Genomic DNA, 57,671 nt, shown 5'->3' on the forward strand with positions numbered 1-57,671 from the left:
CAGTCGGTGCAATTGATGAAGGGGTAGCGGTAGCGGCGGTTGGCCGGGTCGAACAATTCGGCCAGGCAGGCGTCGCAAACGCAGCTGTCGGCGCCGATGGCGGCGCGGCTGCCGCCTTGGGCGCTTTGGCGGATGGCAAAGCCGCTGCTGCCAGTTTGATCCGGCAGCGGACGGCGCTGGATGCGGTCTATGCGCGCCAGCGGCGGTTTTTCCGCCAGCAGCCGTGCGGCGAAACCATCCAGCTCGGCGCGGCCGCCTTGTAGTTCCAGCGTGACGCCGTCGCCGTCGTTGCGTATCCAGCCGGCCAAGTCCAGCTCGCCGGCCAGCCGGTAGGCGAAGGGGCGAAAGCCCACGCCCTGGACGATGCCGGTCACAGTCAGTTGTTCGCGCGCCATGTCGCGCCCTCCAGGCCGCAGCCGGCGGCCAGCCAGTCCAGCCATTCGCCGCAGCCTTCGCCGGTTTTGACCGACAGCTGGATCACCGGCAGGCCGGGGCGCACCTGGCGCGCCATGCGGATGGCGGCGGCGACGTCGAAATCGAGGTGCGGCAGCAGGTCTATCTTGCTGATGATCAACAGGTCCGCCGCGCGGAACATGTCCGGGTATTTGAGCGGCTTGTCTTCGCCTTCTGTCACAGACAGGATGGCCACCTTGTGCGCTTCGCCTAGATCGAAGGCGGCGGGGCAGACCAGATTGCCTACGTTTTCGATCAGCAGCAGGCCGCCGTCCGGCATGGCCTGGTCTTGCCGCAATTGCGCCAGCGCCTCGGCCACCATGCGGGCGTCCAGATGGCAGCCCTTGCCGGTGTTGATCTGCACCGCCGGCGCGCCGGCGGCGCGGATGCGTTCGGCGTCGTTGGCGGTTTGCTGGTCGCCTTCCACTACCGCCAGCGGCGCGCGTCCGGCCCAGCGGACTATGGTGTCGGCCAGCAGGCTGGTTTTGCCGGAGCCGGGGCTGGACACCAGATTGAGCGCGAAGATGCCGCGCTCCGCCAACAGGCGGCGGTTGCGCGCGGCGCGGGCATTGTTGTCGGAGAGGATGTCCTGCTCGATGGCGATGATGCGTTCAGTTGGCGTGTCGGGCGCATGGACCGCGTCCAGCGGGCCGGATGCCGGGCCGGACACGCGGTAGCCGTTCCGCGGCGCGGCATGCGAGTGTTCGTGGCGGCGTTTGCCGTTGATGCGTAGTTGTCCGTGGCCGCAGCCGCAAGTGGTGCACATGATGCTTGCCTCCTAGCTGATTCCGATATCGATCACCCGCATTTCATCGCCGCCTTCCAAACTGAGGTTTTCGCCGTCGCAGCGCGGGCAGCAGGCCGGCAGCGCGCTTAGCTCGGCCTCGCAGCCGCAATCTCCGCAATGGGCCAGGGCGGGGCGGCGCTCGGCCTGGAACTCGGCGTCCTCGGCCAGGCTGCCGCGCGCCGCCAGCTGGCAGCAATACAGCAGGGTGTCTGTCTCTACATGGGCTAGCAAACCCAATGCCAGGCGGACGCGGGTGACGCGGCGGGCGCCGGCGCGGCGCGCGGCGGCCTCGGCGATGTGGACCACGTTTTCCGCAAGTGTCAGTTCATGCACGGTTTTTTCTCCTGGATGCGCTATGCGGGGCGCGGCTGCAGGCTTGCTCTCGCGAGGCCGTCGCGGTGTCGAGGCGTCGACACTTTTGTCGATGGCGTCGCGGCGCGTCTGGCGTCGACACCGGGCGCGACAGCTGGGCGATGCCGCTTTCTCTTTCCGAATCAGCCGCTTGCTGCGCGGCATCCGGGCTGGCACGGCTTATGCAATATCGAAGCGAGTCCTGCTATCGACATTCGGGCGGCCGCCGCCGCTTGAGGAGGTTGAAATGAATCGGTTCATCATCGCTGAACCCCAAAACTGCATAGGCTGCCGCACCTGCGAAGTGGCGTGCGCCCTGGCCCATGCGCCCCATCCCGGCGAACCATTGTCGCCGGATACCTTTCACCCCCGGCTGACGGTGATCAAGAGCGCGCGCATCAGCACGCCGGTGCTGTGCCGGCAGTGCGACGACGCGCCCTGTCTGAACGCCTGTCCAAGCGGGGCGATTGTTTACGCCGGCAATAGCGTGCAAGTGCTGCAAGAGCGCTGCGTGGGCTGCAAGACCTGCATGGTGGCCTGTCCTTACGGCGCGATGCAGGTGGTGACCGAGCCGCAACGGCCGCAGCCGGGCAGCTTCTCCACGCGCCAGCTCAAGGCCAAGGCGCTGAAGTGCGATCTGTGCGCGGGCAAGCCGGCCGGACCGGCCTGCATCGCCACCTGTCCCACCAAGGCCTTGCGCATGGTGGAGCCGCAGGCGCTGGAGGCCGCCATGAAAAAACGCCGGCAGCAAGCCGCGCTGGACACGCCGGCGCTGCCGCTCTGATCGAACGCATCGCGCAAAAGGACAGGAAAAATGGAGAAGGTAATTTCGGTTTGCCCGTACTGCGGTTCGGGCTGCAAGCTCAATCTCTTGGTGGAAAACGGCAAGATCGTCGGCGCGGAAGGCGCGGACGGCGTCACCAATCAGGGCGAGCTGTGTTTGAAGGGCTATTACGGCTGGGACTTCCTGAACGACACCAAGCTGCTGACGCCGCGCTTGCGTCATCCGATGATACGCCGCCAGCGCGGCGGCCAATTCGAGCGCGTCAGCTGGGACGAGGCGGTGGCCTTCGTGGCAGGCAAGCTGGGCCAGATCAAGCGCGAGCACGGCCCGGACGCCATCATGCTGACCGGCTCTTCGCGCGGCACCGGCAACGAATCCAACTACATCGCGCAGAAGTTCGCCCGCGCGGTGATCGGCACCAATAATATCGACTGCTGCGCCCGCGTCTGCCACGGGCCGTCGGTGGCCGGCCTGATGGCCACCTTGGGCAATGGCGCGATGAGCAATTCGATCTGCGAGATCGAGGACAGCGACTGCATCCTGGTGTTCGGCTACAACGCGGCCGATTCCCACCCCATCGTCGCCCGCCGCATTCTCAAGGCCAAGCAGAAGGGCGCCAAGATCATCGTTTGCGACCCGCGCTACATAGAAACCGCGCGCGTCGCCGATCTGCATTTGCAGCTGAACAACGGCTCCAATATGGCGCTGGTCAATGCCTTCGCCAATGTGCTGATCAGCGAAGGTCTGTATAAGCCGGACTTTATCGCCGAGCACGCCGAGGGTTTCGAGGAGTACAAGGCCGCCGTCGCCAAGTACACGCCGGAATACGCGGCCGAGATCACCGGGCTGCGGCCTGAGCTGATCCGCCAGGCCATCCGCATGTATGCCGCCGCGCCCAGCGCCACCATTTTGTGGGGCATGGGCGTGACCCAGTGGGGCCAGGCGGTGGACGTGGTCAAGGGCTTGTCCAGCCTCGCCACGCTGACCGGCAATCTGGGGCGGCCGAATGTCGGCGTCGGCCCGGTGCGCGGCCAGAACAATGTGCAGGGCGCTTGCGATATGGGCGCGCTGCCCAACACGCTGCCGGGTTATTACGACGTCAGCGACGCCGATGCGCGCGCGCGCTTCGCCCAGGCCTGGGGCGTGGACAGCCTGCCGGCCGAGAAGGGCTGCAGCATCACCGAGGCGGCGCACCGCATCGAAGCCGGCACGCTGAAGGCGTATTACATCTTCGGCGAAGACCCGCTGCAAACCGAGCCCGACCTGGGCATGATGCGCCGCGCCTTTGAAAAGCTGGACCTGATCGTGGTGCAGGACATTTTCATGACCAAGACGGCGATGGCGGCCGACGTGATCCTGCCCGCCACCTCTTGGGGCGAGCATGAAAACGTGTTCTCCAGCGCCGATCGCGGCTTCCAGCGTTGCTACAAGGCGATAGAGGCGCCGGCCGACGTCAAGGATGACTGGGAAATCTACAGCCTGATCGCCACGGCCATGGGCTACCCCATGCATTACGACAACGCCCAGCAGATTTGGGATGAGCTGCGCGGCCTGTGCCATCTGTATGCCGGCGCCAGCTATGACAAGATGGCCGGCCTCGGCTATGTGCAGTGGCCCTGCCCCAGCGAAGGCCACCCCGGCACGCCGTGGCTGTACGCGGGCTATCAGTTCGACACGCCCAGCGGCAAGGCCAAGCTGTTCGCCGCCGAGTGGCGGCCGCCGCTGGAGAAAGTGGACGCTGAATATCCCTTGGGCCTATGCACGGTGCGCGAGGTGGGGCATTACTCCTGCCGCTCGATGACCGGCAACTGCACGGCGCTGCAAACCTTGGCCGACGAACCGGGCTTTGTGCAGATCCACCCGGACGACGCGCAAAAATACGGCATCGCCGACCAGGCGCTGGTGTGGGTGGCCTCGCGGCGCGGCAAGGTGATCACCCGCGCCAACCACAACCCGCGCGTCAACGCCGGGGCGGTGTACATGACCTACCAATGGTGGATAGGCGCTTGCAACGAGCTGACGGTGGATCACCTTGACCCGATCTCCAAGACCCCGGAGCTGAAATACTGCACGGTGCGGCTGGAAACCATCGCCGACCAGGCCTGGGCGGAAAACCACGCGCGCGGCGTCTACGCGCGGCTGAAGGCGGACCTGCGCAAGGCCGCGCTGGCGGAGTAGGGCGATGGCGCGGGAGACGCTGATCGACAGCCACGGCAGGCGCATCGCCTACCTGCGGCTGTCGGTGACCGACCGCTGCGACCTGCGCTGCCGCTATTGCCGTCTGGCCGACGACAAGTCTTACGCCAAACGGGCCGACTGGCTGAGCTTCGCGGAGATCCGCCGCCTGGTCGGCCTGTTCGCCGCGATGGGCGTGGGGCGGGTGCGGCTGACCGGCGGCGAGCCGCTGCTGCGCGCCGGCATCGTCGATCTGGTGGGCGAGCTGGCCGCCGCGCCCGGCGTGAGCGATCTGTCCTTGTCCACCAACGCCACCCAGCTGGCGCGATACGCGGCGCGGCTCAAGGCGGCTGGGCTGAGCCGGGTCAATGTCAGCCTGGATTCGCTGAAGCGGGAGTGCGTCAGTGAGCTGTGCGGGCGCGACAGCCTGGACGCCACGCTGGCCGGCTTGATGGCGGCCAAGGCGGCGGGGCTCGCGCCGATCAAGCTGAATATGGTGGCGCTGCAAGGCGTCAACGACGGCGAGATCGAGTCCATGGCGGCGTTTTGCTTCGAGCATTGCTTCATTCTGCGCCTGATCGAAGCGATGCCTATGGGCGAGGCGGGCCGCGCCGCAGCCTATCTGCCTTTGGACGAGGCGAGGGCGCGGCTGATCCGGCGTTTCGCGCTTCAGCCCTGCGCTGTGGAGCTGGGCGGCGGGCCGGCTCGTTACTGGCAAACCGCGGATGGCCGCGGACAGGTGGGCTTCATCACGCCCATTTCCCAGCACTTCTGCGCCAGTTGCAACCGGGTGCGGCTGACCGTGGACGGCACGCTCTACCTGTGCCTGGGCCAGGAGCACAAGCTGGAGTTGCGCCAGCTGCTGCGCGGCGGCGCCAGCGACGATGAGCTGGCGGCCGCCATACGACTAGCGGTGGAGCGCAAGCCGCTTAGCCATGATTTTGATGCGCCGGGGCTGAACCGAGTCCGTTTCATGTCGAAAACCGGCGGTTGAGTTTTGCTTCAATGAGGATGACACAATGAAAAACCGTATCTGGCTTTCTCTACCTTTGATGGCGCTATTGCCTGGGCTGGCCTTGGCACACATCGGCAACGATGCCGGCATCCATCACGGCACCGCCTTCTTCATGGGCTTTGTCCACCCTTTCACCGGCCTGGATCACTTCGCCGCCATGCTGGCGGTGGGCGTGTGGAGCGTGATGGCCACTCGCCAGGTGTGGGCGATGCCTTTCGCTTTCGCCGGCTTGCTGCTGGTGGGTGGCATGATAGGCTTCACCGGCGTGGCGGTGCCGGTGGTGGAGCCGATGATCGCGTCTTCGCTGCTGGTGTTGGGCCTCTTGGTTTGCGCCCGCGTGCGGCTGGCCTTGCCCTGGGGATTGGCGGTGGTGGGGCTGTTCGCCTTGTTCCACGGCATCGCCCACGGCAGCGAACTGCCGGCGGCCAAGGCCATGGCCGTGCTGTGCGGCATGGCGCTGGGCACCATGATTCTGCACATCGCCGGCATGGGCATCGGCGCTTTCTTCAAGAACCGCAGCGCTTGGTATCCGCGCGTGCTGGGCGGCGGCATCGCCTTGCTGGGGGCCGGCTATCTGGCGGGAGTGCTGTAAGCATCTCCTGACGCTGCGATGTCCGCGCCTATACTGGAACATCAGCGGCGGGAGCGGACATGCGCAAGATACTCTGGCTGGCGTTGAGCTTGGTGCTGGCGCAAGCGTATGCCGATGGCGAAAAAAAGATGGTGTTTGTCAGCCAGCCTTTTCCGCCCTTCGTCATTGAAGGGGCGGATGGCCGGGTGAGCGGCGCGCTGGTCGATATCCTGCATGAAGTCTGCCGTCGGCTGAGCTGGCGCTGCGATATGCAGATGATGGTGTGGAAGCGGGCCTTGCTGATGATGGAGCAAGGCAGCGCCGACGGCATGTTGCTGGCGCAGAACGTGCCGGAACGGCGGGCCGTCATGGCGCTCAGCCGGCCGGTGGTGGCAAGCGGCTATGCCTTGTATGGCTTGGCGGACAACGCCCAGCCGTATCATGGTCCGGCGGATTTGAGCGGCAGAACCCTGGCCGTGTATGGCCCTTCCTTGTCGCAAACCAATTGCGAGCGGCTGGCGCAAGGGGTTCCCGGCGTCACCGTAGTGGTGGAGCGCGACTCCGAAACAGTGATGCGCAAACTCTCCGCCGGCCGTTACGGCCGGAACGCCTTGGCGTTTTCCAATCAAGACGTCGCGCGCGCCATCATCCAGGCCGAGCGTCTGCCTGGCCTGCGGCTTGTCGCCCAGGTTGTGCCCCTGACCTACCACTTCGGCTTGTCGCGCAAACGTTTGCAGCCCGGCATGGCGGAGGCGATGGAGAAGACGCTGCAAGCCATGTGCGCCGATCACAGTTTGCAGCGGCTGGCCGCGCCTTATGGCGTGACGCCCGCCGAATGCGGCAAGGATGCGTCAAAGCGGTTATCATGATTCCATTCCGGCCGCAGCGGCGGCGCAGCGCAGAACAAGCATAACCATGTCGCAACACACATTCTCTCCGGACGAGAACGTCCATTGCAGCCCCAAGGGCTGGTATCAGATGGCCAGCGAAAAGCCCGGCTTCATCCATGACGAGGCCCAGGCTGCCGCCATCGAGCAACTGGATAGGCTGTGGAATCAGCTGATGGATTTCAAGACCAAGCGCAACCGTTTCCTGGGCCGCAGCCTGCGCAGCCCGGAAGTGCCGCGCGGCCTGTATTTCTGGGGTGGAGTGGGGCGCGGCAAAAGTTTTTTGATGGATGCTTTCTACGCCTGCGTGCCGTACCGCCGCAAGCGCCGCATCCACTTTCACCATTTCATGGCCGAAACCCACCGCGAGCTGCGCCGCTTCGCCGGCAGCAAAGACCCCTTGCTGGCCTATGCGGACGAAATCGCCAAAGCTACCCGCTTGTTGTGCTTCGATGAATTCCACGTGTCCGACATCGCCGACGCGATGATTCTGGGCCGGCTGCTGTCGGCGCTGATCGAACGCGGCGTGGTGGTGGTGACCACGTCCAACTACGCGCCGGACAATCTTTATCCCAACGGCCTGCAGCGGCAGAACTTCCTGCCGACCATCGAGCTGATCAAACGCGAGCTGGACGTATTGAACGTGGATGGCGGCCACGACTACCGGCTGCGCGAATTGACGCGCGAACCGCTATTCATGGTGCCGGCTGACGAGGCCAGCGAACGGCGGATGGAGCAGTTGTTCCACAAGGTGGGCACCGGCGCCGAGCTGCCGCAGAAAAGCATTATCGTGCTGGACCGCGAAATCGAGGTGAAACGGATGTCGCCGGGAGTGATCTGGTTCGATTTCATGGCCTTGTGCGACGGCCCGCGCGCGCAGACCGACTACCTGGAAATCGCCAGCGAATACCATACGGTGTTTCTGTCCGGCATTCCCAGGCTCACCGCTAAGCAGGCCTCCATCGCCCGCCGTTTCACCTGGCTGGTGGACGTGTTCTACGATAACCGCGTCAAACTGATCGCCTCGGCGGCGGCCGAGCCGGAAGCGCTTTATACCGAAGGCTTGCAAGCCGGCGAATTCTTCCGCACCGCCAGCCGCCTGACCGAGATGCAGTCCAAGAGCTATCTGGAGCTGCCGCACCAGTCTATGGCGCAAAGCCACGACCAGCCGCCGCCTGGCGTGGCTTTATAAGCCTGATTCCTGAGGGCCTCGCTCTGGATGCGAGGCCGATGGCGCCAGCTGTTTCGCGGCTGGAATCAATTGCGCGCCGGCTGCAGATCCAGCTCCAGAATATGATCGGCGGCCATGATGTCGCGCGCCAGATCCACCACGCTGATGAAGGTGCGGCGGTTCTGGGCCGAGATCATGAAGCTCCAGCGCGTGCCGCTGGCATCCGCCTGGATGCTGATGCTTTCCTCGTGCAGCCTTAAGCCGAAGGGATTGAGACGGCCGGCCAGTGTTTCCACCGTCCAATTGTGTTCCGGGCTGAGCTTGACGTTGACGAACAGGCTCACCCGGCGCGGCAGGATGCTTTCAATGCGGTTCACCACGGTGACGAAGACCATGCATAGCAAGGTCAGCGCGATGGCCGCGCCATAAAAGCCCACGCCTATCAGGATGCCGATCACCGACGACATCCACACCGAGGCGGCCGAAGTCAGGCCGCTGATGCTCAAGCCTTCCTTCATGATCATGCCGGCGCCCAGAAAGCCTATGCCGGTCAACACGCCTTGCGCGACCCGCGTCATGTCCGGCGGCGTCGCAACCGGCGCGTCACCGCCGTACCAATATCCGACATAACCGATGATGCTGACCGCCGCCGCCGAAGCCATGCAGACCAGGCCGTAAGTGCGCATGCCGGCGGCGCGGCCGTTATACCAGCGCTCATAGCCCAGCAAGCTGCCCAGACATAAGCCGCCTAGCAAGTTGGCGATCACCAATAAATTGATCTGCCATTTGGCGCCGCCCCAATACTGAGCCAGCAAATCCTGCCATGTGTAAATCATGAAGCACCCATCGCGAAAATTAAGACTGAATGACAAGCATCTTAAATCAGTGCGGGCAGCTTGCCCAAGAGGCGCATTGCGGACTGTTGGAATGGCAAGTAGCGGCTCAAGGTTACCAACTCTTGATAGCGACCAGCGATGAGGATCCCGAGCGTGAGGCGGTTAGCATCGCCCAGCTTGCCGCGCGGCAAGTGGATGGTTTGATCGTCATGCCTTGCGGCCGCGAGCCTGAGCGCTATGTGCCGTGGACTGAGCGCTTGCCATTCGTGTTTATCGACCGCCATGTTCCTGGAAGCGGCATTCCATCGGTAGTGACGGATGCGAAGGCGAGCGTGGTGGGATTGCTTGGACCCGTATTGGCCGAAGGGGTTAAGGAGTTGGTGCTCTTTGGCGGAACGCCAGGCTTGTCGCCCAGCCGCGAGCGGCTGGACGGTTATCGGCAGGCGCTATCCGAGGGGGGGCTCGTGGAGCAAGAAGGGTGGGTGACGGAGAGGGATTTTCGGCTTGAGACGGGCTATGCCTTGATGCAGGAGTGGTATCAGCGGCATGGCCGTTATCCGCAAGCGCTTTTCACCACTGCGCTCATATTGCTGGAGGGTGCGCTTGCCTTTATCCGCGAACAACATCAGATGCGCGATGGGCCACAGTATCTTTTGACCTTTGACGATCACCCCTTGTTGGACTGTCTGCCTGTGCCAATCGATGCGATCGACCAGGATTGCCGCGCATTGGTCTCAACCAGTTTGGAGTTGGTGCTGGCGTTGATGCATGGAGACAGCTTGCCGGAGCGGGACTTGCGCGTTCCGGCTAAGCTCAATCAGCGGCGTCTTGCCGTTTAGGCGGATTGCGCGGCCTGCCGGGCGGCAGGTTCGCGTTTTTCGCGCAATAGTAGCGACCCTATCAAAAAGGTAGAAGATGCCAGGGTGGCGAAAGCCATGGCCAGCGAGTAGTCGCCGCCTTGGGCATCCACCAGCAGGCCGAAAATATAAGGCGCGATGGTGGCGGCCAGATAGCTCAGAAACCAGAACAGGCTGAAGGTGACCGATACCTTGTCCGGCGTCATGCCTGGTTGCTCTTGCGCCAGCGTGATCAAGCTTGGCATGGGGAGGTAAATAAAGAAGCCTGCCGCCAAGGCGGCTGCCGTGATGAGATTTCCATTTTCGGTCCAGTGCCATGCTTGGGCGTGCAGCCCGATAATGGCTAATAGCTGGAATAAGCCGGAAACTCTAAGGACGATCAGGCGGCGCTGCGTTCTTTTTGTCAGCCAGGTTCCCGCGATTGTGCCCCCCAGCCCGCCCAGGGTGATGAACTTGGCTTCCGCGATGCCGGCATTTGCATAAAACGTGAACATCATCACATAGAAAGACAAGGTCCCGCAGTAGGTGAAGGCAAGCAGCCAGTTAAAAGGCTCAGCCAATCCCTGGCGCAAGGTCTGGCGCGGCCCGGCATGCTGTTGCGCCACAACGCCTTCCGCCCCGAACGCCAGCCATAAGACGAAGCAAAGCACGCTGCCCAGCGAAATCGCCAGCAGGGTGTTTTGCCAGCCGCCAAACCAATGCTGCATGATCGGCAAGCCAAACAAGACGATGGCCGTGCCGATGTTGAATGCGCCGGAGTTGATGCCATTGACTAGTGCCAGCTCTCTTGGCTTGAACCACAGCATGACGATGGGAGCGAAATAGACAACCAGCAGCGCGCCGCCCAGCCCCATCAAGAAGCGGACCAGCAGTAGCAATGGATAATTGTGGATGAATGGCGTCAGTATCCCGATCGCCATCAAACCCATTGCCAAAGCGATGGATTTGCGCGCCAGCAGCCGGGACAAGATTGCCGCGGCGATGAAGGAGCCCAGTAGTTTGGCTGCGGCGACGGCATTGCTGATATGCGAGCCGGCTGCGAGGTCGTGGATGCCCATCTCGCGCATGATTTGCGGAATGAAGGCGCTGCCGCCGGCCCAGCACATGGCGAACAAAACATAGCTGACGAACAACTGACCTTCTACGGCGTATTTATTAGTCTTCATGGCGTTCTCTAGACAGAAGCGAAGGCGCGGCCTGCGGATTGCGGGCCTGGCCTGGGATGCGCCAGCGGCTCAAGTGCAAGCCGGCCGGCGAGCCGTCCAGTGTAGCGGCTCGCCTGGGCGGCTTTTGCCTGTACTAATTGTCAGCCCAGCTGGCCGGATGGCTGCCTAGCGGCGTGGAAGGCCGCTCCCAGCGGGCCGGCGTCGTCGACAGCTGCGCCGCATGGCGCACCGCGAGCAAGCGGCCATAGCCGGAAGCGCTTTCCTCCAAGAAGGGGTGGACATCGTCCAGGGAGGGCAGCGGGAGGCTCATCGCGCCATCCACGCGGCCGAGATGGCGCAGCCAGTGGCCGGTTTGCGCCAGCGACACTTCCACATGCCAGCTGCCGCCTTCGGTCTGCTGGCGATGCAAGGCGGCGAGGATGCCCAAAGCCAGCAGGTAGCCGCCGATGTGATCCAGCGCCTGGGCCGGGAAGGGGCGAGGGGTGTCGCTGCCGGCGGCTTCGGCCTCGGCGGTATTGAAGCCGCTGGCGGTCTGAGTCAATGAATCGAATCCGCGCCGGGAAGACCAGGGACCGTCGTTGCCATAGGCGCTGAGCGAGGCGTATACGATGCCGGGGCGGATCCGCGCGGCCTGCTCCGGCGAAAAACCCAGTTCCGCCAGCCCGCCGGGGCGGTAGCCCTGGAGGAAGACGTGGGCTTCGGCGAGCAAGGCTTGCAAGGACTGCCGGTCAGCCGGCTGAGTCAGATCCAGGTGGGCGTTGCGTTTGCCGCGGCAAGTATCGATGTCCAGAGTGGCGACGGTGGGAAGTTTGGGCGAGGTGATGTGCAGCACGTCCGCGCCGTGCGCCGCCAGGGTGCGGGCGCCGACCGGACCGGAGATGATGCGGGTGAGATCCAGCGCGCGTATCCCGGAGAGCGGGCGGTCCGCGGCCGGCAAGGCCAAGGGTTCGGCATCGCCGATGCGGGTGAGGGAAAACAGCGGCAGGCTTGCCGCCGCCTGCCCTTGAGGATGGGCATCCCATTCTTCGAAGCTGCGCAAGGCGGTGGCGACGAGTCCGCGTTCGGCCGCCGCGTTTTCGAAATCAAAGGCATTCCAGCGCAACAGGGCCTCCTGCACGGCGGACTTGTCATATTCGCAAGCCAGCAGTTCAAGCACGCCCCGGCAGTGATGCGGAAAGTTGGTATGGATGCGCACCCAGCCGCCATCGCCGGTGCGGTACAGTCCTGCGATCTTGTCCCAGGGGTCGGTCGGCTGCTCGCCGTTTACCCGGATATAGTGTTCGGACCTCAGCTCCGCCGCCGCGTGGCGGATGTCCACGCTGACTTGTTGCTTGCCGCCGCCGCGTTGATGCAACAAGGCCGCGGCGGCCAGTCCGCAGGCCGCGAGGCTGGCCTGCGCAGCGCTGGCCAAAGGGAAAGAAGAGGGCAGGACGGGCTCCGCGCCGGTCAGGCGCAAGGCGTCCAGCCAGGATGGATCAAATTCGCAATGCCGCCATAGTTGGGCGACAGCGCTTTGGGCGATGGACATGGCTATTCTCCATGGTGGGATAGCCATTAATAACCGGGCAATGTGATCCGGTCAATCCGTTTGTCATTTTCGGCCGCGCCGGCGTTTCGCCCTAGAAAGGCTTTCAACATGGCCTGCGCGACGGCGGGTTGATCCCTGGCGACTCGTTGTCCGGCATTCTGAATGATGACATGGGTGAGGCTCTGATATTCGCGGATCAATCCCGCCGAAAGGCCGTAAGGGCGCCAAGCTTCGCGTTTTTGATTGCGGAATGCTTCGGCTTGTCTCCATTGCAAGGTGTTGAGCCAGGCGTCAATGCCCAGGTAATTGCCCTCCAGGCTGTATTCCCCTTGGTAAAGCAAGATTTTCAGCTCATTCAGCAGCCGCGGAAACAAATGCGATGAAGTCTCAAGCCGGAAGGCGTCTTGCAGGGGAGGCTGCTGGGCGATGGCCTGGTTTTCTGTTCGCGGGTCGATGTGCAGAGCCTGCCGGACGGCTGGTTTGGCCAGATACTCTTTCAGATGCGCATTGTCAGCCTGTTGCGGAGGCAGGCGGATATCCCCAGCGCTTCTGCCGCTGCACTGCAGGATGAATTGTTCGATTTCCGCCACCAGCCGGCAGGCCTGTTTGCGTTGCAGGGGAATGTCGGAAGCGGCCAAGTCGTCAAAGTGGCGCAGCATGTCGCGCGCTTGCTCCAGTTCGCGCAGATTGATCAGCCTGTGTTGGTAGGCGTATTCGACATCGCTCTCCAGCTGGATTTCCGGCGCGATGCGGGCATTGCCCAAGCCTATGCCGCGCAGCGCGATAGGGGGCTGGCCATTGCCGTTGCCGTCGAGAATGCAGTTGGCCAGCCGTGTCAGCGTGTGGCCGGCCCATCCGCTGCCGAACAGATAGCAATCCAGCTGGCGGTAAGCCGGCCATCTGAGCAAGAACTCCTGCAGCGCGTGATAAAGCTGTTGGCAGGCTTCGTCATGGCTTTCCGGCAGATAACGCTCATGCGAGGCGAAAGACAGGCCGTGCCCTAGCGGCTGGTCGATGATGAGGTAGTTGACATTTTGCAGCCAGCTGAAGGGATTGCCGCGAATCCGACCGCTGCCGTCTATCTGATAGGGCCCGTGCTCGCCGAACAGATAGCTCAAAGCGTTGGATTCCGGATTGCTGTTGATCCAAACCAGCAAGGGCGCGGACTCCGGCTGATCGGTCGCTTCGCCGAACCAGAAGTACAGCCAGCCGCCGGCGGCGTCGCCGACGGAAAGGTAACCGGCCTTCTGCAGGCTGCGGATATTGCCCAGGCCGGGCAGATAGGTGAGCGCGGCGCTTTCGAACAGGAAGGGATTGACTTTCGCATTCATGTGAAGCCTCCCGGCGCAGGGAAACCTACTGGTTCGGTAAGTCTTTATAGCTTATAGACGCATCCGAACTGAACGCGGATTTTGTTTGATATACCCACTGTGATTATTCACGATTTGTTGTGATTTAAGTTGCGCGCGCCTGGCGCCGCCTTGTGTGGGTAACGGCAGCCGATGCCGGTTTCGACCAACCCTAGACGGAGCATTTCCATGCTGAGCCTGCACACCAATATCGCGGCACTGAACACCAAGTCCAATATGAACAGCACCCAAGGCGCGCTGTCCACCTCCATGACCCGCCTGGGCACCGGCCTGCGAATCAACTCGGCCATGGACGATGCTGCCGGCCTGCAGATCGCTACCCGTCTGGACGCGCAAAGCCGCGGCATGACCGTCGCCATGAAGAATGCCCAGAACGGCATCTCCATGCTGCAAACCGCCGAAGGCGCGCTGAACGAAGTGACCAACATCCTGCAACGGATGAAGGATCTGGGCACCGAAGGCGCCAACGCCACCGCGACTGATGCGGACAAGAAGGCCATGCAGTCTGAGTTCGATCAGTTGGGCAAGGAACTGACCAATATCATGAAGAACACCTCCTTCGGCGGCGAAAAGCTGTTGCAAGGCGGCAAGCTTACCAAGGCAATCAGCTTCCAGATCGGCGCGGCCTCGACCGAGTCCATGGGTGTGGACTTGTCTGGCGATCTGGGCGTGCTGGATACAGCTTTAGGCAATGTTTCCAAAAAGTATGAAAAAGATGTTTCTACCCCGAGCGGTCCTGCTCCGGCGGCTTCGGATGCGGATAAAGTTGCTGCTAAGAAGCTGGCGGTAGATGCCGCGGCTGCCGAGCTGAAGCTGGATCCCACAACTGCGGCCAAGCAAACGGCATTGACCACCGCAATTACTGCGATGACGGACATTACTAAAACGAGCACCAATAAGGATGTCAAGGACGCTACTGATGCGGTCACTGCGGCATCTACTGCATGGACGGCAGCTGTAGCGGGCACTGACCCTGCGGCCACCGCAAAAGCCAAAGACGCGCTGGATCGTTCCGTCGCGGCTTACGCTTCTGTAGTTGCCGCCGGCAGCTCGGATGAAATTGGCAAGAGTTCGACGATCGACACTATTAGCAAGGCATTGGATGCTGTGGGCACCGTTCGCTCCTCGCTGGGCGCCAACGCCAACCGTCTGGATCACGTGATCAACAACCTGTCCAACATCAACAACAACACCCTGGCTGCCAAGGGTCGCGTCATGGACACCGATTACGCCAACGAAAGCGCCAACATGACCGCCAAGCAGATGCTGATGCAAGCCAGCACCTCCATGCTGAAGCAAAGCGGCAGCATGAACAGCCTGGCCATGTCCCTGCTGCAATAATTCGCAAACGATGGCTTAGGCCATCCACGCTTCAAGCCAGCGGTTTTCCGCTGGCTTTTTGCATTCTGTCCATTTGGCCGGACGCGATGCCGCCGGTTTGAATATAATGGGGCGGTTTCGAATGAAATGGGGATGGGAATGGCGGCATTGAGGCTTTTTTGCCTGCTCATGAGCCTGTTCTGCTGCGCCTGGGCGCAGGCGGAGAGCGATCCTGTCGTGTTGACGATTTCGGGCAAGATTGCCCGCTTTACCGATGCCAAGCGAGGGATTTACCAATTCCGCGACAGCGACCTGGCCGGGATGCGGCAAATTCCGATCCGGACGGCAACCAGCTGGACGCCGGTTGTCACTTTCAGCGGTCCGCTGGTCCGGGACATCCTGGCGCGGGTGGAGGCGCGCGGCAAGACCGTGCGCATTTTGGCCATCAATTACTATCGTTACGACATCCCGGTCACGGAGCTGGTTCGCCGCAATGTCGTGCTGGCCAGGCGCATAGACAACAAGCCTTTCGATGTTTCTCATTATGGGCCGCTGTGGCTGATGTATCCGCTGCCTTTTATGGCCGAGGATGATAAAGGGCCGCCGCTGGACGCCAAGCTGGTATGGCAGGTGGATGCCATGGAGGTGATGTGAAAAAGACAGATTGGCTGGGCAAGGGCAAAGCGATCTGGCTGCTGGGGGCGGCCTTGCTGATCTTGGTATTGGCGGCGAGCTGGAATTTTTACCGGATGGATAGGACCAGCGAGGCTTTGATCGATAGCGGCAAGAGCGAAGAGCTGTATTGGACGGTCGCGCAATTGCATGTCGAACTGGAGCGCACGCGCGCGGAGTTGATCCATTTTTCGCTCAGCCCGGAGGGACGGCAGCCGGATCTGGACCGGCAGCGCCAGTTGCTGCAGAGCCGCTATCTGGTGTTCGAGGCGCCTGACAGCGTGCTGGTCCACCGTCTGCTGAGCCAGGTGTCGGGTTTTTACGAGCTGACCGCCACGCTGAAGCCGCTGATTCATGATGGACAGTGGCCGGCAATGACGGCCGCCAGGGCGCTGGCGATGGTGAACCGGATCGATGAGGCCCGCCCGGTGCTGGCCAGTTTTTCGGTGCAGACGCGGCGGGCGGAATTGGCGGCCCGGGTGGCGCGCAGCAAGGCTTTGGCCAACCAGCGCTCGCAAATGATGGTCTGGCAGATCGTGCTGTGCTTCGGCATCGCCGGCGTGCTGCTGATGTTGTTCCGCTATCGGGAGATGAAGTCCTTGGCCGAGGCCAGGCAGTCCTTGCTGGAGCAGGAAAGGGCCGCGCATAAGGCGACGGTGGATCTGGAGTTGGAGCGGATCACCTTTCTGGGCGCGCTGGGGCATGAAATCCGTTCGCCCATGCAGTCCATGCAAATGTGCCTGGAGTTGATCGAGCCGGCCATCGCGCGCCAAGGGCCGGCGGCGATGGCGATGCAGCGCTTGCGGGTCGGCATGGATCAGCTGGCTTCCCAGCTGAGGGACATCATGGATATCTCGGCGATCAAAAACATGCAGTTGCGCCTGAATCCAGGTCTGGTCGGGCTGGACAAGATTTTCCGCTCCTTGCTGGATACGATGAAGCCGCTGGCGGAAGCGCGCGGCCTGTATCTGGCCTATGAGGGGGGCGAACTGCCGGAACAGGCTTGGCTGGATGAGATCCGTTTGCGGCAAATCGTCGGCAACCTGCTGTCCAACGCCATCCGTTACACCGACCACGGCGGCGTGACGCTGAGCACGGGCCTGGCGGAGAGGGATGGCGCGCGATGCCTGCTGATCGAGGTCCGCGATACTGGCATTGGCATCGCGGAAGAGGATAGATACCGGTTGTTTCAACCCTATAGCCGCTGCAAGCATAGGCGGCCCGGCAGCAATGGCCTGGGGCTGTCCATTGTCAAAGAGCTGGTCGGCTTGTTCAGCGGCGTCATCGAGCTTGAATCCGAAGTGGACGCTGGATCGGCTTTCAGGGTTTGGATTCCTTTGCGCGAATCCGGCGCCGGCAATGAGGCTGCGCCGATCGCTGAGGAGCAAAGCCGGCCTGCCGAGTGACAGGCCGGATGCGGGCGGGGCGGGCTTAGCTTGAGGCCGATGGCTCCTCTCGCAGCTTGTCCGGGTGGAGATGGCAGTCGACGACATGGTCGTTGACGACGCCGCAGGCTTGGAGGAAGGCGTATATCACGGTACTGCCGACAAAGTTCATGCCGGCCTTTTTCAAGTGGCGGCTGATGCGGTCGGACAGCTCGGTCGATGCTGGGCAGTCCCGGTAATCTTGCCAATGGCTGATTCCGGCCTGCCCATCGGCTTGAGCCCATAGCCACGAGGCGAAGCTGCCATGCTGGCGCTGCATTTGCAAAAAGACCCGGGCGTTGCGGATGGCGCTGTTGATTTTCAGCCGGTTGCGGACAATGGACGCGTCGGACATCAGCCTTTCGACATCGCTGTCATTCATTTCCGCTACCTTGACCGGATCGAAGCCGTGGAACGCGGCTCGATATCCTTCGCGTTTTCGCAATATCGTGATCCAGGACAGCCCGGCCTGGGCGCCTTCCAAGATCAACATTTCGAACAGCTTTCTGTCGTCGTGGACGGGACGGCCCCATTCCTGGTCATGGTAGGCCATGTACAAGGGATCGGTCCCGCACCAAGGGCATCGTTTCAGGTTCATATTTCCGGAGAGTGGAGGAGGACATCGAGTTGAAGTCCTGTTTTCTGGATGCCTCGTTGCGACGACAGGCCGATGACCAGGGGGTTGGCCAGGTTGGCTTGCAGCTGTCCGAGGGCGGGATGGGATTCGCGCTCCAGTTGCAATGGGCGATACAGCATCAGCAGGATCGCGGCGTCTTCCGGACCTTTCAATTGCAGATGCTCGACCTCATCGTCGTTCAGCTGGATCTGGTAACGGACGCCCAGCTGCTCCGGCAGCGTCAGGCTGAAGGTGATGCCGGGCGCGTCCAACGATTGCAGCCAGAACATATGCGGATTGGGGTGGGTGGCGTCGTGGAACAGCTTGAAGCGAGTGCAGCTTTCCAGCGCGGGAATGCCCTGGGGAAAGGTGATGATGGTGGTTTCATCGACTTCCACATTGCCAAGCTGGTCTGAAGTGAAATGCATGATGCTCTCCTGGTGAGGGGCGCCGGAGGGGCGGTCTATCCCATCGTTTTGACGCTTGCCGGCCGCGCGCATGGGCGCGCTGTCTTGTGCTGGCAAATTTGTCAGCCTATACATGGTATTACGTTAAGTCGCGGTACGCGAATGTCTTAGTGTCTGCCCAAGGCCCCGTGATGGCGGACATATAGAGGAAGCTGCTCAATAGGTTCTGCTCGGATGCGACGGCGCATGCCGCCTGTCGCTGCCAGAGAGGAGCCGGTGTTGCTCCGCCTTGGGAGGGGCGTGCGCGCTATGGAGCTGAAGCCGAAGCGGTTCTTGATTCTGGATGACCAGCTGGTATTGCGTAAATTGATTTCTAGGCAAGCCAGTTTCTTCAGCCGTTATGCGGTGCAGATCGATGAGTTCAGCGATCCTGCCGAGGCGCTGCGCAGCATAGCCGAAGGCGGCTATCAACTGGTGATCACCGACATCGGCATGCCGGGAATGAACGGCATCGATTTCATCAAAAATGTCTCGCGTTTGGGCTATCAATCCGCCTTGCTGATCATTTCCGGCTATGACGGGAAAACGCTGCAAACCATCGCGGACATGTCCGTCAGCCTGGGCATCTCCTGTACCCGTTTTTTGTCCAAGCCCTATTCCGCGGAGGCCTTCCTCGCCTCGCTGAACGCCTTGTTCAATGAGATGGAGCGCGAGGACATGCAGGGTCCGTCCGACATCGAGAGGGTGATGGGAGATCTTTGCGCGGACAATTATTCCCTGGAGTTCGAACCGGTCCATCGCTTGGCCGATCATGGCTTGATCGCGCTGAGATTGAGCGCCGCCTTGTTCGACAACGCCCATCGCTATGATGTGGAATTTCTGTTCCAACTGCTTGCCGGCCGGCAGATGGCATCGGCCATCGCCCTGGAGACGATGGTTGAGCGAGTGGCCAGGCTGCTGCAGGAGAAAGGGGGCGTTTTCCCCGAGGGGCAGATGAATATCCAGATCGATGAGGCCTGCCTGCGGGCGGACAATGTGTTTGATCATTGTTTCGTGATCTTGCAGCAATATGGCGTTTCCGCGCGGCGGATCGGTTTCGAGCTGGCCGATGGCCTGACGCGCAAGGCCGACGCGCTTTGCTTCGAGAATATCGCCAAGATCAAGTATCTGGGCTTCAGGCTGTTGGCCGATTCTTTCGGCTCCGGCTCGCTTACGGCGGGCAATTTGCTGAAGCTGCCGTTCGATCATGTGAACGTTCCTATCGACACCTTAAGCTGGATGCGGACTGCTCTGGGGGAAGATGCCAACGCGTTCCGCATGCTGCGCTATTTTGGACTGTCGCCGGCCGGGGTGTGCGCGACGGGGCTGGACGACCCGGAAAGCCTGGCCTTGGCGATCGCCATGGGGTGTCCGGAGGGGAGGGGCGGCGCTGTGTCGCCCAAGGTATTGGAAAACGAGCTGCAAGGCTTGGCGGTGGTGACGGCAGGCGGAGCCGAGTGAGAAAGGAGGCGACATGATTTCAGTGGATCTGGCAAGGCTGCGCATTTTGATCGTCGATGACCAAACCCTGGTTCGCACGCTGATTTCCCAGTCTTTGCTCAGCATGGGCATTCGACAAGAGCATGTTTTCCAGGCCGCTGACGGCACGGCGGCGATGCGGCTGCTGGATTTGCGCATGGTGGATATCATCTTGTGCGATGTGCAGATGCAGCCGATGAACGGCATGGACTTGCTGAAGGAGCTGCGTTGCGGCCATACCGCCAACGCGTCCAATCTGCCTTTCGTGTTTTTATCCGGCCATGCCGACCGCGCCAATGTGGTGCTGGCCAGCCAATTGCACGCCGATGGCTTCGTGGTGAAGCCGCCCAAGCCGGCGGATGTCGAAAAGGCGATCCAGAATGCGCTGCAGCGCATCCGTCCCGAGGTCGATCCCTTCAGTTATTACAGCATCGCCACCGGCACTGAGTACGATAAAAAAGTGTTTGGCCGCTTGTTCGAGAAATACACTCCCGCGGAAGAGGAGGAGGCGCAGGAGCAGTGCCTGCCCTTGGAGAAAATCAAGCCAGGCTCGACTTTGACGCGCGATCTGCGCAGCAAGTCGGGTCATTTGCTGCTGCCCAGGGGCGCCGAAATTTCAGCCAATCAGCTTGCGGTTCTGCAGAACCACAGCGAGCGTTATGGCGTGAGCCAGATTTTTGTCATTGACGGGCCCGAGGCGGTGACGCCCGTAGCGAGGCACTGACTATGCTCTTGTCCAAACCGCAGCACAGCCAGGCCATGGCGATAGGCAGAGCCGTGCTGGCCATCGTGCTGCTGTTGGCCTTGTTGCAAGCCGGCGTGATGCTGCAGTTGCAGTGGGCGGCTTGGGACCAGTATCGGCAGGCGGAGCAATTGGTGGATCTGAACCAGGAGTCCACGCTGCTGTTCCGTTTCGCCGACGCCAAGCAGCTGGAAGCTGGCAGGATAAGCGAGTTGCTGCTGTCGGCCAAACAGCCCAGCGCGCAGGAGCGGCAAGAATTGCGGCAATTGGCCGAGCAGAGCCGGCAGACTGCGCAGCAATTGCTGCAAACGCTGTCCGCCCGCAGCGACGCCAAGAGCAAGGATCAGGCCTCGCGCCTGCAGCAGGCTTTGCATCAGTTCGACCAGCTCAAATTGCAGGCGGAGGCTTTTTGGCAAGACGGCGCAGGCCCCAACGAGGCCCTGACCACGGGTTTGTACGAACAGACCCGCGATGTGCTGGAGCTGGCTCAGCATCAGCTGGACGACGATGTGGTGCAGATGTCGGCCAGCGGCGACCCGCGCCTGAACAGCCTGGCCTGGCTGAAGCAGGATGTCTGGATGCTGGACTACTGGCTGCGCTCCAATGCGCAGAGCCTGCTGCTCAGGGCGGCGCTGGATCATAGGCTGGACCGGCTGGTGGAGCAGGATCTGGCGCGCCGCATGGGCGCCAGCATGCTGACGCAGTCCAAGTTGCAGCCCAAGGTGGCGAGCATCCACGACCCCGGCCTGGCCAAGCAGTTCGCCCAGCTGTCCTTGCAGGCCAGCCGCCTGCAGCTTCTGGTCCAGCTGCAGCTCGATCAGATGGACGGCCGGCTCAAGTTCGATCAGGCGACCGATTATCGACAGAATCTGCGCGAGTTGATCGAATCGCTGCGGCAGACCCAGGCCCTGGTGTCGCAACGCTCGGAACAGGTCGCCCAGGAGAACCGGCAGTATTACTTGCACATCCTGCTGCGCGAAGGCTTGTTCGGCCTTGCCACGATAGGTTTGCTGGCCTTTCTGGTGTTCGTCATGGTGCGCAAGGTGCTGCGGCCGCTGGACTTTCTGCAGCGCATGCTGGATGTGTCGGGCGACGCGATGCTGGTGGTGGGCCAGAACGGCGTGATCGCCACCGCCAACGAGGGCGCCGGCAGAATGTTCGGCTATGCGATGGCTGACTTGATCGGCATGCCGGTGCGCCAGCTGTTCGATATGGACGACGATCTGCATGCGGTGCTGGCGGCGCTGGACATTCAAGTGGGGCGGACGCTGCCGGTGTCGGCGGTGGGCAGCGGCGGCGAACGCTTTCATGCCATGCTCAGCGTCAGCCGCTTTCTGGAAGATGCGACGCCGCCGCTCAATATCTTGATCGTCCGCGACGAGCATAAGCGCAGATTGGCGGAAACCTCGCTGGAGCGCAGCGTGGCATTGCTGTCGGTGATTTCGGAAATCGAGGCGATGCTGTTGTCCCACTCGGCGCGCGACGCGGTTTTCCAGCGGCTGCAGAATACTTTTCTGGACTTCACCAGCTCCGAGCAATGCATTCTGGTGGCCTGCGCCGGACCGGACGACGTGGACAACGCGCTGCAGCTGCAGGCCGGCGCCTGGCCGGAGTTCCTGCCGCAAATCCAGCAGCTCTCGCTTTCCCAGGCGCCGCTGGCGACCTTGTTCCGCAATCTGTCCGCGCAGCCGTCCTGGGTGTCTTTGCCGGTGATGCTGGGCGGCGAGGCTGCAGCCGGCGTGTGCCTGCTGCGGCCCACGCTGTCGCAACTGGGCATCAGCATCCTGCCCTTGCTGGGCGCCTACGCCAATATCCTGGGCTTTTACGCCGAGGAGGACAGGCGCAAGCTGTCCGAGGCCCAGCTGCGCGCGGTGTTGCAGGAAGAGGAGGCGGTGTATTCGGCCTCGCCGGTCGGCCTGTTGCGCCTGAACGAGCATTTCCAGATCACCCGCGCCAATTTGACGGCGGAAAGCATATTCGACGTCGGCGACGAATACGGCCTGTCCGGCATGCACCTGATGGAGCTATTGGCCTCCGAGCACGGCTGGTACGAGCTGGCCGAGCAGATGTCCAAAATGCAGCACGACAACGCCCGCATTCATTGCGAACTGGAATGCCTGACCGGCACCGGCCGGCCGATCTGGGTGTTGTTCGAGGGGCAGCTGCTGTTCCCCGACGCGGCGGAGTCGGTGATCATTCTGGCCTGCCTGGACATCACCGAGCGCAAGATGGCCGAATTCGAGCTGAGGATGGCGCGCGACCAGGCCAATGCGGCCAACCGCGCCAAGAGCGCCTTCCTCGCCACCATGAGCCACGAGATCCGCACGCCGATGAACGGCGTGCTCGGCATGCTGGAACTGCTGGCCATGACCAAGCTGGACGCCGAGCAGCACGACACCGTGGCGACGATACAGGATTCGGCCAATACCTTGCTCAGGCTGATCGACGATATCCTGGATTTCTCCAAGATCGAGGCCGACAGGCTGGAGATCATTCCGACGCGCACCGCGGTGCGGCCATTCATGGAGAGCGTGCGCAGCCTGTACCACGAGAACGCCAGCAAAAAGGGGCTGGAGCTGAAGCTGGTCCTGGACGAGAAACTGGCGCCGACCCTGGTGATGGATCCGTTGCGGGTCAGGCAAATCTTGCAGAACTTCATCAGCAACGCGATCAAGTTCACCTCGCGCGGCCAGGTGGACATCCGCGTCAAGGTGATGGATACCGTGGCCAATTACCAGGTGTTGAGCTTCGAGGTGACCGACACCGGCATCGGCATGTCGCAGGAGCAATTGAGCAAGCTGTTCCAGCCCTTTACCCAGGCGGATTCGGAAACCACGCGCCGTTTCGGCGGCACCGGGCTGGGGCTGGCCATCTGCCGCCGCCTGGCCGGGCTGATGGGCGGCCATGTCGAGATGGAGAGCGAGCAGGGCAAGGGCAGTTGCGCCCGCCTGCTGCTGGAGGTGGAGTGGCTGGCGGAATTGGTCGAGCCGGTGGTGCTGCCCGAGCAGCGGGTGCCGCAGGAGGCCGCTCCGGCGCCGCTGCCGGATCAGCCCAAAGGCGCGGCGCCGGGACTCTATCCGATACTGTTTGCGGAGGACAATCCCACCAATCGCAAGCTGACGCTGCGGCAGTTGGAGAAGCTGGGCTACCCGGCGGACTGGGCCGAGGATGGGGATCGAGCGTTCAGCAAGTGGCTGGCCGGGCGCTACTCCCTGATCCTGACCGATTGCCACATGCCGGGCATCGATGGCTACCAGCTGGCCAGGCTGGTGCGCGCGCATGAGGAATCGCACCCTGAGCGCGGGCGGGTGCCGATTGTCGCCTGCACCGCCAATGCGGCGAAGGAGGAGGTGGACAAGACGCGAGAAGCCGGCATGGATGATTTCCTGACCAAGCCTTTGTCTATCCTGTCGCTGGAAAATGTGTTGATCAAGTGGCTGTCGCCGGCGCGCGAAGCTGGCGATGCGCCGCAGGCCGAGCCGCTCCCGGCCGACACGGTATTCGAGCCTGCGCTTGAAACGGCGGAGACGGTTCAGGACGCCGCGTCTGCGGCCGAAGTCTGCCCGGTGGACCGCAGCGTGCTGGAGGTGTACAGCAATGGCGAACTGAGCGTGGAGCTGGAAATCTTGCGTGAATTCCAGACCGGCAACCAGGAAGATGTCGCCGAATTGCGCTCGGCCTTGCAGGCGGCGGACGCGGATAGGGTGGGCTTCGCGGCTCACCGTATCAAGGGCGCCAGCCGCATGGTGGGGTGCAATGAAATGGGTGACGCGGCCGAAAAGGTGGAGAAGGCCGGCAAAGGCAAGGATCTGGCCGCCGCGGGTCAAGCGATGGGCCATTTCGAAGAAACCTTGGCGGTATTCGAGACCTGGCTGGCCGGACAGGATGAAACCGTGAATTGAGCGCGGGCTTTGCCTGATCTGGGCAGGCGGATTAGAATCCGCCTTCATGGAGCAAAGCATACCCCTTTACCCATTGCTGGAAAGCGCCTTGCTGTGCCGCGAGGTCGACGCCAAGATGGCGCAGACCGAGGCTGTCCATGCCGGATGGCGAGCGGGCAGGCTGGTCCGGCAGGCCGACGCGCCGCTCTATGATGTGGCGGATGCCGGCAGGCCGGATCGGCCGGAGTTGGTCCATCCCGCCAAAGTGCCGCGTCGCAGCCTGTCTACGCCTGAAGGCCATGGCGCCATGCTGCACGCCATCGCCCATATCGAGTTCAACGCGGTGAATCTGGCTTTGGACGCCGCCTGGCGCTTCCGCGATATGCCGGACGCTTTTGTCGACGACTGGCTGCGCGTGGCTGCCGAAGAGGCGTATCATTTCAGCCTGCTGTGCGAACGTCTGCGCAGCCTGGGCTATGAATACGGCGACTTTCCCGCCCATGACGGCTTGTGGGCGATGTGCCGCAAGACCGACTACGACCCGATGGTGAGAATGGCCCTGGTGCCCAGAGTGCTGGAGGCCCGCGGTCTGGATGCCACGCCGGGTATCCAGCGCCGCCTGATCGGCATCGGCGATGATGCCAGCGCCGCGGTGCTGGACATCATCCTGCGCGATGAGATCGGCCATGTGGCCATCGGCAACCGCTGGTTTGGCGAGTTGTGCCGCCAGCGCGGCCTGGAGCCGTTGGCGACATTCCGCGAGTTGATGACGCTGCACGCCATGCAGCTCTATCCCGGCGAGTACAATTTCGCCGCCCGCGCGGCGGCGGGCTTTTCCGCCGAAGAACTGGAAGCGCTGGCCAATCTGGCCGCGCCGGTTTCCCATTAAGAAAGATCCAATCTGATGATGAAGTTGATCGGGCGCATGCAGCGCAGCCGAAAGTTGACGCTGGCCATTCTCGTCGTCTCCACCGCCTTGTTCATGGCGCTGTCGGCCCTGTGGCAGGGCGGCGCAGTGGGGAATGTGGCGCTGAAACTGTTGTGTCCGGTGTTGCTGGTGGTCGCTTTGGCCGGGCAGTTGAGCGCTTTATGCATTCTCTTGCAAAAACCACGAAAATAAAACGGCTTTTAAAAACAGCGGCTTAAAGTTGCGTATCCGCGTCACTTGGACTTGACGATGCCATCCGGGCCGCGCATAATCGCGCCGGAATTTAATATAAACAGGCTCCCCAGTCGGGCGAGCCTGTCGCTTTTTGCAATTGCGGAGTGTCTGCATCATGGAGCACCAGGTATTCCTGCGTCAGCTGGAAACCCATACGCTGCCTGCATCGGAGTTCAACCATCAAGCCCACTTGTACGCGGCCTGGGGCTATCGCCGAGAGTACCCGGCGCCGGAGGCGGCGGCGCGTTGCGCTCACGCTTTGTCCCGATTCGCCATGGCGCATGGCGTGGCGACCAAGTACAACCACACGCTGACGATGGCCTTGCTGGCCATCGCCTATAGCCGGGTGGAGTCCAATCCTGCTTTGACGGAAGACTGGCAGGCCTTCCTGACAAGCTGCAACGACCTGGCGCAGGACGCCAAGGCGGTGCTGGAGCAGCACTACTCGTCCGAACGGCTGTCCGCCGACGCGGCCCGCAAGGCCTTCGTCAAGCCGGACCGCATGCCGTTGCCGGTGTCCTGTCTGCTCAACTGATTACCGAGAAGTTTGCACACAATGATCAAAGCCCCCGAACTCTTGCTGCCGGCCGGCACGCTGGAAAAAATGCGCGCCGCCTATGATTTCGGCGCCGACGCCGTCTACGCCGGCCAGCCGCGCTACAGCCTGCGCGCCCGCAACAACGACTTCAAGCTGGAAGAGCTGAATCAGGGCATAGACGAGGCCCACGCGCGCGGCAAGCTGTTCTTTGTCGCCAGCAACATCCTGCCGCACAACAGCAAGATCAAGACCTATATGGCCGACATGGAGCCGGTGATCGAGATGAAGCCGGACGCGCTGATCATGGCCGATCCGGGCTTGATCATGATGGTGCGCGAAAAGTGGCCGGAAGTGCCGGTCCACTTGTCGGTGCAGGCCAACACCGTCAACTATATGGGCGTGAAGTTCTGGCAGAAGCTGGGCGTGTCGCGCATCATCCTGTCGCGCGAGCTGAGCCTGGACGAAATCGCCGAGATCCGCCAGGAATGCCCGGATATCGAGCTGGAAGTGTTCGTGCACGGCGCGCTGTGCATCGCCTATTCCGGCCGCTGCCTGCTGTCCGGCTACTTCAACCATCGTGACCCAAATCAGGGCACTTGCACCAATGCCTGCCGTTGGGACTACAAGGTGCATGACACCCAGGGCGACGACGCCGGCGACGTGCAAGTCATCAACTTCGACTTCAACAAGGCGCTGGAAGAGGCGAATCAGAACTTCTCGTCCTGTGGCAGCCAGCAACGCCATCCGCTGGCCGACAAGACTTATCTGATCGAAGAGGGCAGCCGTCCGGGCGAGCTGATGCCCATCATCGAGGACGAGCACGGCACCTACATCATGAACTCCAAGGACCTGCGCGCCGTGGAGCAAGTGGAAAAGCTGGCCAAGATCGGCGTCGATTCTCTGAAGATCGAAGGCCGCACCAAGAGCCTGTACTACGTGGCCCGCGCCGCCCAGGTTTACCGCAAGGCCATCGACGACGCCGTCGCCGGCCGCCCCTTCGACCTGAGCCTGCTGTCCGATCTGGACGGCTTGGCCAATCGCGGCTACACGCCGGGTTTCCTGGAGCGCCACCAGAGCCAGGACTACCAGAACTACCTCACCGGCCATTCCAAGGCCAAGCAAAGCCACTATGTCGGCGACGTGATCGAGGTGGATGCCGAGGGTTGGGCGCTGGTTGAGGTGAAGAACCGCTTCGGCGTCGGCGACAAGCTGGAAGTGATCCACCCGTCCGGCAACCGCATCATCGAGCTGGCCGAAATGACCCGCAACGGCGAGGCCGTGCAGGTGGCGCCGGGCAATGGCATGCAGGTGCGCATTCCGGGCTTGGCCGGTTACGACAACAAGGCGCTGATTACCCGCCTGCTGTGATCCAAGTTTTTTTCCGATAAAAGGCTGCCGCTGGCAGCCTTTTTGCTTTGCAGCATCGGCATGCGCGAAGACCTGCGCGAAGACCTGTGTTGCGGCCGCCCCACTGGGATGACGGCCTTGCGGAAAATAATGCCAAAAGCTTATCTCGATGTTTGGCGAGGGTTACAGCAGAGGGTGCTGTCATGCCGGATGGCCGATGCGCGGGAAGACAGAGGAAACGCGAATCCTTCGACCTAGCCGGCGATTGCAAGTTTAAGTAATTATGGTTAAAAAGTAGTTACATAAGTCCAGATGTGTTGATTATTTTAAACAATCAATCCATCGGAAAACCATTAGCGCCGCAAATAACAATGACAGGCATCCCGCCTCGCTTCCGTGAACCAGTTCTTTGAAGGTTCCTGCCGAATGGATTTCGACTGGATCCATTCACATTACAAGCTGTAACGCGTAAAAACATGGCGGCTGGCCATCCAGGGTATATGGTGGCATTAGCGGCAGTTTATTCCGGCTTGGCGCTTGCGCTCGGTCGAAGATGTGCAGAAGCGCGGTATTCGGGAAACCCCTGCCCAGGGGCATTGATGGTTGTGCTACTTATGGAAGCCTGTCATGAACAAGAAACTGGTTCGCAAAGTTCTGTGCTCGCTGTTGCTGGCCTTGCCCGCTGTCGGCGCGGGGGCCGCCGACAAGGTGCTCAATGTTTACAATTGGTCGGACTACATCGCCAAAACCACCATCCCCGGCTTTGAAAAGCAGAGCGGCGTGAAGGTGAAGTACGATGTCTACGACAGCGATGACACCTTGCAAGCCAAGATGCTGACCGGCCGCGCCGGCTACGACATCGTGGTGCCGACCTCCAACTTCATGGCCAAGCAGATCGAGGCCGGCATTTACCAGAAGCTGGACAAGTCCAAGCTGCCCAATCTGGCCAATCTGGATAAATCGCTGATGGCCAAGATCGTCGACGCCGATCCCGGCAACGCGCATGGCGTGCCTTGGGCTTACGGCACGGATGGCCTGGGCTACAACTTCACCAAGGTCAAGGCCATACTCGGCAATAACGTTCCGCTCGACAACTGGGACATTCTGTTCGATCCCAAATATGTTTCCAAGTTGAAGGATTGCGGCGTGTCGGTGCTGGATCAGGCCAATGATGTGTTCGCCGTCACCTTGCACCACCTGGGCAAGGACCCCAACAGCAAGAACCCCGCCGATTACCAGGCCGCATTCGAAGCGCTGAAGAAGATCCGGCCCTACATCACCCAGTTCAACTCTTCCGGCTACATCAACGACCTGGCCAATGGCGACATCTGTCTGGCGCTGGGCTGGTCGGGCGACGTCAATATCGCCAAGCACCGCGCCGCCGAAGCCAAGCGCTCCTATCAGCTGGGCTATGTGATTCCCAAGTCCGGCGCGCCGATCTGGTTCGATGTGATGGTGATCCCCAAGGATGCGCCGCATCCGGAAGAGGCGCACAAGTGGATCAACTACATCGAAACCCCGGAAGTGAACGCCGAAATCACCAACGAGGTGTTCTATCCGACGGTGAACGCGGCGGCGCGCAAGTTCGTCAAGCCGGAAATCGCCAGCGATCCGACCATCTACCCGCCGGAGTCGGTCATGAAGACGCTGTTCCTGCTCAAGCCGCTGCCGCCTGACATCATGCGCCTGCAGAACCGCCTGTGGACGCAGCTGAAAACCGGCCGCTAAGCCCACCCTGAGCCGAATGTTTCCATCCGGCTTCGCCTGAATCGCACAACAATAGTCCGCCGCCCGGCTTGGCCGGGACGGCCGGACAGCCGTGGGACATTGTCCGCTCCTTGGGGCGGATGGGGTCGGCGATGGGGAGTCGCCGATGGGACGCAATGTTCGGACGCTTCGCGCGTCGTGGTGCCGCCATGAAACTACCGGTTCTGAAAGGTTTGCCGTCGGGCAGGACGACGGCGATCGCCGTGCCCTTCTTATTCTTGTTTGTTTTCTTTCTGCTGCCTTTCCTGCTGGTGGTCGGCATCAGCTTTTCGCAGCAGCAACTGGGCATTCCGCCCTACACCCCGCTGAGCAAGCTGGAAAACGATGTCTTTTCCATCGCGCTGAATATCGGCCATTACAAGTTCATGCTGCACGACGACTTGTATTTCGCCACCTATATCAGTTCGGTGGAGATGGCCTTTGTTTCCACGGTGTTGTGCCTGGTGATCGGCTACCCGATGGCGTATTACATCGCCCGCGCCGAAGGCACGACGCGCAACACGCTGATGATGATGGTGATGCTGCCGTTCTGGACCTCCTATCTGATCCGGGTTTACGCCTGGATAGGCATTCTGAAGAACGATGGTTTTCTCAACCAGTTCCTGCTGTGGCTGGGCGTGATCAGCAAACCCTTGCATCTGTATCACACCAATTGGGGCGTTTATATCGGCATGGTGTTTTCCTACCTGCCTTTCATGATCATGCCCTTGTACGCCCACTTGGTGAAAATGGACCTGACGCTGCTGGAGGCGGCCTATGACCTGGGCGCCAAACCGTGGCGCGCGTTCTGGCAGGTGACCTTGCCCTTGTCCAAGAACGGCATCATCGCCGGCAGCCTGCTGGTGTTCATCCCCGCGGTGGGGGAGTACGTGATACCGGAGTTATTGGGCGGTTCGGACACGCTGATGATAGGCCGGGTGATGTGGGATGAATTCTTCAACAATATGGACTGGCCGATGGCCGCCACCGTGACTTGCTGCATGGTGCTGCTGCTGCTGGTGCCCATGGCCTTGTTCCAGCACTACCAGGTGAAGACGATGGAGGAATCGCGATGATCAAGCCGAGCAAACCGCTGGCCTTCCTGGTATTGGGATTCGGCTATGCCTTCCTGTATCTGCCCATCGTGCTGTTGGTGCTGTATTCCTTCAACGAGTCCAAGCTGGTGACGGTGTGGTCGGGTTTTTCCACCAAATGGTATGCGGCGCTGCTGGAGGATGACGAGCTGATCACCGCCGCCTGGCTCAGCCTGAAGATCGCGCTGATGACCGCCACGGCGTCGGTGGTGATCGGCACCTGGGCCGGTTTCGTGCTGGGGCGCTTCGGCCGTTTCCGCCTGTTCACCTTGTTTACCGGCATGGTCAATGCGCCCTTGGTGATCCCCGAAGTGATCCAGGGCATCTCCCTATTGCTGTTGTTCGTGGCGATGGAGCAGAGCTTTGGCTGGCCGGAGGGGAGGGGCGTGTTCACCATCTGGATCGGCCACGTGATGCTGTGCGTCTCCTACGTCACCATCGTGGTGCAATCTCGAGTGCGCGAACTGAATCTGTCGCTGGAGGAGGCTGCGATGGATCTGGGCGCGCGGCCCTTGAAGGTGTTCTTTGTCATCACCCTGCCTTTGATTTCGCAGGCCTTGGTGTCGGGCTGGCTGCTGTCCTTCACCTTGTCGCTGGATGACCTGGTATTGACGGCCTTTCTGTCCGGCCCCGGCTCCACCACCTTGCCGATGGTGATTTTCTCGCGGGTGCGGCTGGGTTTGAATCCGGAGATGAACGCGCTGGCCACGCTGTTCATCGTATTGGTGACGGTGGGCGTGGTGGCGGCCAATCTTTACATGGGAGCGCGCACCCGCAAGCGCGAAAAGGAAATGCGTCTGGCTTTCGCCAATGGCTGAGCCGGGGCTTCGCAGTGCGGCACAAGGAGAATCTTACGATGAAGAAAGTTCTGATCAGTGCGTTGATCGCTGCGCTGCCCGGCGCGGCCTGGGCAGACGCCAAGGCGGACGAAATCGCCCGGCTCAAGGCGCAATTGCAGCAATTGCAGCAACAGGTGCAGCAATTGCAAAAGGCGATGGAGGCGGTCTCCGCCTCCGAAACCGCCAAGACTGCGGCGACTGCCGCCGAGGAGGAATCCAAGGCGGACTTGAAGGAGCGGGTAGCTGGGATGGAACTGAAGGTGGACCGGCTCAATACTGCCGCGAATGAGGGGCCTATCGCGGGTTTGAGCATTACCGGCTATCTGGACCCTACTTATATCTATAACCGCGGCATGAACAGTTCGGGTTTTCAGTTTCTGAACCATCAGAACGTCTATGCCTACAGCAACAGCACTTTCGGCGACGTGTATCTGGACATCAAGAAAACCTTTGGCGTTGGCCCGACCGCGCCCAGCGCCGAAATCACCATCATGCCCAACCGCGGCTCCGGCAATACGCTGCTGGATGGCGGGGCTGGCAACAATATCATCAATACGGCGGTGATCAATTTCCCGCTGTCCGATACCTGGAGCGTGAACGCGGGCTTGCAGAACAGCTTTGGCGGCTATGAGGTGCAGCAATCCAACCAGATGCTGACGCTGACCCACGGCTTGCTGTATGACTTCAGCGATCCAGGCAGCTATGTCGGCGCCGGCTTCGCCTGGAGCCACGATGTCTGGTCCTGGAAGTTCATGCTGGCGAACGAGCAATATCGCACGCATGCCAATATCGCAAGCAACAGCAATAACCAGACCACGGGCTTGCCGGTGTCCAAGAGCAACAACACGCCAAGCATTACCGCGCGGGTGGATTACAACTGGAGCAGCGCGCTGGATTTGGGCTGGTCTTTCAATGCCGGCAAGCAGACTTTGTTGACAAGCGCTGCGCAGAATCCACAGGTTCCGCCGGCTAATGGATGTCAGGCCGGCAATGTCGGTTATGGCTATCAGTGCACCTCGGCCAACCCGTACTCCAATTATTTCTTTACCGAAGCCGATGCCAGCTACACCTTGGGCGACATCCAGTACAACGCCGAAGTGGATTATGGCCAGCAGCAAAACGCAGCCTGGAGCGGCGGCTCTGCGGAATGGTATGGCTTGTCCTTGCTGGGACATCGCAAGTGGATGACGGAGAGCTTGGGCAAAATGGGCGCCACCGTTCGTTACGACTACCTGAACAATAGCAAGAATGGCGGCGGCGGCGGCGGCGTGGCCTTGAACGGCAATGGCTTCGATGGCGTCAACGCTTTCGGCATCTCTCAGGACTGCGTGGCTGCCGGCTCCAGCGATTGCAAAGGCGCCAACCGCCAGGCTTTGACCTTCGACTGGCTGTTGTTCCCGACCGACCAGCTGACGCTGAAGTTTGAATACCGCCATGACTGGGCTAGCCAGAATGTGTTCCTGCGCAACGATGGCAGCTATCGCAAGAGCAACGACTTGATCGGCGCGCAAGCGGTTTATACCTTCTGATCCGATGCGCGGCCTTATGCGGCGGCGGGCGAGTCCCGCCGCTTTTTAATTGGATGTTGTTGCGGCACAATGCCCTCATCATTTTCGAGGCGCTTCTTCACTCATGTTGCTTGATCTATTGCGTTGGCCGCTGCCAAGTTATCGCCCTGACTCCTCTCAAGACCACCATGGTCCAGACGGTTATCGGAATCTCTATCCTTTCAAACAGCCGCGTTTCGTCGATCTGGCGCGTTGGAATTGGCAGCGAAGACGGCTGCGGGTGGAGCACCGCCTGCAGGATATCCGCCGCGCCCAGCCCGATGTCGCCGCCTTGGAGGCCAATCGCAGCCGGCCATCCTATACCTGGATTGGCCACGCGAGCGGGCTGATCCAGCTTGCCGGTATGAATTTGCTATTGGATCCAGTGTGGTCGCAGCGAGCCTCTCCGCTGCAATGGATGGGGCCGAAGCGCTTGACGCCGCCGGCCATGCGTTTGGATGATTTGCCGCGCATCGACGCGGTGATGGTGACGCACAACCATTACGACCATCTGGATTTCCACACCTTGCGCCGCTTGGCGGCGCAGCCGGGTGGCTCACCGATGTTCTTCGCGCCGCTGGGCGTGGGAAGAACCTTGCGGCGGGCGGGCGCGCCGGCGGAACGCATCGTTGAGCTGGACTGGTGGCAGCGCCATAGGCTGGGCGATCTGGAAGTGACGCTGACGCCGGCCCAGCATTGGAGCAAGCGCTGGGCCTGGGGCGACCGCAACCGCGTCTTATGGGGCGGGTTTGCCGTAAAGGGCGATGGCGTGCAGCTTTGGTATCCGGGCGATACCGGTTATCATCCAGAGCTTTTCGCGCGCATCGCCGAACATTTGGGCGAAGTCAGCCTGGCGCTGTTGCCCATAGGCGCGTATCAGCCGCGCTGGTTCCTGTCCCCGCAGCATATCGATCCGAACGAGGCGGTGGAGATTTTCCGCATTCTGCGGCCCAAGCGAGCCCTGGCGGTGCATTGGGGCACGTTTGTCCTGACTGACGAACCGCTGCATCAGCCGCCCTTGGACTTGGCGGATGCGCTGCGCCGTAAGGGCATCGATGCCGCCGATTTCAGCGTGCCAGCCCTGGGTGAAACGGTCTGGCTGGATGAGCCAGGCCATCCGATAAAAGCCGTACCGGATCAAATGCCAGGCAAATGAGCAGCCTGCCGCGTGGATCAAGCATTGCCCCATGCGGGCTAGACGCATACAATCAAACACAACAATTTTTCAGAAGCGAAGACACGTTTTCGTTTTCGCGGCATTTCGTGGGGCTATCAATGACGATTCATCAACTGATCAATGAACGGGTACAGGCGGCGCTGGCGGCAGCTGGCGCGCCTGACGCGCCTGCCGTGGTCCAGCCGGCTTCCAAGCCGGAATTCGGCGACTACCAGGCCAACGGTGTAATGGGCGCCGCCAAAGCGCTGAAAACCAATCCGCGCGCGCTGGCCGAAAAAGTCATCGCCGCGCTGGATCTTGCCGGCATCGCCGACAAGGTGGAAATCGCCGGTCCGGGTTTCATCAATATTCATCTAGCCCCTGAATATCTGGCCCGACGAAGCGAAGCCGCCCTGAAAGACGACAAGCTGGGCATCGCGCCTGTCCAAGCGCAGCGCGTGATGGTGGAGTATTCCTCGCCCAATCTGGCCAAGGAAATGCACGTCGGCCATCTGCGTTCGTCCATCATCGGCGACGCGCTGGCGCGGGTGATGGAATACGTCGGCCACGACGTGGTCCGCGCCAACCACGTCGGCGACTGGGGCACCCAGTTCGGCATGCTGGTGGCCTATCTGGTGGAAACCAGCCACGCCGGCGACGCCGATCTGCAGCTGTCCGATCTGGAAACCTTCTATCGCAACGCCAAGGTCCGCTTCGACGAAAGCGAAGACTTCGCCAACACCGCGCGCGATTACGTGGTGAAGCTGCAAGGCGGCGACCAGGAAGTGCTGAAGCTGTGGCGCCAGTTCGTCGACGTGTCGTTGAAGCATTGCGAAGAAGTGTACGAGACGCTGAACGTCGGCCTGAAGCGCGAGCACGTGCGCGGCGAATCGTCTTACAACGATGACCTGCCGGTGATCGTCAACGAACTGCGCGCGGCCGGCCTGCTCACCGAGAGTGACGGCGCCCAAGTGGTGTTCCTGGAAGAATTCCGCACCCAAGAAGACAAGCCGATGGGCGTGATCGTCCAGAAGAAGGACGGCGGCTTCATCTACACCACCACCGACATCGGCGCGGTGCGCTACCGCCACCGCGAGCTGAAGCTGGACCGCGTGATCTACGTGGTGGACGCGCGCCAGAGCCAGCACTTCGCCCAGATGTTCACCATCTGCCGCAAGGCCGGCTTCGCGCCGGAAGCGATGAAGCTGGAGCACGTCGGTTTCGGCGTGATGATGGGCGACGACGGCAAGCCGTTCAAGACCCGTTCCGGCGGCACGGTCAAGCTGATCGAGCTGCTGCACGAGGCGCAAGAGCGCGCTTACGCGCTGGTGTCGGAAAAGAACCCGGATCTGGCCGAAGAGCAGAAGCGTGAAATCGCCAACGCGGTCGGCATCGGCGCGGTGAAGTACGCCGACCTGTCCAAGAACCGGATGAGCGACTACATCTTCAACTGGGACACCATGCTGGCCTTCGAAGGCAACACCGCTCCGTATCTGCAGTACGCGTACACCCGCGTGCAGAGCGTGTTCCGCAAGGCCGAGGACTACGACGCCAACGCCAAGATCGTCATCACCGAGCCGGCCGAGAAGCAACTGGCCGCCGCGCTGGCGCAGTTCGAAGATACGCTGAACGCCGTGGTGGAAGGCTGCTACCCGCACTATCTGTCGCAATACCTGTACCAGATCGCCACGTTGTTCTCGCGCTTCTACGAAGCCTGCCCTATCCTCAAGAGCGAGGGCGAAGTCCGCGCCAGCCGTCTGCAACTGGCCGCGCTGACCGCCAAGACGCTGCGTGCCGGCCTGGACCTGCTGGGCATCAAGGTGCTGGAGTCGATGTAAGCGCCGAGGCCATGGCCATCGCAAGAAACCCCGCCGGATTCGGCGGGGTTTTTTTATCGATGGATGGAAATGACGAATACGGGCCGGCATTGGCTGAACGGACCGGCCTGGCCGCTGTCCATGGTTGGCGGCTTAGTGCATTCGCTCTTCCCCGTGAATAACAAAAATCCATTCTCCTGACAATAAATAGGAATGCCATCCTGATGAATGTCTCGCTATCCGTCTTTGCGCGCCGCGCCGGCGTCGCGCTTTGCCTGTTGTTTTCTACTCTCTCGCAGGCGGGGCTGGCCCTGGAGCCAGGCGATCCGCAAACTGTGCAGCAGTATCTGCGGCAGGCCAAAGCCAGCCAGCAAGCGGCCAATTTGCTCGGCGAAAGCGAGGAAGACGGCGTAAAGGTGCTCAGCTATGGCTTCGTGTCGCAGCGCTGGCCTGGCCAGGGCAGCACGCTGAGCAGCGATGCGCCGCAGTGGGAGCATGAATTGAAGCTGGCGCTGCCGTCGGGCCGCAAGCCGGGTTCGCCGGTATTGCTCTATATCAGCGGCGGCATCAACCATGCCGAGAAGGGGCCGCAGCCGCCGCGGGACGCGCTGCCGCTGGCGGAGTTGGCCCGCGGACTGGGCATCGCGGTGGCGGAACTGTATTACACGCCCAACCAGAATCTGCAGCTGGACGGGCGGGCCGCCGGCCGCGAGGATGCGCTGGTCGCCTATAGCTGGCGCAAGAGCGTGGACCAGCCGGAGGCCGACCGCTTCAGCTCGCTGCACCTGCCGATGACCCAGGCCACCGTGGCTGCGATGGATGTGATCCAGGCCGGCCTGCCGGATGCGCGCGCCTTCGTGTTGTCAGGCAGCTCCAAACGCGGCTGGACCAGCTGGCTGGCGGGGCTGAACGACCAGCGGGTGCAGGCCATCGTGCCGGTGGTCGCGGATTTCTGGAACGTGCGCGCCAACTTCGCCCACGTGTACAACAGCTACGGCAAGCAATGGCCGCTGGCGCTGCGCGATTACGCCAAGAACCGCCTCACCGACGATGTGCTCAAGGGGGGCCCAGGCCTCGATGCCTTGCTGCGTTTTGAAGATGTGGTCAACTATCCGGATAGCATGTCGCGCTTGCAAAAGTATATGGTTTCGGCTGCCGGCGACGATTTCGCGGTGCCGGATTCCGGCTGGAGTTATTTGCCGGCGATGAAGGGCCCGATGCAACTGCGTTATCTGCCCAATCAGTCGCATTATGTGGGCCGCGCGCAAGTGAGCGAGGCGCTGCGCCAGTTCATGGGGCGTTGGCTGGCGGGCAAGCCTTTGCCAGAGGCCAGCGTGCAAGGGGATGAGGGCAACGGCCGGATCAGCGTCAGCACCCGGGAGCCGGTGGTCCGCGCCAAGCTGTGGCTGGCGCGCAATCCGGATAGCCGCGATTTCCGCTTCCGTTCCGGCATCCGCTACCAGGAGCAGCCGATCGAGGGTCAGTGCCAGCAGGGCGAGTGCCGCTTCGAATTCACGCCGGACGCGTCGCAGCCGGGCTGGCAGGCTTATTTCATCGAGTTCGAGGGCAAGGACTTCACCTGGACTACGCCGCCATTGATATGGCCCAAGCGTTACCCGGACGGCTCAAGCGTGCCTTTCGGCGCGCCTCGCTTGCAACTGGGTGGCTAAGACCGCATCAGGCAAGCCGCAGCAAGCATTCTCGGATTTGGGCGTGATCGCTTGCCGCTTCCTCCCAGTCCGCGCGGCGGTAATGGCCTTTGTCCAGCAGGTCGGCGCCGAAATAGTCGCAGCCCAGCAGTCGGATGGATGCCGGCAATGCAGGCTGCGCCTCTTCTAGCAGCGCCGATTCCCTATCCAGCGCTAGCGCAGGCAATTCCATCCAGGCGCCTTCGTCTATCCAGCCCATCTTGCCCAAGCCGGCGATCAAGCGCAGCCGTTTGGGCTGCAGGCGGAAGAACATGAAATCCAGCGCCAGCCATTCCTCGGCTTCCGGGATATAACGCAGCAAGCGTTCTCGCAGCGAGGCCGAGGCATCAAAGCGTTCGACCTCGCCTAGAATCGTCATCCGCTCGGCTGATTGGGCTGCCTCGTCTCCTGGCGCGAGAAAAGACAAGCTGATGTGCGGATCGGCCTGCAGATTCTTGCTGTGCTCGGCCAGGGCGCTGGCCACGAAAATCGGGCGCTGGCGCTCGTCGCAGATATATTGAATGGCGCTGGCGTAAGGATAGCCGGGATATTGCTGCGACTGCGTGGCGAGGGTGGCGTGTCGGCATTGATGTAGCAGGCGGATGGCGAGGTCGGGTTTCATGGCGTCATTTATAAAATGATCAATGCCGCTATTCTAGGCGCTGACCATTGCAAAGCAAACGCCCCGCATCGGCGGGGCGCGTCGGTTTGGGCCGCGTGACGGCTTTAGAAGCCCGCAGTTTTGGCGACGAAGGCGTTGAGATTGGCCACGTTCAGGCTGCCCCAGCCAGTGGTGTAGTCCCAGCCGGAGGCGGCCTTGAAGGCGCCGTTGTTGCCGCTGCTGACATCGTGGTACAGCGAGGCGTTCGCCTTGAAGTACTTGTAGATGGCGGGATTGGGTGAAACCAGCTTGTTGGCGTTGGCCGATTGGATGCGGCTCCAGAAGCCGGTAAACAAGGGAGCGGCCAGGCTGGTGCCGCCCACTTGATAAGTGCTGCCTTGCACCAGCACCAGCTCGCCGCTGTTCGGGTCGGCATCGAAGGCGATATCCGGCACGCCGCGTTTGGTTTTAGAGGTGGTCAGCACGCCGGCGCTTGTTTGCCAGGAGGGAGCCGCCTCGGTGTAGCTCGGCCCGCCGCCGCCGCCGCTCCAGGTTTTCTCGCTGCTGTAGACAGTGGTGCCGCTGGTGGTGAGCGTGGTGCCGCCCACGGCTACGACATAAGGCGAAACCGCCGGATAACTTTGATAAGCGGTGCCGCCGCCGCACTCATAAGAGCCCGAGTCGCCGCTGGAGACCGAAAAGGTCTGGCCGTGGGCGATGGCGGCTTGCAGCATCTGGTCCACGCTGGCTGTCATGCCCGAATACTGCGCGCTCAGTTCGCACTCGCCGAGCGAAACATTGATCACCTTGGCGCTGTTGGCCGAAACGGCCGCGTTGATGGCGGCGGCGATATCGCTATTGTTCATCGAGGGCGCGACGTAAAACTGCAGTTGTTTGAGCGCGCCGCCGCTGGCCGCCAGAATGGTCTGGCTGTCCAGATTCCACTCGACGATGCCCGAAGTGTCCGAGGTCGGCGTGCCGGCGTTGACGATGGCGACGCTGGGCGCGGCGAAGCCGGCGCTCTTGGCGAAACTGTTCAGATCCGCCACCGTCTGGTTCAGGCTGCCTTCGGCGATGATGCCGGCCACGCTGTTCTTGGCGGCCGCCAGGCTGGAGGCGTTATAGATGGCTGGGAAATCGGTGGGCTTGTGCGCGACGATGCCGGTGGTGGCTTTGGCCACGGCTTGTGCGTGGAAGGCGGCATGGAATTGGTGCGCGGTCTGCAAACCATGCACCGCCAGCACAATGCCGGCAAGGCTGGAGGGCACCTGGGCATTCGATACATTGGCATAGGCCAGCCGCCCATTGACGTTGTAGCGGCGCAGTTTGGTCTGGAAGGCGCTGTTGACGGTGGCTGCGCTGCCGTCCGCGGTCACCATCATATTATTGGGCGAGACGACGATATTGCGGAAACCGTTCTGTTGCAGATGGCTGACCACTTGTTGGACTTGCGCTGCAGTGGGCGCGTATTGCGCCATGAACTGCGCGTCGGTGATCGGCTGGCTCAATCCCGCTTGAATGCCGTCGGTGAGGCTATCTAGTTGAGGCTTGTTGCGCAGGGCCAGGCTGATGGCTACATGAACCAGCTCGCCGCCAGCTAGCTCGCCGTTATCCAACGCTCCGGAGATCAATTGCTGGACCGGATGCGCCAGGGTATTGGTGGGCGTCCAGTTGCCTGCGGCGTGCGCGTGAAGGCCAATCGCGCTGCCGATCAGCAGCAGAATGGGTGAATATTTTGCCTGCATGCCATCTCTCCCTGTGGAAACCTCGCTCCGTCCTTTGAGAATAGACCGGACGGTACGTGTTACTACTGGATACTGGCTGGGTTTTGCTTTGTAAAGTAATTACTCTTAAATTACCCGGTTTATTTGTAAATGTTTACTCAAAATTCTTCCGGCATGATGGCGATGTCGCTTGCAGACGACAGCCAAGATAAAAAAGCCCCGGCGATCGCCGGGGCTTTTCACACCGAGGACCTGGATCAGAAACCGGAGTGGCTGCCGATGAAGGTGTTCAGGTTGGCGACGTTCAAGCTGCCCCAGCCGGTAGCGTAATCCCAGCTGGCGGTGGCTTTGTAGCTGCCGTTATTGCCGCTGGTCACGTCGTGGTACAGCGACGGGTTGGCCTTGAAGTACTGATAGATGGCCGGGTTCGGCGATACCAGGCTATTGCCGTGCGCGGACTGGATACGCGCCCAGAAGCCGGTGAACAGCGGAGCGGCCAAGCTGGTGCCGCCGATTTGCTGCTGAGCGCCTTGAACGATAACCAGGGCGCCGCTGTTCGGGTCGGCGTCGAAGGACACGTCCGGCACGCCGCGCTTGGTCTTGGAAGTGGTCAGCACGCCGGCCTTGGTTTGCCAAGACGGAGCAGCCTCGATGACGCTCGGGCCGCCGCCGGTGCCGTTCCACACGCTTTCCGACGAGTACTTGGTGGTGCCGCTGGTACTCAACGTGGTGCCGCCGATGGCGATCACGTAGGGCGAAGTCGCCGGGTAGCTCTGGCCTGAGGTGCTGCCGCACTCGGCGGAGCCGGAGTCGCCAGTGGAGATGGAGAAGGTTTGGCCTTGCGCGACGGCAGTCTGGAATATCTGGTCGTCGGAAGCGATGGTGCCATCGCTTTGCGCATCGCGCTCGCACTCGCCCAGCGAGACGTTGATCACCTTGGCCGAACCGTCGCTGACTGCCGAATTGTAGGCGGCGGTGATGTCGGCGTTGGTCATCGAGGTGGCGACATAGAAGTTCAGCTGTTGCAATGCGCCGCCTGCGGCAGCCAGGATGTCCTGGCTATCCAGGTTCCATTCGCCGATGCCGTCGGTGTCGGACGAAGCGTCGCCCGCATTGATCACATTGGTTTGCACGTAGCTGTAGCCGGCCGCATCTTCGAACTGCTGCAGGTCTTGCAGCGTCTGGGTCAGATCGCCCTCGGAAATGATGCCGACGGTGGTGTTGCTGGCCGGGGGCAGGCTGCTGGCGTTATAGATCAGCGGGAAGTCAGTCGGGTTGTGTCCCACCGCGCTATTGGTCTTGGCCGAGGCCAAGGTCTTCAAGCCGCTCTTTTGCAGAGTGGTGTGGAAGGTATGCACGGTTTGCAGGCCATGGACGGCCAACACAATGTCGCCCAGCGATTGCGGCACTTGAGCGGCGCTGGCGTTGGCGATGGCTGCGCGACCGCTTACGTTGACATGGCGCAGCGAAGTATTGAACGCAGTCTTGGCGGTGGCGGCGCTGCCGTCGGCGCTAATCAGCAAGCGGTTGGGCGCGACCTTGATATTGCGGAAGCCGGCCTTTTGCAGGTGGGCGACAACCTTTTGCACTTGCGCTTCGGTCGGCGCGAACTGGGCGACGAACTCGGCCGGGGTCAAGGTCTTGTGGCTGGTGCCGGCCAGCAGGCTGTTGGTGAGGGCGTCCAGCTTGTTCTTGTTGCGTACTTTCAGCGTCACGGCTACATGCACGGATTGACCGGCGGCAACTTGAGCGCTGGCGCTGTTGGAGCTGGCGAAGGCGCTGACCAGCGGGTGCGCTTGAGTGGCGGTGTTTACCCACGGCTCAGCGGCATGGGCGGCCAGACCGAACAGGCTGGCGATGGTCAATGCGATAGCGTGCTGTTTAACGAACATCCTGATTTCTCCTCTTGCAGATGTAGAGTCGAGTCGAGCCTATGCTCTTCTCATTAAATGTCTGGTCCTGATCATTCTGTTAGAGACTGTTTGTGATCATGTGTGCCAGTTTGCCGCCTGTCGCAAGATGTGCCGTTTTGCGCATTTGGTGGTTAATGGATAATTGAAATGAATTTAAAATGCCAAGTGAATTAACATAAATTCACATCTGATGACTCATGTAAATGAATTGGAAACAAAGTTGCTTGTTTTAGGTCAAGGAATCTTATTTAAAGATAGGGTTTGGGAAGCGATCAGGATGGCTGCGCAGGATATTACTTAGCGGCACTTATGAGGGAAATTCATATTTTTTTTGAGCAAAATTCATGCATGCGCACGACCCAGGTGGATTGGAAGTGAAGTGTTTATGCAACAGCCTCTCTGTTTTGTATGCATAAATACAACAGGCTGGTAGTCGGAAATGCATGGATGCAAAGAACTCTATGGGTAGGGTGGTAAATACTGCAGAAGGGTTAATGCAATCTTGATTTGTTAAGTTAATGAATTGTAAAGGTAAAAAAACTCATGGGCTGTCGGTTTACTTGGGATGTGAGTGATTTCTATACATGTTTTTACATGTGATTTGGTAAATGAGCATTGACGGTACTCATTACAAACTTTCACACTCAGAGAGCCACTTGCCACAAGACGTCTGCATGAGTTCCTCTGCAAAAAGACTCGGAGAGTAAAGAGGCCTTCTACAAAAGGGATTTGGAGAAAATATGAATTACAAGAGAAAGACGCTGGTAGTCGCGTTGTCGCTGATTGGCGGCATGACCTACGCTCAGCTTGCGCATGCAGATGATTCGGACGGCAGCTCGCTGCAACGGGTGGATGTGATTGGTTCACACATCAAGCGTATGAAGGATGAAGGCGCCAATCCGGTGACGTCGGTAAAGGTGGATGACCTGACCAAGCAAGGGTTGACTTCGGTTGAGCAGGTTGTGAACGCGCTGGCGGGCAATCAGAGCAATGTCGGCTCTAGCAATAGCGTTGGCTCCGGCACTGCTGGCGCCGCCTATGCAAACCTGCGCGGCATGGGCCAGCAATATACCTTGGTGCTGCTGGATGGCCGTCGCATCGCCTACCATCCTTTCGATGGCACCGCACCCGACTTGAACTCCATCCCGTTGACCGCGATTGAGCGTGTCGATGTGCTGCGCGGCGGCGCTGCGGCCATTTATGGCTCAGATGCGGTCGGCGGCGTAATCAACTTCGTCACCAAAAAGACGATGGAAGGCCTGAGTGTCGGCGGCGATTTCACCAAGCCGCAGCGCAAGGATGGCAAAGAGCATAGTTTTGATGTGTCTTATGGCTATGGCAACCTGAACAAAGACGGCTTCAATGTCTTCGGGACGGCAACCTATCAGAAGACGGATGCCATTTTCACGCCGGATCGCGATTTCGCCTCTGCCATCACTTATGGCACCCGCGCCAGCGCCAGCTCTTATCCGGGTAACTATCTGATTCGTTTCCCGCATGGCCAGGGCGCTCCCATCAGCGTGGCACCCAGCTCCTATCCCAACTGCCCGGCGCCGACTGTGGCGCAGGTCACTACTAGTGGTCCGCAGTGTTCTACATATACTCAACCCTATTTGAGCATACAGCCAGAAACTGAGCAGGTTTCTGCCTTGGCCAAGGCTACGATGCTGATAGGTGATAATCACCAGTTGTCCGCAACCTATAATATCACCAGAACCAAGACCGACTCTTCGACTGCGCCGGCCCCGACTGGCGGCGAGTTCCTGTTGCCGAATGGCACTCAGAACATTTACACGCCTGGCGCTCAGGGCATCGCGCCCGAGTTCAGAACGATTCCGCTTGGCCCTCGCATCACCGAGTCGGTTACTACGACTCAAAAGTTCCAGTTGAACCTGGAAGGCCAGTTGGCTGGCTGGGATTATCGGACCGGAGCCGGCTATTCCCAGAGCTATGCTGCCGAAGAGCTCAAGAGCGGCTTTGTCAGCATCAATGGCATGGAAAATCTGTACTTGAGCAATCAGATCAGTCTGGTTACAGGCTTGCCGGTAAATAATGGCGTCTTGCAGTCTGCGAGCATCGCCGGCCATCTGGATGATGGCAAGTATACGATGGCTGGCGCCGACTTCAGCTTGAGCAAGGAGGTGTTGCAATTGCCGGCGGGCATGTTGGCGATTGCGGTGGGCGGCGAAGTGCGTCATGACACGCTGGCTCGCAATTTCAACTATCCCGTCAGCACCCAGGCGATTGGTCCTGGCGATGATGGGGCGTTAAATACATCCGGCAATCGTACTGTGTCGGCTTTGTTCGCCGAGGCGGATGTGCCTATCATCAAGGGCCTGGATGGCAAGGCTGCGGTGCGTTATGACCACTACAACGATGTGGGCGATACGATCAACCCGGAACTCTCGCTGCGTTATCAGCTGTCGCCTAAGGTCTTGCTGCGCACTTCCGCCAGCACCGGCTTCCGCGCGCCTTCGCTGTATGACATGTATCAGCCCAATCAGGAGCAATTGACGGCGAATTACTATCCGGATCCTAAGGCATGCCCCAGCATGGCTTGCAAGGGCACGATGCAGGATTATCTGCAAACTGGCGGCAATACCCACCTGAAGCCTGAGAAGACCTCCTCCTTGTCCGTAGGCATGGTGATTGAGCCGATCAAGAACATGACTGCCAGCGCCGACCTCTGGTGGACCATGATCAAGGATCAGATCAATAATATGGGGAACTATGAACAGACTCTGTTCACTCCTCAGTTCTCCAATCTGTGGTTCTACGATGCCAAGGGCAATCTGGTTGGCACTGCCACAACTCAGAATATGGGCAATGTCAGCACGGCGGGTGTGGATGTGGACTTCCGCTGGGATTTGCCGCACACCAACTATGGCAATTTCGGCGTTGAGTTGAGCGGCACCTATTTGAGCAAGAGCATGTGGCAGTCCTACACGGGCAGCGATTATGTAAGCAATCTTGCGCAATATGGTTCGCAAAACCAGCCGGCATTCCGTTGGCAGCACAATCTGACTTTCAACTGGTCTCAAGGCGCATGGAGTGCATTGCTCAGCCAGACGTATAAGTCGGGTTATGTCGATGCGAACGCGGATGCTAATAACAATGAGTATGATGTCAAGCCGTATTCCACTTGGAACCTGTCGGGAACCTACAAGTGGGATAAGCACCTGACCCTGACGGCCGGCGTGCGTAATCTGTTTGATCAACTGCCGCCGTATAGCAACCAGACTTTTACTTTCCAATCCAACTACGATCCGCGCTTTACCGATCAGGTTGGCCGCGCTTACTTCATGAAGTTCAATTACAAGCTGTAAACGCGCAAGTCCACCCGGCGGGTGGCTATCGTGGTCAGTTTGAGCAGCCCTGTCAGGCTTATGCCTGCGGGGCTGTTTTCTATTGGCGCAGGGGGCTACGTGCTGCCTGAAGCCTATGCAAGAAGAAATTTCATTGGGAATGAACGACTCAGTACAAAGATTGTCGATGCTTGTGGCATACTTCTGAGTGGAGGAACGCGCGGGAGCTTGCAAAATGCTACTCTCCACGGTCGTTGATGGAAAAGACTAATAAACCAGAGATCGTTATCGATCCAAGCTTGAAAAACCTTATGAACACACGTCTTAGTTTGATCGCCGCCTTGATCGCTATCTCGCTGGCAGCTTGTAGCGATGGCAATGCCGATACGGGCGCGCATGAGAAAAAGCAGCCAGTCATCGTCCGGCAACTGTCCAGCCTGGATGTGATCTGGGCTGCGCCAAAGCCGCTTGCCGCGACTTTGCCCTTCACCGGCGCGCTGAATGCGCTGTCCACCAGTTCCTTGGCTTCGGAGGTCGATGCCCGGGTGAGGGATGTCTCTGTGCGCGAAGGCGAGAGGGTTCGCAAAGGGCAGCTTTTGGCGGTGCTGGATACCGAGGTGCTGGGGCAGTCGGTGGAAGAGCAAAGCGCGCAGTTGGACAATACCAAGGCGCGGTTGAAGCTGGCCAAAGTGAAGCTGGACAAGCAGAAGGAACTGCTGGACAAGGGTTTTATTTCCCAGGTCGCGTACGACGAGCTGGAGAGCGATTACCGGGTAAAGGAGGGCGAAGTCCGCGCGCAAGCGTCGCAGTTGGCCAGGGCCAAGCGGCAGTTGAGCGATACCCAGGTGAAAGCGCCGATAGACGGCGTGGTGTATGAGCGCAAGATCAATCCGGGCGAGGTGGCCAACCGCGGCATGAAGTTGTTCTCGCTTGCGGATCTGTCGGTGATGGAAGTGGCGGCGACCGTGCCTGCGCGCGCGGTTGCGCAATTGAAAGAAGGGCAGGAGGCGCGGTTCCGGGTGGATGGAAACCAAGAGCAGATCATCGGCAAAGTGGTCCGCATCAACCCGGTGGCGCAAAGCGGAACCCGCAGTTTCACCTTGTATGTCAGAGTGGATAATCGCGATGGCAGGCTGAAGGCGGGGCAGTTCGTCACCGGCGGCGTGGTGTTGCGCAATATCGATCATCAAATGGTGCTGCCGGTTACCGCTGTTCACGATCTCAATGCGAAGCCCTGGGTGATCGTGGTGCAGCAGGGCAAGCTGGTCAAGCGGCCGGTTGCGGTATTGTTGAACTCGGACAGCGAGCGCCAAGTGGCGGTGAGCGGCGTCTCGGCCGGCGAGCCGGTGCTGGCGGTGGAGTTGCTGGGCGTGAAATTGGGCGATCCGGTGAAGTTGCCGCCGGCCAAGGCATGAGGGGGCGGATATGTGGCTGACGCGAATCAGTATCCGTAATCCTTATTTCGCCGCCGTGCTGATGATCGCGCTGGTGGTGCTGGGCCTGCTGGGCTGGCAGAAGCTGCCGGTCGAGGCCATGCCGGAGGTGCGCGCGCCGTTGTCGTTCATCGATACCTCTTACCCCGGCGCCTCGCCCGAGGTAGTGGAAACCGAGGTGTCGCGCCCGCTGGAAGAGGTGCTGAACACCATTTCCGGCATCAAGGAAATCCGCTCTTATTCTATGGAAGGGCGGTCCACCGTGATCGTCACCTTCCAGTTCTCCGTGGATCCGGACAAGGCCCAGCAGCAAGTGCGGGAGAAGGTCTCCTCCGTGCAGGGCAGTTTCCGCCGCGAGGTCGGCGTGCCCTTCATCTCCGCGGCCGACAACTCCGATGAGGACGCGTTGGTGATAGCGGTGCTCAGCGATGCCAAGTCCATGCGCGCCACCACCTCCTGGGTGAATCAGGTGCTGAAAAAGCGGCTGCAGATGGTGCAGGGCGTGAGCCAGGTTTCCATCTCCGGCGGCGATCAGCGCGAGGTGAGGGTGCGTGTCGACCCGGTGCGCCTGGAGGCGTCCGGTTTGTCTGTGCCGGAGATCGTCAGCGCTTTGAAGGCGGCCAATCGAGATTTTCCGGCCGGTTCGGTGTCAACGGCCAGCCAGGAGTGGTCGGTGCGGGTGGCGGGCAAGCTGCGCAGCGTCGACGACTTCGCCAATCTGGCGGTGGGTTACCGCAATGGCGCGCCGATTCGGCTTTCCGACGTCGCCGAGGTGGATGACGCCGCGGCGGACGCGACTACCTATGCCCTGATCGATGGCAAACCGGGTTTGTCGGTCAGCATCAAATCGGCTCGCGACGCCAATGTCGTGGATGTGGTGGCTGCGGTGAAGGAAACGATGGATGACCTGTCCCGCAGCAGGCCGGCCGGCATCAGCACGCAGTACATGTTCAATCAGGCCGACTATGTGAAGCGCTCGCTGGATACGGTGCAATCGACGCTGATCGAGGGCGTGGCGCTGACGGTGGCCATTGTGTTCCTGTTTCTGGGCAGTTGGCGCAGCACGGTGATTACCGGGCTGACATTGCCTGTGTCGCTGATCGGCACCTTGTTCGCGCTGCATGCCTTGGGCTTCACGCTCAATATCATGACGCTGCTGGCCTTGTGCCTGTCCATCGGCCTGCTGATCGACGACGCCATCGTGGTGCGCGAGAACATCGTGCGCCATGCCGGCCTGGGCAAGGGCCATTATCAGGCGGCGATGGAGGGGACGCAGGAGATAGGCCTGGCGGTGCTCGCCACGACCATGACTGTGGTGGCGGTGTTCCTGCCGGTAGGCTTCATGGACGGCATGATAGGCAAGTACTTCCATCAGTTCGGCATCACCGTGACGGTGGCGGTGCTGATCTCGATGCTGGTCAGCTTTACGCTTGATCCGATGCTGTCGTCGATCTGGCACGACCCCCATCATCATGGCGACAAGCACCGCGGTCCGCTGGGCCGGATGCTGGACTGGTTCGAGTCTTCGCTGGATCGCTTGTCGGAACGCTACGGCGTGGCGATACGCTGGGCCTTGCGCCGCCGCAAGACCGTTCTGGCGCTGGCTTTCGCCATCACGGTGTCCAGCGTGCTGCTGGCGGGCATGGTGGGCGGCGAGATGATTCCAGAGGCGGACGAGGGCAAGTTCTCGCTCAGTTTTGAGACCGAGCCCGGCGCGACGCTGGATTACACCTTGCAAAAAGGCAAGGAACTGCAGCAGGCGCTGAGCGCCTTGCCGGAAATCAAATCCGTCAATATGACGGTGGGGCCTGGCAGCGATTTTGTGGCGGGGCGCAACTCCGGCAATATCACGGTTGATGTCGGCAATATCAAAACCCGCAAGCGCAGCCTGAACGCCATCATCGAGGATGCGCGTCATAAGGTGATGCCGGTCGCCGGGGTGTCCATCAAGTCTTTCGGCAATGATCAGGGCAACGGCAAGCCTATCCGCATCGGCTTGCGCGGCTCGGACTTCAATCAATTGAGCCGAGCGGCGATGATGGTGAAGGAGCGCCTGCAAAGCATCAAAGGCGTGCGCGATATTGAAACCAGCGCGGATAGCGGCGATCCATCGTTGAATCTGGAGCTGAAGCGCGATGCGGCGGCCAATCTGGGCGTGGATCTGGAGCGGGTCGGCAGCACCCTTTCGGTATTGTTCGGCGGCAATGCGGCCACCACCTGGGAGGCTCCGGATGGAGAAAGCTATGATGTGATGCTGCAACTGCCCAAGGATGCCCGCCGGCAAGAGCTGCTGGACGAACTGAAAGTAGCCGGCGTGCCGGCGGCCGACGGTTCGGCCAATATGATTCCCTTGTCGGCGCTGGTGTCGGAAAAGACCGGCCTGAGCCCGCGGGTGATCAAGCGCACCAATATGATGCGCGAGCTGATGGTGATGGCGGCGGTGCAGGGCAAGGACACGCATGCTGTCACTAAGGAAGCGGAGCAGGCGGTGCATCAGCTGCAATTGCCTCCCGGCGTGGAAGTGATTGAGCGCGGCATGCTCAAGGACATGAACGAGATGATGGTCAGCGCCATCACCGCCTTGTTGTTGGGCGTGGCTTTCATCTACATGATTCTGGCGGCGCAGTTCCGCAGCTTCACGCTGCCGGTCAGCATCATGATGGCTTTGCCGCTGTCTTTTGTCGGCGTGTTCATTTCGCTGGCGCTGTGGGGCTCCACCATCAATATGTATTCGGTGATCGGCATCGTGATGCTGATGGGGCTTTCCGCCAAGAACGGCATTCTGTTGATCGACTTCGTCAATCAGGCCAGGCAGGAGGGCATGGAGCGGACCGAGGCCATCGTCAAGGCGGGGATGGTGCGGCTGCGCCCCATCATGATGACCAGCCTGGCGATGATTTTCGGCATGCTGCCCCTGGCCTTGAGCCATGCGGAAGGTTCGGAGGGCACCCGGACCATGGCGCACGCCATCATCGGCGGTCTGGTGACGTCTACCTTGCTGACGCTGCTGGTGGTGCCGGTGGTCTACACCTATCTGGATGGTTTGCGCGCGCGCATTCGCAGGCTGCTGCGCGGCAAGGCTGAGCCGGTCAAGCTGGATCCGGCGCTAGGCAAGTAAGCAATCCGATAAACAAAGGCCCTGGAGTGTTCCAGGGCCTTTTTCATTGGGGCTTATTTATTGGCTGTGTCCCGTCCTGGAATAAGTTGACACTTTTTCGCCGTAACGAAGGAGAGTCACATGGAATCAAGGATTAAACGTACCCAGCAAGACTACAGCCTGGCTTTTAAACTGTCGGTCGTAGAGCAGGTAGAAAAAGGCGAACTGACTTACAAAGAGGCGCAACGCCGCTATGGTATTCAAGGTCGTTCGACGGTGCTGGTATGGTTACGTAAGCACGGTTTGCAGGACTGGAGTGCCCAGCCCTCCCGTAGCGCCCAGGGGATCGCGATGGGGAATCAAGGCAACAAGCCGCTGACGCCAGAACAGCGGATCAAGGAACTGGAAACCCAACTCAAAGAGGCCAATGAGAAGGCGCAGCTATTCGAAGCGATGCTTGAGGTCTTGAAGAAAGACTACGGGGTGCGCGTAGTAAAAAAGCCTTCGGGCAGGTCCTTGCCCAAAGGCTCGTCCAGGGGTTGAGCGTGGGCCGGGCCTGTCGATATGTCCAGCTGAGCCGCCAGGCCTATTACAAGCGCCGCCAAAGCGAAAGCCATCGTGCCGAACGGAATGGCAAAGTGATCGCGTGGGTGAGGGACGTGCGCTTGCGCCAGCCCCGACTGGGAACGCGGAAGCTGCACCATGTGCTGCAATCGCGAATGGCGGAAGCGGGGATCAAGCTGGGACGGGACGGTTTGTTCGATCTGTTGCGTACAGCCCGCCTGCTGGTCGTGCCGCAGCGGGCGTACCATAAGACCACACACAGTCACCATCGCTTTTACCGCCATCCTAATCTGCTCAAGGCCGGGCCGCACCAAGTCGTCCCGACGGGGCCGGAGCAGGTCTGGGTGGCGGATATCACCTACTTGCCGACAGCGCAGCGGTTTGCTTACCTGAGTCTCGTGACTGACGCTTACTCAAGGAAAATTGTTGGGTATCACGTGCATGACAGCCTGCAGGCGGAGGAAGTCAGCGGAGCCCTCAAAATGGCCTTGCGGACGCGACGTTCACGGCAGCCGTTGATTCACCACTCCGATCGCGGCATTCAGTATTGTTCGGCCTACTATCAGCAGATCCACGAACGACACGGGCTGATGTGCTCAATGACGGATGGCTACGATTGCTACCAGAATGCCCTGGCAGAGCGGGTGAACGGCATTCTAAAAGGCGAACTGCTGCTGCATCGCCCAGCCGATTTGCAGCAGGCGAGGAAAATGGTGGAGCAGTCGGTGAGGATCTACAACCAGGAGCGCCCTCACCAGGGCTTGAAATACAAGACGCCCGATGAGGTACATCGGGCGTCTGTCGCGAGCATCTGACCAGCGCATGCGGCGCGCTGGCAGGTGTCAACCTATGTCAGGACTGGACACTGGCGCGACGCAGTCGTTGCCGTCGAAGCTGACCGATATGATGGTGTGGCTTTGCGGATCGGCGACAAAGTTGGTGGTGCAGCTGTAGTGGGTGGAGCCGCCGCCGCTTACGCCCCACGGATAATAAAATCCGCCGCCCTGGATGGGAATCTGTTCATTGTAGGCGCTGCGATAGGTGTAGAGGATATTGCCGTTCGGCATGGTCAATTGTTTGCTGGGGGCGCCCCAGGTGGCCAGCATTTCGTTCACGTCGCGCCCTTGCCAGCGCATCACTTTTTGCGAATAGCCTTGCTGGGTGGCGCAGCCGGCCAGCAGGCCGGCGATGATCAGCAGCGCGCCGAGTCGGGTTTTCATAGCTGCATCCTTTCATTGAATGATTTCGTGGCTGCATCCGTTCCTGTTTGGAGCGGACCGGGCGATGAAGGTTCGATTCGCCATTTCACCATGGCGGAGTCATAATTGCCTGTTTCTTTCAAGATGATGTCAGCCGGCCAGGCTGTCAATCGTTAAGGTTTTAGCCATACATGCTTTATGTTAACGAGCATGGCGTCATGCGGCCGCTTAGAGTCGCGGCGAACCAGTCAGATAAAAGGAGAAATGGCCTATGTGCCTGAGAAAGCCACTTGTTGTGGCGCTGATGGCGTGGGGGAGCGTGTTGTCGCATCCCGCTGCGGCGGAGAAGGTGCTGCACGCGGTGTTCAATGCGCCGGAGACGGGATTCGACCCCGCCAAGGTGGCGGATGTCTATTCCGCCATGGTGATCGAACATATCTATGATCCGCTGTTGACCTTCGACTACCTGGCGCGTCCGGTCAAGGTCAAGCCTAATGTCGTCACCGCGATGCCGACCGTCGGCGACGATGGCAAGACTTACACCTTTCATCTGAAGAAGGGCATTTATTTCGCCCCGGATCCGGCGTTCAAGGGCAAGAAGCGCGAGCTGACCGCCGAGGATTATGTTTACTCCATTAAAAGACTGTCCGATCCCAGCGTGATGTCGCCGCTGTCGGATACCTTCACCGAGAAATTGATAGGCTTGTCCGAGTTGGTGAAGAAGGCCGGCAAGGGCAAGCTGAATTACGATACGCCCATCGAAGGCATTCGCGCCTTGGATCGCTATACCCTGCAGCTGAAGTTCAAGGAACCATTCCCGTCCTTGCCCTACGTGCTGGCCGGCAGCTGGGTGGAGGCGCAGGCGCGCGAGGTGGTCGATGCCTATGGCGACAATACCAATGCGCATCCGGTGGGCACCGGCCCTTATATGCTGAAGGATTGGAAGCCGGGCAATAGCGTCAGCTTGGTGAGAAACCCCAACTTCCGCCATGAAGTCTTCCAGTATGAGTCCGACGGCAATGCCGCCGATCAGAAAATCGCCAAGCAGATGAATGGCAAGCGCTATCCGCAGATTGACCGCATCGAAGTATCGGTCATCCAGGAGGAGCAGCCGACGTGGCTGGCGTTCAAGAACGGCGAAGTGGATTTGCTGAGCGGCAATCCTTCGATTCCGCAGCCCTTGCTGCGCCAGGTTTTGCGGATGGATCCCAAAGACTCCAGCCGGGCCGAGCTGAAGGCCGAGTTGAAGGACGCCGGCGTGCAATTGAGCCGCAGCTTGGAGGAAGGCGTGACGTTCTACGCCTTCAATATGAAAGACCCGGTTGTGGGCGGGTACGGCAAGGACAAGATCGCTTTGCGCCGCGCCATCGCCATGGCTTTCGATAATGATGAAACCATCCGCGACATCCGCCGCAATCAGGCGGTGCGCATGCAATATATCATTCCGCCCAATGTCGCGGGCTACAACCCCAACTTCCGGGCCGGCTATCCTTACAACCCCGCCTTGGCCAATGCCTTGCTCGACCAGTTCGGTTATCGCGTCGGCGCGGACGGTTATCGACATTTGCCTAATGGCAAGCCGCTGGAAGTGGAGTACGTGGCGGGGCCGACTGCGATCGACAAGCAATGGAATGAGTACTGGCAAAAGGCTTTCGATCGCATCAAGGTGCGCGTCAATTTCCGCATCATTCAGTGGAACGAGCAGATCAAGGCCATGCAAGAGTGCAAGTATGGATTGATCGGCGGCGCCTGGAATGCGGACTACCCAGATGGCGACAACTTCATGCAGCTGTTGTACGGCCCGAATACCGGCAATAGCAACTATGCCTGCTATCAGTCTCAGCGTTTTGACGCATTGTATCGCCAGTCGCGGGTGCTGCCGGACGGAGCGGAGCGCAATCGTCTCTACGATCAGATGAACAAAGTCGTAGCCGCCGACACGCCATGGGTGTTCAGCGATATCCGCTATGTGAATGGCGTGGCTCAGCCCTGGGTGAAAGGCTTCAAGACGCACCCTAACTTCAACGCCATCTGGCGGTTCGTGGACGTGCAGAAATAAGCGGCCGCGAGGAGAACATTATGTCCGCATTCATCATCCGCCGGCTGCTGCAAATGATCCCGACCCTGTTCGGGGTGATGCTGCTGGTATTCACCTTGTTCAACCTGGTTGGCGGCGATCCGTCGCTGGTCTTGGCCGGCAAGCACATGTCGCCGGAAGTCCTGGCCAAGATCCGCGTGCAATTGGGGCTAGACAAGAGCCTGCCCGAGCAATTCATGCTGTTTGTCCATCAGGTGCTGACGCTGGATTTCGGCATGTCCTGGTCTACCCAGCAACCGGTGGCCGATGTCATCGGCAGCCGCATCGGCCCCTCGCTGACGCTGACCGGCGCCATTCTGGCGGTGGATCTGCTGCTTGCCATTCCCTTGGCGGCTTTGGTGGCGTATTACCGCGGCGGCCTGACCGATCACATCATCACCATGATTTGCACGGTGGCGATGTCGATCAGCGCGCTGATCTACATCATCGCGGGCCAGTTTTTCATCGGTTTCAAATTGGGCTGGTTTCCGGTGCGAGGCTGGGGCGATTCTTTCTGGGTCAATCTGTTCGTTTACGTGCCGCTGCCGATGCTGATGGGCTTGCTGGTGGCGCTGGGGCCGGATATCCGTTTCTATCGCAGCTTCTTTGTTGAGGAACTGGGACAGGATTATGTCCGCACCGCCCGCGCCAAGGGCCTGTCCGAGCAGCGCGTCATGCTCAAGCATGTGCTGCGCAACGCGCTGATTCCGGTGGTGACCAGCATCATGATGTCCTTGCCGTATTTGCTGCTGGGCGCGCTGGTGTTGGAGAGCTTCTTCGGCATTCCCGGCATGGGCAATGAGGTGATCCAGGCGGTCAACAAGAGCGATTTCCCGGTGATCAAGGCCATCACCATTTATATCGCCATCGCCACCATGGTGTTCAATCTGCTGGGCGATCTGGTTTACAAGTGGATCGATCCGCGGGTTCAACTGAAGTGAGCGGGGGAGAATAATCATGACGACATTGCAAACGACAGCCGCCGTCGCGGCGGCGCCCTCCCGCAGCTTGTGGGGCTTGGGCTGGCAGCGCCTGAAGCGCAATAAGGTGGGTTTCATTTCGCTGTGGGTGGTGGCGGTGTATCTGCTGATCGCCGTCGGCGGCTGGTTCAATCTGGTGGGCGGGCATTGGACCGATGAAATCGGCATGCCTTATGCGCCGCCGAGCTGGGTGCAGGAGTCTGCTGATGATGTTTTGCCGGCATTGGCCGGCGTCAAGGCGGAGTCGGCGGCGCCTATCATTGAGCTGACTCGCGCCGAGGACCCCATAGGCAAGGAGCTGACCGAAGCGGAAAAACATGTGGCGCAATATGCCGACCATACGCCGCCGCGGCTGGAGCGTCTGCCCTTCGGCGGCGATCTGCGTGGTCGCGACGTGATTCAGAAAACGCTGAAAGGCACTTCCACCTCCATCTTCGTCGGCCTGTTCGGCGCCTTGTTTTCGCTGGTGATCGGCTGCCTGCTGGGTGCGGTGTCCGGCTATTTTGGCGGCAAGACCGATGATTTCCTGAACTGGTTCTACAGCGTGTTCACCTCGGTGCCGGACATGCTGCTGCTGCTGTCCTTCGCCGCGGTTTCCGGCCGTGGCATCACCACCATCATCATGGTGATGGCGTTTACCAGCTGGACCGGCACTTACCGCTTGGTGCGGGCCGAGTACCTGAAATTGAAGGGGCGCGAATACGTGCGGGCGGCGGACGCCATCGGCGCCGGCAGCGGCCGCAAGATGTTTGTCCACATCTTGCCCAATATCTCCCACCTGCTGCTGGTGCAGTTTTCCTTGCTGACGGTATCGCTGATCAAATACGAGGCCATTTTGTCGTTTCTGGGCTTCGGCGTCGGCGTGCGCGAAGTCAGCCTAGGTTCGATGCTGGCGGAGTCGCCGACTGAGCTGATCCAGGGCTACTGGTGGCAGATGCTGGCGGTGACTATCGCCATGTCGGTGCTGGTGACGGCGTTCAGCCTGTTGGTGGATGCCTTGCGCGACGCGCTGGATCCGCGCGCGGCCGCGAAGTGAAGCGGGAAGAGGAGAGACCATAAATGAGCAATACCCAACCCCTGCTTTCGGTGCGCAATCTGCGGGTGAGTTTCCGCCAGGAAGGCGGCGGCACCTTTGAGGCGCTCAAGGGCGTCAGCTTCGACATTCCGGCCCACCGCACCGTGGCGCTGGTGGGCGAGTCGGGCTCCGGCAAATCGGTGACGTCGATGGCGGTGATGCGCCTGCTGCCGCCGCAGTCCAGCCTGATCGATCCGGCATCCGAACTGCTGTTTCAGGGCAAGAACCTGCTGGCGATGAGCCCGGCCGAGCTGCGCAAGCTGCGCGGCAAGGATATCGCCATGATTTTCCAGGAGCCGATGAGCTCGCTGAACCCGGTGTTCACCGTCGGCGAGCAGATCGTCGAAACGCTGACCCTGCATGCCGGCCTCAGCCGCGGCGCGGCCAAGAAGCGCGCGGTGGAGCTGCTGACCGAAGTGGGCCTGCCAGAGCCGGAAAAACGGGTGAAGGCCTACCCGCATGAACTGTCCGGCGGCCAGCAGCAGCGGGTGATGATCGCCATCGCCATCGCCTGCGAGCCCAAGCTGTTGATCGCCGACGAGCCGACCACGGCGCTGGATGTCACCATTCAGAAGCAGATCCTGCAATTGATCGCGCAATTGCAGAAGAAGCACGGCATGTCGGTGCTGTTCATCACCCACGATCTGGGCGTGGTGGGCGAGTTCGCCGACGAAGTGATTGTGATGCGCCATGGCGTGATCCGCGAGCAGGGCACGGTCAAGCAGATCTTCGAAGATCCGCAGGACGCCTACACCAAGGCGCTGCTGTCGTGCCGCCCGCACCTGGACCGTAGGCCGGAGCGGCTGGCGGTGATCGACGACTTCCTCAAGCCGGGCGGTTATGTGGAACCCGCCGATCGGAGCCGCGGTTACGCGGCGGACGACGAGTTCATTCTGGACGTGCAGGGCCTGTGCAAGAGCTTCGACATCCGCGAGGGCTTGTTCGGCAAGCGCCAGTTCCACGCGGTGAAGGATGTGTCCTTCAAGCTGGCCAAGGGCAAGACGCTGGGCATCGTCGGCGAATCGGGCTCGGGCAAAACCACCGTGGGGCTGACGCTGGTGCGGCTGCACCAGGCCACGGCCGGCCGCGCGCTGTTCCATGGCAAAGACCTGATCGGCATGAGCGCCAAGGAATTCCACGCGTATAAAAAGCGCATCCAGATCATCTTCCAGAATCCGTATGCGTCCTTGAACCCGCGCTTCACGGTGGAGCAGATCCTGACCGAGCCGATGCTGCTGCACGGCATCGGCCAGAACGCCTCGCAGCGCGCGCAATTGGCGCAAGATTTGCTGGATAAGGTGGGTCTGCCGGCAGGGGCGCTGCACAAGTACCCGCACGAGTTCTCCGGCGGCCAGCGGCAGCGCATCGCGATCGCGCGCTGCCTGACGCTGAAGCCGGAAGTGCTGATCTGCGACGAATCGGTGTCGGCGCTGGACGTGTCGGTGCAGGCGCAGGTGCTGAACCTGCTGCAGGACCTGCAGGACGAGTACAAGCTGTCCTATTTGTTCATCTCGCACGATCTGGCGGTGGTGAAGCACATCTCCGACCAGGTGCTGGTGATGAACAAGGGCCAGGTGGTGGAGCAGGCGGACGCGGACGTGATCTACCGCGAGCCGCAGGACAGCTACACCAAACGGCTGCTGGGCGCGATACCGCAAGGCTGGAACCCGACGCTGGCGCTGGCGTAAGCGGCAGGCCTGACGGGCATCCAGACAAAACCGGCTCCCATTGGGGGCCGGTTTGTTTTTGTCATGATGATAAGAGTTGATCGATAGTTGCGACATGAGAAATTATCATTTAAACAATGAGGCGGAGTAATTTAATTAGAAATTAATCAATATATGAATAAATATATTATTTGCGCTTGTTTGCAAAAAAACAACAATTGGATAGCTGGCGCAATGTGGTTGGTGGAGAGGGGGCGATGAAGGAATTTTCATGTTCGATCAGGTAAATGTCCGACATTGAAACTCAAAGGCTAATTGGCATGATGTGCTCTTGATTTTCATTTTTTAAATCGAATATTTCTTTGGTATGCATGTGGCTTTTCATTATTGCGGATTGTGACGGCGCGTGTTTGCTCGTTGACGACGTATTGGGGAGCTCGCGACACTCATTCGCGATCATCTCAAAGCGATGGTCGGGTAGTTCTGTCATGCCGGCACTTGAACTGGCAGGCGGGACCTGAATGGGTCAAGGAGATTTCCGTGATGAAAAGAAAGCAGTTGGTATCAGCGC

The 57,671-nt window shown here is 60.6% G+C and carries 46 protein-coding genes (2 of these 46 only partly in view); 33 read left to right on the forward strand and 13 right to left on the reverse strand.

Annotation, left to right across the window (positions count from 1 at the left end; translation table 11 throughout):
• The 3 genes in view from hypF to NKT35_RS16145 are tightly spaced (at most 12 nt apart) and all read right to left on the reverse strand, a layout consistent with a single transcriptional unit that may run on beyond the window.
• On the reverse strand, positions 1 to 395 hold the 5' end (the start) of the coding sequence (gene hypF, locus NKT35_RS16135) for a carbamoyltransferase HypF (protein ID WP_254294836.1). It extends 1,900 nt beyond the left edge of the window; the window shows 395 of its 2,295 coding nt (coding positions 1-395); the start codon lies at positions 393 to 395; its stop codon lies beyond the left edge, outside the window.
• Positions 377 to 1,219 (reverse strand): hydrogenase nickel incorporation protein HypB, encoded by an 843-nt coding sequence (hypB, locus tag NKT35_RS16140; protein ID WP_254294838.1) that lies wholly within the window; start codon positions 1,217 to 1,219, stop codon positions 377 to 379. Before hypB ends, hypF begins: the two co-directional genes overlap by 19 nt.
• A 12-nt stretch (positions 1,220 to 1,231) precedes the next feature.
• Positions 1,232 to 1,573, reverse strand: a complete 342-nt coding sequence (locus tag NKT35_RS16145) for a hydrogenase maturation nickel metallochaperone HypA (RefSeq protein ID WP_254294840.1) — start codon at positions 1,571 to 1,573, stop codon at positions 1,232 to 1,234.
• 265 nt (positions 1,574 to 1,838) lie between these two features.
• Between NKT35_RS16145 and NKT35_RS16150 the strand changes: the two genes are divergently transcribed.
• Genes NKT35_RS16150 through zapE form a run of 6 tightly spaced genes read left to right on the forward strand, consistent with a single transcriptional unit; the run spans position 1,839 to position 8,215 of the window.
• A complete protein-coding gene (locus NKT35_RS16150) occupies positions 1,839 to 2,375 on the forward strand; it encodes a 4Fe-4S dicluster domain-containing protein (RefSeq protein WP_254294842.1) in 537 nt (178 codons plus the stop codon).
• Between the two features lie 30 nt (positions 2,376 to 2,405).
• Positions 2,406 to 4,553, forward strand: coding sequence for a formate dehydrogenase subunit alpha (fdhF, locus tag NKT35_RS16155; RefSeq protein WP_254294844.1), 2,148 nt, complete (start codon positions 2,406 to 2,408; stop codon positions 4,551 to 4,553).
• 4 nt (positions 4,554 to 4,557) lie between these two features.
• Positions 4,558 to 5,544 carry a GTP 3',8-cyclase MoaA gene (moaA, locus tag NKT35_RS16160; protein ID WP_254294846.1) on the forward strand — a complete coding sequence of 329 codons (987 nt, stop codon included), beginning with the start codon at positions 4,558 to 4,560 and terminating at the stop codon, positions 5,542 to 5,544.
• A 25-nt stretch (positions 5,545 to 5,569) separates the two neighbouring features.
• Complete coding sequence (locus NKT35_RS16165; protein WP_254294847.1) at positions 5,570 to 6,157, forward strand: HupE/UreJ family protein; 588 nt, start codon at positions 5,570 to 5,572, stop codon at positions 6,155 to 6,157.
• A 59-nt stretch (positions 6,158 to 6,216) separates the two neighbouring features.
• Positions 6,217 to 7,005 (forward strand): substrate-binding periplasmic protein, encoded by a 789-nt coding sequence (locus tag NKT35_RS16170; protein WP_254294849.1) that lies wholly within the window; start codon positions 6,217 to 6,219, stop codon positions 7,003 to 7,005.
• Positions 7,006 to 7,051: 46 nt separating this feature from the next.
• Positions 7,052 to 8,215: a cell division protein ZapE gene (gene zapE / locus NKT35_RS16175; protein WP_254294851.1), complete on the forward strand. Its 1,164-nt coding sequence runs from the start codon at positions 7,052 to 7,054 to the stop codon at positions 8,213 to 8,215.
• A 65-nt stretch (positions 8,216 to 8,280) separates the two neighbouring features.
• Here the strand turns inward: zapE and NKT35_RS16180 are convergent, their stop codons facing one another.
• Positions 8,281 to 9,030, reverse strand: a complete 750-nt coding sequence (locus NKT35_RS16180; protein WP_254294853.1) for an MgtC/SapB family protein — start codon at positions 9,028 to 9,030, stop codon at positions 8,281 to 8,283.
• A 29-nt stretch (positions 9,031 to 9,059) separates the two neighbouring features.
• Here NKT35_RS16180 and NKT35_RS16185 point away from each other — a divergent pair, with 29 nt between their 5' ends.
• Positions 9,060 to 9,869 (forward strand): substrate-binding domain-containing protein, encoded by an 810-nt coding sequence (locus NKT35_RS16185; protein WP_254294854.1) that lies wholly within the window; start codon positions 9,060 to 9,062, stop codon positions 9,867 to 9,869.
• On the opposite strand, the gene NKT35_RS16190 is transcribed toward NKT35_RS16185, so the two are convergent.
• The 3 genes from NKT35_RS16190 to NKT35_RS16200 form a co-directional block, all read right to left on the reverse strand.
• Complete coding sequence (locus NKT35_RS16190) at positions 9,866 to 11,053, reverse strand: MFS transporter (protein ID WP_254294856.1); 1,188 nt, start codon at positions 11,051 to 11,053, stop codon at positions 9,866 to 9,868. The two genes, NKT35_RS16185 and NKT35_RS16190, sit on opposite strands and share 4 nt — an antisense overlap.
• A 133-nt stretch (positions 11,054 to 11,186) precedes the next feature.
• The gene (locus NKT35_RS16195; protein ID WP_254294858.1) at positions 11,187 to 12,581 is read right to left on the reverse strand and encodes a CoA transferase; all 1,395 of its coding nucleotides are present in this window, start codon (positions 12,579 to 12,581) and stop codon (positions 11,187 to 11,189) included.
• 26 nt (positions 12,582 to 12,607) lie between these two features.
• On the reverse strand, positions 12,608 to 13,912 hold the full coding sequence (locus tag NKT35_RS16200; RefSeq protein ID WP_254294860.1) for a S10 family serine carboxypeptidase-like protein: 1,305 nt from the start codon (positions 13,910 to 13,912) through the stop codon (positions 12,608 to 12,610).
• Between the two features lie 207 nt (positions 13,913 to 14,119).
• On the opposite strand from NKT35_RS16200, the gene NKT35_RS16205 reads away from it, so the two are divergent.
• The 3 genes from NKT35_RS16205 (at position 14,120) to NKT35_RS16215 (ending at position 17,349) form a co-directional block, all read left to right on the forward strand.
• The gene (locus NKT35_RS16205) at positions 14,120 to 15,292 is read left to right on the forward strand and encodes a flagellin N-terminal helical domain-containing protein (RefSeq protein ID WP_254294862.1); all 1,173 of its coding nucleotides are present in this window, start codon (positions 14,120 to 14,122) and stop codon (positions 15,290 to 15,292) included.
• A 168-nt stretch (positions 15,293 to 15,460) separates the two neighbouring features.
• The gene (locus tag NKT35_RS16210) at positions 15,461 to 15,925 is read left to right on the forward strand and encodes a putative pterin-binding protein (RefSeq protein WP_254294864.1); all 465 of its coding nucleotides are present in this window, start codon (positions 15,461 to 15,463) and stop codon (positions 15,923 to 15,925) included.
• On the forward strand, positions 15,922 to 17,349 hold the full coding sequence (locus NKT35_RS16215; RefSeq protein ID WP_254294865.1) for a sensor histidine kinase: 1,428 nt from the start codon (positions 15,922 to 15,924) through the stop codon (positions 17,347 to 17,349). The genes NKT35_RS16210 and NKT35_RS16215 overlap by 4 nt, the downstream gene beginning before the upstream one ends.
• Positions 17,350 to 17,374: 25 nt before the next feature.
• Here the strand turns inward: NKT35_RS16215 and NKT35_RS16220 are convergent, their stop codons facing one another.
• Positions 17,375 to 17,965 carry a DNA-3-methyladenine glycosylase I gene (locus NKT35_RS16220; protein WP_305883438.1) on the reverse strand — a complete coding sequence of 197 codons (591 nt, stop codon included), beginning with the start codon at positions 17,963 to 17,965 and terminating at the stop codon, positions 17,375 to 17,377.
• Positions 17,962 to 18,411 (reverse strand): flagellar assembly protein FliW, encoded by a 450-nt coding sequence (gene fliW, locus NKT35_RS16225; RefSeq protein ID WP_254294872.1) that lies wholly within the window; start codon positions 18,409 to 18,411, stop codon positions 17,962 to 17,964. Before fliW ends, NKT35_RS16220 begins: the two co-directional genes overlap by 4 nt.
• Before the next feature lie 288 nt (positions 18,412 to 18,699).
• Between fliW and NKT35_RS16230 the strand changes: the two genes are divergently transcribed.
• From NKT35_RS16230 to NKT35_RS16295, 14 genes are all read left to right on the forward strand, one after another.
• Positions 18,700 to 19,890 carry an EAL domain-containing response regulator gene (locus NKT35_RS16230; protein ID WP_254294874.1) on the forward strand — a complete coding sequence of 397 codons (1,191 nt, stop codon included), beginning with the start codon at positions 18,700 to 18,702 and terminating at the stop codon, positions 19,888 to 19,890.
• Positions 19,891 to 19,903: 13 nt separating this feature from the next.
• On the forward strand, positions 19,904 to 20,632 hold the full coding sequence (locus NKT35_RS16235; RefSeq protein WP_254294876.1) for a response regulator: 729 nt from the start codon (positions 19,904 to 19,906) through the stop codon (positions 20,630 to 20,632).
• Positions 20,633 to 20,634: 2 nt separating this feature from the next.
• Positions 20,635 to 24,552 carry an ATP-binding protein gene (locus NKT35_RS16240; RefSeq protein ID WP_254294877.1) on the forward strand — a complete coding sequence of 1,306 codons (3,918 nt, stop codon included), beginning with the start codon at positions 20,635 to 20,637 and terminating at the stop codon, positions 24,550 to 24,552.
• Positions 24,553 to 24,598: 46 nt separating this feature from the next.
• Entirely contained in the window at positions 24,599 to 25,420 is an 822-nt protein-coding gene (locus NKT35_RS16245; protein ID WP_254294879.1) for a ferritin-like domain-containing protein, read from the forward strand.
• 15 nt (positions 25,421 to 25,435) lie between these two features.
• The gene (locus tag NKT35_RS16250) at positions 25,436 to 25,651 is read left to right on the forward strand and encodes a hypothetical protein (RefSeq protein WP_254294881.1); all 216 of its coding nucleotides are present in this window, start codon (positions 25,436 to 25,438) and stop codon (positions 25,649 to 25,651) included.
• 157 nt (positions 25,652 to 25,808) lie between these two features.
• Positions 25,809 to 26,228 carry a hypothetical protein gene (locus tag NKT35_RS16255; RefSeq protein WP_254294883.1) on the forward strand — a complete coding sequence of 140 codons (420 nt, stop codon included), beginning with the start codon at positions 25,809 to 25,811 and terminating at the stop codon, positions 26,226 to 26,228.
• 24 nt (positions 26,229 to 26,252) lie between these two features.
• Complete coding sequence (gene trhP / locus NKT35_RS16260) at positions 26,253 to 27,599, forward strand: prephenate-dependent tRNA uridine(34) hydroxylase TrhP (RefSeq protein WP_254301405.1); 1,347 nt, start codon at positions 26,253 to 26,255, stop codon at positions 27,597 to 27,599.
• 606 nt (positions 27,600 to 28,205) lie between these two features.
• Complete coding sequence (locus tag NKT35_RS16265) at positions 28,206 to 29,306, forward strand: polyamine ABC transporter substrate-binding protein (protein ID WP_254294885.1); 1,101 nt, start codon at positions 28,206 to 28,208, stop codon at positions 29,304 to 29,306.
• A 188-nt stretch (positions 29,307 to 29,494) separates the two neighbouring features.
• Entirely contained in the window at positions 29,495 to 30,400 is a 906-nt protein-coding gene (locus NKT35_RS16270; protein WP_254294887.1) for an ABC transporter permease subunit, read from the forward strand.
• Positions 30,397 to 31,236, forward strand: coding sequence for an ABC transporter permease subunit (locus tag NKT35_RS16275; RefSeq protein WP_254294889.1), 840 nt, complete (start codon positions 30,397 to 30,399; stop codon positions 31,234 to 31,236). Before NKT35_RS16270 ends, NKT35_RS16275 begins: the two co-directional genes overlap by 4 nt.
• Positions 31,237 to 31,274: 38 nt before the next feature.
• Positions 31,275 to 32,786: a DUF3138 family protein gene (locus NKT35_RS16280; protein ID WP_254294891.1), complete on the forward strand. Its 1,512-nt coding sequence runs from the start codon at positions 31,275 to 31,277 to the stop codon at positions 32,784 to 32,786.
• Between the two features lie 103 nt (positions 32,787 to 32,889).
• Positions 32,890 to 33,960, forward strand: coding sequence for an MBL fold metallo-hydrolase (locus tag NKT35_RS16285; protein WP_254294893.1), 1,071 nt, complete (start codon positions 32,890 to 32,892; stop codon positions 33,958 to 33,960).
• Positions 33,961 to 34,079: 119 nt separating this feature from the next.
• Positions 34,080 to 35,798: an arginine--tRNA ligase gene (gene argS, locus NKT35_RS16290; RefSeq protein WP_254294895.1), complete on the forward strand. Its 1,719-nt coding sequence runs from the start codon at positions 34,080 to 34,082 to the stop codon at positions 35,796 to 35,798.
• A 203-nt stretch (positions 35,799 to 36,001) separates the two neighbouring features.
• A complete protein-coding gene (locus NKT35_RS16295) occupies positions 36,002 to 37,447 on the forward strand; it encodes a PhoPQ-activated protein PqaA family protein (protein WP_254294897.1) in 1,446 nt (481 codons plus the stop codon).
• 7 nt (positions 37,448 to 37,454) lie between these two features.
• Here the strand turns inward: NKT35_RS16295 and NKT35_RS16300 are convergent, their stop codons facing one another.
• From NKT35_RS16300 to NKT35_RS16310, 3 genes are all read right to left on the reverse strand, one after another.
• On the reverse strand, positions 37,455 to 38,087 hold the full coding sequence (locus tag NKT35_RS16300; RefSeq protein ID WP_254294899.1) for a HugZ family pyridoxamine 5'-phosphate oxidase: 633 nt from the start codon (positions 38,085 to 38,087) through the stop codon (positions 37,455 to 37,457).
• Between the two features lie 104 nt (positions 38,088 to 38,191).
• On the reverse strand, positions 38,192 to 39,811 hold the full coding sequence (locus NKT35_RS16305; RefSeq protein ID WP_254294901.1) for a S53 family peptidase: 1,620 nt from the start codon (positions 39,809 to 39,811) through the stop codon (positions 38,192 to 38,194).
• Positions 39,812 to 40,047: 236 nt separating this feature from the next.
• Complete coding sequence (locus NKT35_RS16310; protein WP_254294902.1) at positions 40,048 to 41,682, reverse strand: S53 family peptidase; 1,635 nt, start codon at positions 41,680 to 41,682, stop codon at positions 40,048 to 40,050.
• Between the two features lie 761 nt (positions 41,683 to 42,443).
• Between NKT35_RS16310 and NKT35_RS16315 the strand changes: the two genes are divergently transcribed.
• The 4 genes from NKT35_RS16315 (at position 42,444) to NKT35_RS16330 (ending at position 50,917) form a co-directional block, all read left to right on the forward strand.
• Entirely contained in the window at positions 42,444 to 45,029 is a 2,586-nt protein-coding gene (locus NKT35_RS16315) for a TonB-dependent receptor (protein WP_254294904.1), read from the forward strand.
• Positions 45,030 to 45,319: 290 nt separating this feature from the next.
• Entirely contained in the window at positions 45,320 to 46,423 is a 1,104-nt protein-coding gene (locus tag NKT35_RS16320) for an efflux RND transporter periplasmic adaptor subunit (protein WP_254294906.1), read from the forward strand.
• A 10-nt stretch (positions 46,424 to 46,433) separates the two neighbouring features.
• Positions 46,434 to 49,559 (forward strand): efflux RND transporter permease subunit, encoded by a 3,126-nt coding sequence (locus NKT35_RS16325; protein WP_254294908.1) that lies wholly within the window; start codon positions 46,434 to 46,436, stop codon positions 49,557 to 49,559.
• A 120-nt stretch (positions 49,560 to 49,679) separates the two neighbouring features.
• Positions 49,680 to 50,917, forward strand: a protein-coding gene (locus NKT35_RS16330; protein WP_254294910.1) for an IS3 family transposase whose coding sequence is annotated in 2 segments (ribosomal slippage) — positions 49,680 to 50,030 and positions 50,033 to 50,917 — 1,236 coding nt in all. Because the reading frame shifts where the segments join, the coding sequence is not laid out codon by codon here.
• Between the two features lie 27 nt (positions 50,918 to 50,944).
• Here NKT35_RS16330 and NKT35_RS16335 read toward each other — a convergent pair.
• Positions 50,945 to 51,322, reverse strand: a complete 378-nt coding sequence (locus NKT35_RS16335; protein ID WP_254294912.1) for a hypothetical protein — start codon at positions 51,320 to 51,322, stop codon at positions 50,945 to 50,947.
• 250 nt (positions 51,323 to 51,572) lie between these two features.
• Here NKT35_RS16335 and NKT35_RS16340 point away from each other — a divergent pair, with 250 nt between their 5' ends.
• The 5 genes from NKT35_RS16340 to NKT35_RS16360 form a co-directional block, all read left to right on the forward strand.
• Positions 51,573 to 53,360: an ABC transporter substrate-binding protein gene (locus tag NKT35_RS16340; protein ID WP_254294914.1), complete on the forward strand. Its 1,788-nt coding sequence runs from the start codon at positions 51,573 to 51,575 to the stop codon at positions 53,358 to 53,360.
• A 20-nt stretch (positions 53,361 to 53,380) separates the two neighbouring features.
• Positions 53,381 to 54,319, forward strand: coding sequence for an ABC transporter permease (locus tag NKT35_RS16345; protein WP_254294916.1), 939 nt, complete (start codon positions 53,381 to 53,383; stop codon positions 54,317 to 54,319).
• A 16-nt stretch (positions 54,320 to 54,335) separates the two neighbouring features.
• Positions 54,336 to 55,394 (forward strand): ABC transporter permease, encoded by a 1,059-nt coding sequence (locus NKT35_RS16350; protein ID WP_254294918.1) that lies wholly within the window; start codon positions 54,336 to 54,338, stop codon positions 55,392 to 55,394.
• A gap of 23 nt (positions 55,395 to 55,417) precedes the next feature.
• Positions 55,418 to 57,121 (forward strand): ABC transporter ATP-binding protein, encoded by a 1,704-nt coding sequence (locus tag NKT35_RS16355; RefSeq protein ID WP_254294920.1) that lies wholly within the window; start codon positions 55,418 to 55,420, stop codon positions 57,119 to 57,121.
• A 522-nt stretch (positions 57,122 to 57,643) separates the two neighbouring features.
• Positions 57,644 to 57,671: the 5' end (the start) of a TonB-dependent receptor gene (locus NKT35_RS16360; protein WP_254294922.1), read on the forward strand. Its footprint extends 2,570 nt past the window's final position; 28 of the gene's 2,598 nt are visible here — the first part of the coding sequence; it begins with the start codon at positions 57,644 to 57,646; the stop codon falls past the right edge of the window.

This window comes from Chromobacterium sp. IIBBL 290-4 (assembly GCF_024207115.1).
Lineage (GTDB): Bacteria > Pseudomonadota > Gammaproteobacteria > Burkholderiales > Chromobacteriaceae > Chromobacterium.

Bases quoted from the DNA above. Each gene is read 5' to 3' on its own strand.
- NKT35_RS16205 (WP_254294862.1), top strand. From the start codon at position 14,120: ATGCTGAGCCTGCACACCAATATCGCGGCACTGAACACCAAGTCCAAT.
- NKT35_RS16315 (WP_254294904.1), top strand. From the start codon at position 42,444: ATGAATTACAAGAGAAAGACGCTGGTAGTCGCGTTGTCGCTGATTGGC.
- NKT35_RS16310 (WP_254294902.1), bottom strand. From the start codon at position 41,682: ATGTTCGTTAAACAGCACGCTATCGCATTGACCATCGCCAGCCTGTTC.
- NKT35_RS16275 (WP_254294889.1), top strand. From the start codon at position 30,397: ATGATCAAGCCGAGCAAACCGCTGGCCTTCCTGGTATTGGGATTCGGC.
- fdhF (WP_254294844.1), top strand. From the start codon at position 2,406: ATGGAGAAGGTAATTTCGGTTTGCCCGTACTGCGGTTCGGGCTGCAAG.
- NKT35_RS16340 (WP_254294914.1), top strand. From the start codon at position 51,573: ATGTGCCTGAGAAAGCCACTTGTTGTGGCGCTGATGGCGTGGGGGAGC.
- NKT35_RS16320 (WP_254294906.1), top strand. From the start codon at position 45,320: ATGAACACACGTCTTAGTTTGATCGCCGCCTTGATCGCTATCTCGCTG.
- NKT35_RS16190 (WP_254294856.1), bottom strand. From the start codon at position 11,053: ATGAAGACTAATAAATACGCCGTAGAAGGTCAGTTGTTCGTCAGCTAT.
- NKT35_RS16210 (WP_254294864.1), top strand. From the start codon at position 15,461: ATGAGCCTGTTCTGCTGCGCCTGGGCGCAGGCGGAGAGCGATCCTGTC.
- NKT35_RS16150 (WP_254294842.1), top strand. From the start codon at position 1,839: ATGAATCGGTTCATCATCGCTGAACCCCAAAACTGCATAGGCTGCCGC.
- NKT35_RS16295 (WP_254294897.1), top strand. From the start codon at position 36,002: ATGAATGTCTCGCTATCCGTCTTTGCGCGCCGCGCCGGCGTCGCGCTT.
- zapE (WP_254294851.1), top strand. From the start codon at position 7,052: ATGTCGCAACACACATTCTCTCCGGACGAGAACGTCCATTGCAGCCCC.
- NKT35_RS16200 (WP_254294860.1), bottom strand. From the start codon at position 13,912: ATGAATGCGAAAGTCAATCCCTTCCTGTTCGAAAGCGCCGCGCTCACC.
- NKT35_RS16170 (WP_254294849.1), top strand. From the start codon at position 6,217: ATGCGCAAGATACTCTGGCTGGCGTTGAGCTTGGTGCTGGCGCAAGCG.
- NKT35_RS16165 (WP_254294847.1), top strand. From the start codon at position 5,570: ATGAAAAACCGTATCTGGCTTTCTCTACCTTTGATGGCGCTATTGCCT.
- NKT35_RS16180 (WP_254294853.1), bottom strand. From the start codon at position 9,030: ATGATTTACACATGGCAGGATTTGCTGGCTCAGTATTGGGGCGGCGCC.
- NKT35_RS16235 (WP_254294876.1), top strand. From the start codon at position 19,904: ATGATTTCAGTGGATCTGGCAAGGCTGCGCATTTTGATCGTCGATGAC.
- NKT35_RS16255 (WP_254294883.1), top strand. From the start codon at position 25,809: ATGGAGCACCAGGTATTCCTGCGTCAGCTGGAAACCCATACGCTGCCT.
- NKT35_RS16350 (WP_254294918.1), top strand. From the start codon at position 54,336: ATGACGACATTGCAAACGACAGCCGCCGTCGCGGCGGCGCCCTCCCGC.
- fliW (WP_254294872.1), bottom strand. From the start codon at position 18,411: ATGCATTTCACTTCAGACCAGCTTGGCAATGTGGAAGTCGATGAAACC.
- NKT35_RS16280 (WP_254294891.1), top strand. From the start codon at position 31,275: ATGAAGAAAGTTCTGATCAGTGCGTTGATCGCTGCGCTGCCCGGCGCG.
- NKT35_RS16325 (WP_254294908.1), top strand. From the start codon at position 46,434: ATGTGGCTGACGCGAATCAGTATCCGTAATCCTTATTTCGCCGCCGTG.
- moaA (WP_254294846.1), top strand. From the start codon at position 4,558: ATGGCGCGGGAGACGCTGATCGACAGCCACGGCAGGCGCATCGCCTAC.
- NKT35_RS16195 (WP_254294858.1), bottom strand. From the start codon at position 12,581: ATGTCCATCGCCCAAAGCGCTGTCGCCCAACTATGGCGGCATTGCGAA.
- NKT35_RS16285 (WP_254294893.1), top strand. From the start codon at position 32,890: ATGTTGCTTGATCTATTGCGTTGGCCGCTGCCAAGTTATCGCCCTGAC.
- hypB (WP_254294838.1), bottom strand. From the start codon at position 1,219: ATGTGCACCACTTGCGGCTGCGGCCACGGACAACTACGCATCAACGGC.
- NKT35_RS16240 (WP_254294877.1), top strand. From the start codon at position 20,635: ATGCTCTTGTCCAAACCGCAGCACAGCCAGGCCATGGCGATAGGCAGA.
- NKT35_RS16220 (WP_305883438.1), bottom strand. From the start codon at position 17,965: ATGAACCTGAAACGATGCCCTTGGTGCGGGACCGATCCCTTGTACATG.
- NKT35_RS16345 (WP_254294916.1), top strand. From the start codon at position 53,381: ATGTCCGCATTCATCATCCGCCGGCTGCTGCAAATGATCCCGACCCTG.
- NKT35_RS16335 (WP_254294912.1), bottom strand. From the start codon at position 51,322: ATGAAAACCCGACTCGGCGCGCTGCTGATCATCGCCGGCCTGCTGGCC.
- NKT35_RS16185 (WP_254294854.1), top strand. From the start codon at position 9,060: ATGACAAGCATCTTAAATCAGTGCGGGCAGCTTGCCCAAGAGGCGCAT.
- NKT35_RS16245 (WP_254294879.1), top strand. From the start codon at position 24,599: ATGGAGCAAAGCATACCCCTTTACCCATTGCTGGAAAGCGCCTTGCTG.
- argS (WP_254294895.1), top strand. From the start codon at position 34,080: ATGACGATTCATCAACTGATCAATGAACGGGTACAGGCGGCGCTGGCG.
- NKT35_RS16265 (WP_254294885.1), top strand. From the start codon at position 28,206: ATGAACAAGAAACTGGTTCGCAAAGTTCTGTGCTCGCTGTTGCTGGCC.
- NKT35_RS16355 (WP_254294920.1), top strand. From the start codon at position 55,418: ATGAGCAATACCCAACCCCTGCTTTCGGTGCGCAATCTGCGGGTGAGT.
- NKT35_RS16270 (WP_254294887.1), top strand. From the start codon at position 29,495: ATGAAACTACCGGTTCTGAAAGGTTTGCCGTCGGGCAGGACGACGGCG.
- NKT35_RS16230 (WP_254294874.1), top strand. From the start codon at position 18,700: ATGGAGCTGAAGCCGAAGCGGTTCTTGATTCTGGATGACCAGCTGGTA.
- NKT35_RS16300 (WP_254294899.1), bottom strand. From the start codon at position 38,087: ATGAAACCCGACCTCGCCATCCGCCTGCTACATCAATGCCGACACGCC.
- NKT35_RS16250 (WP_254294881.1), top strand. From the start codon at position 25,436: ATGATGAAGTTGATCGGGCGCATGCAGCGCAGCCGAAAGTTGACGCTG.
- NKT35_RS16305 (WP_254294901.1), bottom strand. From the start codon at position 39,811: ATGCAGGCAAAATATTCACCCATTCTGCTGCTGATCGGCAGCGCGATT.